52 protein-coding genes (2 of these 52 cut by a window edge) are annotated in these 57,671 nt (G+C 40.2%); 33 read left to right on the forward strand and 19 right to left on the reverse strand.

What is annotated here, in order from left to right; genetic code table 11:
* Together H4075_RS10555 and ggt are read right to left on the reverse strand one after the other, a co-directional pair.
* On the reverse strand, positions 1-450 hold the 5' portion of the coding sequence (locus H4075_RS10555) for a DUF1572 family protein (protein ID WP_255460445.1). It extends 162 nt beyond the left edge of the window; the window shows 450 of its 612 coding nt (coding positions 1-450); its start codon is at positions 448-450; its stop codon lies off the left edge, out of view.
* A complete protein-coding gene (gene ggt / locus H4075_RS10560; RefSeq protein ID WP_182806474.1) occupies positions 434-2,119 on the reverse strand; it encodes a gamma-glutamyltransferase in 1,686 nt (561 codons plus the stop codon). The genes H4075_RS10555 and ggt overlap by 17 nt, the downstream gene beginning before the upstream one ends.
* A 184-nt stretch (positions 2,120-2,303) precedes the next feature.
* On the opposite strand from ggt, the gene H4075_RS10565 reads away from it, so the two are divergent.
* Positions 2,304-4,757: a M14 metallopeptidase family protein gene (locus H4075_RS10565; protein ID WP_255460446.1), complete on the forward strand. Its 2,454-nt coding sequence runs from the start codon at positions 2,304-2,306 to the stop codon at positions 4,755-4,757.
* A gap of 64 nt (positions 4,758-4,821) precedes the next feature.
* Here the strand turns inward: H4075_RS10565 and H4075_RS10570 are convergent, their stop codons facing one another.
* The 4 genes from H4075_RS10570 to H4075_RS10585 form a co-directional block, all read right to left on the reverse strand.
* Entirely contained in the window at positions 4,822-7,230 is a 2,409-nt protein-coding gene (locus tag H4075_RS10570; protein ID WP_182806476.1) for a hypothetical protein, read from the reverse strand.
* Positions 7,231-7,310: 80 nt separating this feature from the next.
* Positions 7,311-8,099 (reverse strand): DUF4397 domain-containing protein, encoded by a 789-nt coding sequence (locus H4075_RS10575; RefSeq protein ID WP_182806477.1) that lies wholly within the window; start codon positions 8,097-8,099, stop codon positions 7,311-7,313.
* A gap of 23 nt (positions 8,100-8,122) precedes the next feature.
* Positions 8,123-9,682: a SusD/RagB family nutrient-binding outer membrane lipoprotein gene (locus H4075_RS10580; RefSeq protein WP_182806478.1), complete on the reverse strand. Its 1,560-nt coding sequence runs from the start codon at positions 9,680-9,682 to the stop codon at positions 8,123-8,125.
* Between the two features lie 106 nt (positions 9,683-9,788).
* Positions 9,789-12,905: a SusC/RagA family TonB-linked outer membrane protein gene (locus tag H4075_RS10585; protein WP_182806479.1), complete on the reverse strand. Its 3,117-nt coding sequence runs from the start codon at positions 12,903-12,905 to the stop codon at positions 9,789-9,791.
* A gap of 274 nt (positions 12,906-13,179) precedes the next feature.
* On the opposite strand from H4075_RS10585, the gene H4075_RS10590 reads away from it, so the two are divergent.
* Entirely contained in the window at positions 13,180-14,166 is a 987-nt protein-coding gene (locus H4075_RS10590) for a cation diffusion facilitator family transporter (RefSeq protein ID WP_182806480.1), read from the forward strand.
* A 3-nt stretch (positions 14,167-14,169) separates the two neighbouring features.
* Here the strand turns inward: H4075_RS10590 and H4075_RS10595 are convergent, their stop codons facing one another.
* Positions 14,170-15,327 carry a serine hydrolase domain-containing protein gene (locus H4075_RS10595; protein ID WP_182806481.1) on the reverse strand — a complete coding sequence of 386 codons (1,158 nt, stop codon included), beginning with the start codon at positions 15,325-15,327 and terminating at the stop codon, positions 14,170-14,172.
* A gap of 144 nt (positions 15,328-15,471) precedes the next feature.
* On the opposite strand from H4075_RS10595, the gene serA reads away from it, so the two are divergent.
* The 4 genes from serA (at position 15,472) to H4075_RS10615 (ending at position 19,410) form a co-directional block, all read left to right on the forward strand.
* Complete coding sequence (gene serA / locus H4075_RS10600; protein WP_182806482.1) at positions 15,472-16,710, forward strand: phosphoglycerate dehydrogenase; 1,239 nt, start codon at positions 15,472-15,474, stop codon at positions 16,708-16,710.
* A gap of 122 nt (positions 16,711-16,832) precedes the next feature.
* Positions 16,833-18,116 carry an NAD(P)/FAD-dependent oxidoreductase gene (locus H4075_RS10605; RefSeq protein ID WP_182806483.1) on the forward strand — a complete coding sequence of 428 codons (1,284 nt, stop codon included), beginning with the start codon at positions 16,833-16,835 and terminating at the stop codon, positions 18,114-18,116.
* A 101-nt stretch (positions 18,117-18,217) separates the two neighbouring features.
* Positions 18,218-18,946 carry a YqjF family protein gene (locus H4075_RS10610; protein WP_182806484.1) on the forward strand — a complete coding sequence of 243 codons (729 nt, stop codon included), beginning with the start codon at positions 18,218-18,220 and terminating at the stop codon, positions 18,944-18,946.
* A gap of 98 nt (positions 18,947-19,044) precedes the next feature.
* Entirely contained in the window at positions 19,045-19,410 is a 366-nt protein-coding gene (locus H4075_RS10615) for a DUF2200 domain-containing protein (protein ID WP_182806485.1), read from the forward strand.
* A 28-nt stretch (positions 19,411-19,438) separates the two neighbouring features.
* Here the strand turns inward: H4075_RS10615 and H4075_RS10620 are convergent, their stop codons facing one another.
* A complete protein-coding gene (locus H4075_RS10620; protein WP_182806486.1) occupies positions 19,439-20,014 on the reverse strand; it encodes a hypothetical protein in 576 nt (191 codons plus the stop codon).
* A gap of 246 nt (positions 20,015-20,260) precedes the next feature.
* Between H4075_RS10620 and H4075_RS10625 the strand changes: the two genes are divergently transcribed.
* Together H4075_RS10625 and H4075_RS10630 are read left to right on the forward strand one after the other, a co-directional pair.
* Positions 20,261-21,139 (forward strand): ChaN family lipoprotein, encoded by an 879-nt coding sequence (locus tag H4075_RS10625; protein WP_182806487.1) that lies wholly within the window; start codon positions 20,261-20,263, stop codon positions 21,137-21,139.
* Positions 21,140-21,332: 193 nt separating this feature from the next.
* The gene (locus H4075_RS10630; RefSeq protein WP_182806488.1) at positions 21,333-21,758 is read left to right on the forward strand and encodes a VOC family protein; all 426 of its coding nucleotides are present in this window, start codon (positions 21,333-21,335) and stop codon (positions 21,756-21,758) included.
* A gap of 399 nt (positions 21,759-22,157) precedes the next feature.
* On the opposite strand, the gene H4075_RS10635 is transcribed toward H4075_RS10630, so the two are convergent.
* The 3 genes from H4075_RS10635 to H4075_RS10645 all read right to left on the reverse strand — a co-directional run bounded on the left by H4075_RS10635 (position 22,158) and on the right by H4075_RS10645 (position 24,646).
* A complete protein-coding gene (locus H4075_RS10635) occupies positions 22,158-22,703 on the reverse strand; it encodes a hypothetical protein (RefSeq protein ID WP_182806489.1) in 546 nt (181 codons plus the stop codon).
* Positions 22,704-22,752: 49 nt separating this feature from the next.
* The gene (locus tag H4075_RS10640; RefSeq protein ID WP_182806490.1) at positions 22,753-23,490 is read right to left on the reverse strand and encodes a copper homeostasis protein CutC; all 738 of its coding nucleotides are present in this window, start codon (positions 23,488-23,490) and stop codon (positions 22,753-22,755) included.
* A gap of 121 nt (positions 23,491-23,611) precedes the next feature.
* The gene (locus H4075_RS10645) at positions 23,612-24,646 is read right to left on the reverse strand and encodes a N(4)-(beta-N-acetylglucosaminyl)-L-asparaginase (RefSeq protein ID WP_182806491.1); all 1,035 of its coding nucleotides are present in this window, start codon (positions 24,644-24,646) and stop codon (positions 23,612-23,614) included.
* 134 nt (positions 24,647-24,780) lie between these two features.
* Here H4075_RS10645 and H4075_RS10650 point away from each other — a divergent pair, with 134 nt between their 5' ends.
* Positions 24,781-25,173, forward strand: coding sequence for a hypothetical protein (locus H4075_RS10650; RefSeq protein ID WP_182806492.1), 393 nt, complete (start codon positions 24,781-24,783; stop codon positions 25,171-25,173).
* A 165-nt stretch (positions 25,174-25,338) separates the two neighbouring features.
* On the opposite strand, the gene miaE is transcribed toward H4075_RS10650, so the two are convergent.
* Positions 25,339-25,950, reverse strand: a complete 612-nt coding sequence (gene miaE, locus H4075_RS10655) for a tRNA-(ms[2]io[6]A)-hydroxylase (RefSeq protein WP_182806493.1) — start codon at positions 25,948-25,950, stop codon at positions 25,339-25,341.
* A 374-nt stretch (positions 25,951-26,324) separates the two neighbouring features.
* On the opposite strand from miaE, the gene H4075_RS10660 reads away from it, so the two are divergent.
* The 4 genes from H4075_RS10660 to trhO all read left to right on the forward strand — a co-directional run bounded on the left by H4075_RS10660 (position 26,325) and on the right by trhO (position 33,083).
* A complete protein-coding gene (locus tag H4075_RS10660) occupies positions 26,325-28,769 on the forward strand; it encodes a penicillin acylase family protein (protein WP_182806494.1) in 2,445 nt (814 codons plus the stop codon).
* Between the two features lie 34 nt (positions 28,770-28,803).
* Entirely contained in the window at positions 28,804-29,160 is a 357-nt protein-coding gene (locus tag H4075_RS10665) for a hypothetical protein (RefSeq protein ID WP_182806495.1), read from the forward strand.
* A gap of 147 nt (positions 29,161-29,307) precedes the next feature.
* The gene (locus tag H4075_RS10670) at positions 29,308-31,773 is read left to right on the forward strand and encodes a DUF5686 and carboxypeptidase regulatory-like domain-containing protein (RefSeq protein WP_182806496.1); all 2,466 of its coding nucleotides are present in this window, start codon (positions 29,308-29,310) and stop codon (positions 31,771-31,773) included.
* A 275-nt stretch (positions 31,774-32,048) separates the two neighbouring features.
* Complete coding sequence (gene trhO, locus H4075_RS10675; protein WP_182806497.1) at positions 32,049-33,083, forward strand: oxygen-dependent tRNA uridine(34) hydroxylase TrhO; 1,035 nt, start codon at positions 32,049-32,051, stop codon at positions 33,081-33,083.
* Positions 33,084-33,175: 92 nt separating this feature from the next.
* Here trhO and H4075_RS10680 read toward each other — a convergent pair whose 3' ends face one another.
* Positions 33,176-33,952, reverse strand: coding sequence for a hypothetical protein (locus tag H4075_RS10680; protein WP_182806498.1), 777 nt, complete (start codon positions 33,950-33,952; stop codon positions 33,176-33,178).
* A 295-nt stretch (positions 33,953-34,247) separates the two neighbouring features.
* Here H4075_RS10680 and H4075_RS10685 point away from each other — a divergent pair, with 295 nt between their 5' ends.
* The 4 genes from H4075_RS10685 (at position 34,248) to H4075_RS10700 (ending at position 38,959) form a co-directional block, all read left to right on the forward strand.
* Positions 34,248-35,027, forward strand: a complete 780-nt coding sequence (locus H4075_RS10685; RefSeq protein ID WP_182806499.1) for a M90 family metallopeptidase — start codon at positions 34,248-34,250, stop codon at positions 35,025-35,027.
* 243 nt (positions 35,028-35,270) lie between these two features.
* Positions 35,271-36,380: a serine hydrolase domain-containing protein gene (locus H4075_RS10690; RefSeq protein WP_182806500.1), complete on the forward strand. Its 1,110-nt coding sequence runs from the start codon at positions 35,271-35,273 to the stop codon at positions 36,378-36,380.
* A gap of 23 nt (positions 36,381-36,403) precedes the next feature.
* Complete coding sequence (locus H4075_RS10695) at positions 36,404-37,585, forward strand: threonine aldolase family protein (RefSeq protein ID WP_182806501.1); 1,182 nt, start codon at positions 36,404-36,406, stop codon at positions 37,583-37,585.
* A 189-nt stretch (positions 37,586-37,774) separates the two neighbouring features.
* On the forward strand, positions 37,775-38,959 hold the full coding sequence (locus H4075_RS10700) for a cytochrome-c peroxidase (RefSeq protein WP_182806502.1): 1,185 nt from the start codon (positions 37,775-37,777) through the stop codon (positions 38,957-38,959).
* A gap of 181 nt (positions 38,960-39,140) precedes the next feature.
* Here H4075_RS10700 and H4075_RS10705 read toward each other — a convergent pair whose 3' ends face one another.
* Positions 39,141-40,796 (reverse strand): serine hydrolase, encoded by a 1,656-nt coding sequence (locus H4075_RS10705; protein WP_182806503.1) that lies wholly within the window; start codon positions 40,794-40,796, stop codon positions 39,141-39,143.
* A gap of 146 nt (positions 40,797-40,942) precedes the next feature.
* Here H4075_RS10705 and H4075_RS10710 point away from each other — a divergent pair, with 146 nt between their 5' ends.
* Positions 40,943-41,380 carry a DUF2059 domain-containing protein gene (locus tag H4075_RS10710; RefSeq protein WP_182806504.1) on the forward strand — a complete coding sequence of 146 codons (438 nt, stop codon included), beginning with the start codon at positions 40,943-40,945 and terminating at the stop codon, positions 41,378-41,380.
* 61 nt (positions 41,381-41,441) lie between these two features.
* Here H4075_RS10710 and H4075_RS10715 read toward each other — a convergent pair whose 3' ends face one another.
* Both H4075_RS10715 and H4075_RS10720 read right to left on the reverse strand, forming a co-directional pair.
* Complete coding sequence (locus H4075_RS10715) at positions 41,442-41,750, reverse strand: RNA recognition motif domain-containing protein (protein WP_182806505.1); 309 nt, start codon at positions 41,748-41,750, stop codon at positions 41,442-41,444.
* 272 nt (positions 41,751-42,022) lie between these two features.
* Entirely contained in the window at positions 42,023-42,271 is a 249-nt protein-coding gene (locus tag H4075_RS10720) for a hypothetical protein (protein WP_182806506.1), read from the reverse strand.
* Positions 42,272-42,687: 416 nt separating this feature from the next.
* Between H4075_RS10720 and H4075_RS10725 the strand changes: the two genes are divergently transcribed.
* Positions 42,688-43,452, forward strand: a complete 765-nt coding sequence (locus H4075_RS10725; RefSeq protein WP_182806507.1) for an acetylxylan esterase — start codon at positions 42,688-42,690, stop codon at positions 43,450-43,452.
* 55 nt (positions 43,453-43,507) lie between these two features.
* Entirely contained in the window at positions 43,508-44,935 is a 1,428-nt protein-coding gene (locus tag H4075_RS10730; protein WP_220494945.1) for a family 43 glycosylhydrolase, read from the forward strand.
* Between the two features lie 363 nt (positions 44,936-45,298).
* Here H4075_RS10730 and H4075_RS10735 read toward each other — a convergent pair whose 3' ends face one another.
* Positions 45,299-46,393: a hypothetical protein gene (locus H4075_RS10735; RefSeq protein ID WP_182806509.1), complete on the reverse strand. Its 1,095-nt coding sequence runs from the start codon at positions 46,391-46,393 to the stop codon at positions 45,299-45,301.
* 301 nt (positions 46,394-46,694) lie between these two features.
* Between H4075_RS10735 and H4075_RS10740 the strand changes: the two genes are divergently transcribed.
* From H4075_RS10740 to H4075_RS10765, 6 genes are all read left to right on the forward strand, one after another.
* A complete protein-coding gene (locus H4075_RS10740; protein WP_182806510.1) occupies positions 46,695-47,273 on the forward strand; it encodes a Crp/Fnr family transcriptional regulator in 579 nt (192 codons plus the stop codon).
* Positions 47,274-47,352: 79 nt separating this feature from the next.
* The gene (locus tag H4075_RS10745; RefSeq protein ID WP_182806511.1) at positions 47,353-47,973 is read left to right on the forward strand and encodes a hypothetical protein; all 621 of its coding nucleotides are present in this window, start codon (positions 47,353-47,355) and stop codon (positions 47,971-47,973) included.
* Between the two features lie 14 nt (positions 47,974-47,987).
* Positions 47,988-48,917 carry an NAD(P)-dependent alcohol dehydrogenase gene (locus H4075_RS10750; protein WP_182806512.1) on the forward strand — a complete coding sequence of 310 codons (930 nt, stop codon included), beginning with the start codon at positions 47,988-47,990 and terminating at the stop codon, positions 48,915-48,917.
* Between the two features lie 151 nt (positions 48,918-49,068).
* On the forward strand, positions 49,069-49,434 hold the full coding sequence (locus H4075_RS10755) for a nuclear transport factor 2 family protein (RefSeq protein WP_182806513.1): 366 nt from the start codon (positions 49,069-49,071) through the stop codon (positions 49,432-49,434).
* Positions 49,435-49,731: 297 nt separating this feature from the next.
* Positions 49,732-50,355: a hypothetical protein gene (locus H4075_RS10760; protein WP_182806514.1), complete on the forward strand. Its 624-nt coding sequence runs from the start codon at positions 49,732-49,734 to the stop codon at positions 50,353-50,355.
* Between the two features lie 244 nt (positions 50,356-50,599).
* Positions 50,600-51,229, forward strand: a complete 630-nt coding sequence (locus H4075_RS10765) for a hypothetical protein (protein ID WP_182806515.1) — start codon at positions 50,600-50,602, stop codon at positions 51,227-51,229.
* A 125-nt stretch (positions 51,230-51,354) separates the two neighbouring features.
* On the opposite strand, the gene H4075_RS10770 is transcribed toward H4075_RS10765, so the two are convergent.
* Positions 51,355-52,062 carry a hypothetical protein gene (locus H4075_RS10770; protein ID WP_182806516.1) on the reverse strand — a complete coding sequence of 236 codons (708 nt, stop codon included), beginning with the start codon at positions 52,060-52,062 and terminating at the stop codon, positions 51,355-51,357.
* Positions 52,063-52,347: 285 nt separating this feature from the next.
* On the opposite strand from H4075_RS10770, the gene H4075_RS10775 reads away from it, so the two are divergent.
* The 5 genes from H4075_RS10775 to H4075_RS10795 all read left to right on the forward strand — a co-directional run bounded on the left by H4075_RS10775 (position 52,348) and on the right by H4075_RS10795 (position 55,381).
* Positions 52,348-52,899, forward strand: coding sequence for a dihydrofolate reductase family protein (locus H4075_RS10775; RefSeq protein WP_182806517.1), 552 nt, complete (start codon positions 52,348-52,350; stop codon positions 52,897-52,899).
* A 20-nt stretch (positions 52,900-52,919) separates the two neighbouring features.
* Complete coding sequence (locus tag H4075_RS10780; protein WP_182806518.1) at positions 52,920-53,318, forward strand: hypothetical protein; 399 nt, start codon at positions 52,920-52,922, stop codon at positions 53,316-53,318.
* Between the two features lie 64 nt (positions 53,319-53,382).
* The gene (locus tag H4075_RS10785) at positions 53,383-53,796 is read left to right on the forward strand and encodes a VOC family protein (RefSeq protein ID WP_182806519.1); all 414 of its coding nucleotides are present in this window, start codon (positions 53,383-53,385) and stop codon (positions 53,794-53,796) included.
* A 55-nt stretch (positions 53,797-53,851) separates the two neighbouring features.
* On the forward strand, positions 53,852-54,364 hold the full coding sequence (locus H4075_RS10790; RefSeq protein ID WP_182806520.1) for an RDD family protein: 513 nt from the start codon (positions 53,852-53,854) through the stop codon (positions 54,362-54,364).
* A 282-nt stretch (positions 54,365-54,646) separates the two neighbouring features.
* The gene (locus H4075_RS10795) at positions 54,647-55,381 is read left to right on the forward strand and encodes a TMEM175 family protein (RefSeq protein WP_182806521.1); all 735 of its coding nucleotides are present in this window, start codon (positions 54,647-54,649) and stop codon (positions 55,379-55,381) included.
* 150 nt (positions 55,382-55,531) lie between these two features.
* On the opposite strand, the gene H4075_RS10800 is transcribed toward H4075_RS10795, so the two are convergent.
* On the reverse strand, positions 55,532-56,539 hold the full coding sequence (locus H4075_RS10800; protein ID WP_182806522.1) for a GlxA family transcriptional regulator: 1,008 nt from the start codon (positions 56,537-56,539) through the stop codon (positions 55,532-55,534).
* Between the two features lie 126 nt (positions 56,540-56,665).
* On the opposite strand from H4075_RS10800, the gene H4075_RS10805 reads away from it, so the two are divergent.
* Together H4075_RS10805 and H4075_RS10810 are read left to right on the forward strand one after the other, a co-directional pair.
* Positions 56,666-57,259, forward strand: a complete 594-nt coding sequence (locus tag H4075_RS10805; protein WP_255460447.1) for an SRPBCC family protein — start codon at positions 56,666-56,668, stop codon at positions 57,257-57,259.
* Positions 57,260-57,304: 45 nt separating this feature from the next.
* Positions 57,305-57,671 carry the 5' portion of an SRPBCC family protein gene (locus tag H4075_RS10810; protein ID WP_182806523.1) on the forward strand. 104 nt of this gene lie beyond the right edge of the window, so 367 of the gene's 471 nt are visible here — the first part of the coding sequence; the start codon lies at positions 57,305-57,307; its stop codon lies beyond the right edge, outside the window.

A 57,671-nucleotide genomic window follows, 5' to 3' on the forward strand; every position in this document is an offset into this window, starting at 1 on the left:
TTCTTCGTTTCTGATAGTGATTGTTTTCAACAGATCATCTTCCGTGAGATTTTTCACAGCAGATAAATAACAAGCCCAACCTTCTTCCCACTTTTGAAGTAAAGCTTCTTTGCTCAATTGCTGTTCTTCAAATTCTGTATCACGGTTGCGCCATTCTTTCTCGCCATCTTCTGTTAAGAGGTTTGTGAAGCGACTAAGCATGTTGCCAACCAGATGTTGTATGATGATAGCAATGCTGTTGCTTGCGTCATTTGCTTGATAATGAAAATTTGCTTCGCTTAATTGTGCAAAAGTTTTATCGGCCAGCTCTTTGTAATATGTGCTGCGTTTGATGTAGGATGATAAAAAGGTTTCTGCTAAATTCATGAGTGATGAATAATGAGTGATGAGTTTATTTCTTACTTCGTACTTCCAATTTTGTACTTCGTACTTTCTAATATCCTTCTGCATGATCATCGCCCCGGTTATCAGCAACTGCTTCAACAACTCCATTTACAATCTTAATAGCTTCAAAACGACCAATACTGTTACGCTCAACAATTTTGTATCCCATCTCTTCCAGCTTTGTTCTTACTTCCATTGGGAACCCTTTCTCTACATACACCACATCGGGCAACCATTGATGATGAAAGCGTGGTTTCCAAACCGCATCTTCAAGACTCATGTTAAATTCAAGCGTGTTCAACAATACCTGGTAAACCTGTGTTGGTATCGTTGTGCCGCCGGGAGAACCAATGATCAGATAGGGTTTCCCATTCTTCAAGACAATCGTCGGAGTCATTGAACTAAGCATGCGCTTGTTTGGCGCAATTGCGTTGGCTTCGGTTCCCAATGCGCCATACATATTTGGCACGCCTGGCTTCACACTGAAATCATCCATCTCGTTATTCAATAAAAAACCGGCACCGCCAACTACTGTTCTGCTTCCATAACCACCGTTGAGAGTTGTGGTTACTGAAACAGCATTGCCCATTGCATCATAAACAGAAAGATGAGTGGTTTCCTCGCTTTCAGGATTAACATTACCATGTCCTGTTGTTTTACTATTACCGGCTTTGCCTAATTCAAAATCGCTCATGCGTTGCTGTAAGTAAGCTGGTGAGGTGAGCTTTTGTACCGGCACTTTTACAAAATCCTTATCGCCTAAAAATTCTGCACGGTCGGCATAGGCCCTGCGTTCTGCTTCCACCATCAATTGTACTGCCTGCCAGGAATGAAAACCATATTGAGCAATATTCCTGTTCTCTACCATGCCCATCATTTGTTGAATTAAAATGCCGCCACTGCTTACCAACGGCATACCTATGATCGTGTATTCTTTATACTTCGACTGCATTGCCACACGCTTAGCAGTTTTATAATTTTTCAAATCAGCTAATGTGATGAGGCCATTGCCTCGTTTCATTTCTGCAACGATCAAACGTGCTGTTTCGCCTTCGTAAAACCCTTTTTGCCCAAGATCACGAATCCGTTTAAGTGTGTTGGCAAGATCCTGTTGAATTAATGTATCACCGGCTTGCCAGCCACCATATTTTACAAACGCACTTGGTTTTGTGCTATATCGCACAAATTCACCCATTGTATTATTTAATCCTCTTGCTTCTGCTTCTGTAATTACAAATCCTTTTTCAGCAAGATCAATGGCCGGTTGAATTAATTGTTTAAATGGAAGTTTAGCATAAGTATGTGCAGTAAATAAACCTGCAACGGTACCCGGCACGCCTGATGCCCAATGACCGTTTTGACTGAGATTTGTTTGCGCATTCCCCTCTTTGTCGAGGTACATATCCCTGCTTGCAGAACCGGGTGCTTTTTCCCTGTAATCGAGTGCAACCTGTTCACCTTTATTGGTAACAGCTACCATAAAGCCACCACCGCCAATATTGCCTGCACCGGGAAATACAACTGCCAGTGCCAATTGTGTTGCAATGGCAGCATCAAAGGCATTGCCACCTTTCTTCATAATGGCTACACCTACTTTGCTGGCAAGTGGGTGTGCACTCACAACTGCCGCCTTTCCTCCGCTCGTTTTCTTTTCAATAGAATACTTATAGGGATTGTATTGCGCAATGGACGGGAGAGCGACAACCAACAGAAGTAAGACAACCAGTTTTCTCATGAACTTAATTTTACCGAAATTAATTTTTTACTGCTTAACTCCGCTTATCTTAGGCATAAATTAAACCAACTGTATGATAAGCGGCTGACTCTATGTTGGTCGCTTTTTTAAATTTGCAACCATAATTTAATGTATGAGAAAAAAAGTTTCCCTGATAATTGCGCTGTGCGTATCTCTGGCATCAATGGCGCAGGTACAAAGTCCTGAACAGTTTCTTGGTTATAAGATCGGCACCCGTTACACGCCACACTGGAAAGTGGTGAGCTATTTTCAGCATGTAGCGGCCAATGCACCAAAAACAGTAAAGCTGCAACAGTATGGCCAAACAAACGAAGGACGTCCGTTGATGGTGGCTTTTATTTCTTCAGAGGAAAACATGAGCAACCTGGAAGCGATACGTGTAAACAATTTACGACTGGCTAATCTTTCAAAAGACAGGGCAGCGCCAAATGAAAATGCGCCTGCAATTGTATGGATGAGTTACAATGTGCATGGTAACGAAACATCAAGCAGTGAAGCGGCTTTGATGACGGTGTATGCACTGGTTGATCCATCAAACACAAAAACAAAAGAGTGGCTGAAGAATACAGTTGTGGTGATGGATCCATGTATTAACCCCGATGGCCGTGACCGTTATGTAAACTGGTTCAATTCTGTTGTGGGTGTCAATGCAAATCCACGTATGGATACCCGTGAGCATCGTGATCCATGGCCAGGCGGAAGAACCAATCATTACAATTTTGATTTGAACCGTGACTGGGCGTGGCAAACGCAGGTGGAGAGTCAACAACGTTTGAAATTATACAATCAATGGATGCCGCAGATACATGTGGATTATCATGAGCAGGGAATTAATGAGCCTTACTATTTTGCTCCTGCAGCTGAACCTTTTCATGAAGTGATCACACAATGGCAACGTGATTTTCAAACTACGATTGGAAAGAATCACGCAAAATATTTTGATGCAAATGGCTGGTTATATTTTACCAAACTCCGTTTCGATTTGTTTTATCCATCTTACGGTGATACATACCCTACATACAATGGTGCAATTGGTATGACGTATGAGCAGGGTGGTGGTCCGGCAGGTGGTGCAACTGCATTAACAGAAGAAGGAGATACCCTAACCTTGTTAGACAGAGCAACACATCATTTTACAACAGGGTTGAGCACAGTTGAAATTTCTTCGATCAATGCGAATAAACTAATTACAGAATTCCGAAAGTTTTTTAATAAAGGTGTAAGCAGCGGTTTTGGTGAATACAAAACCTATGTAATAAAGAACAATGCAAAAGATGCAGATCGCATTGCTGCATTAACACAATTGCTCGATAAGAATGGAATTGAATATGGAACTGCTGCAAGTGCTGGTAAGGGCTATAATTATTTTACAGGCAAAGACGAAAGTTTCAATGTTGCAAATGGAGATCTGGTGATCAGTGCTTTTCAGCCACGTTCTGCGATGGTGCAGGTATTGTTTGAACCAAAATCAAAACTCAGTGATTCTGCAACGTATGATATTACTGCATGGAGTTTACCCTATGCATATGGCTTGCAGGCTTTTGCTTCAAAAGATCGCATTAATACAAGTGCTTATCAAAAACCTGCACAGGTAAATAATTCTTCTGTTGATGCTTATGCATATGTTATTAAATGGGAGAGTGTGCAAAGTGCGAAAGTAGTGGGTGATTTGTTAGAGAAAGGAATCAAACTTCGTTACACGGAAGTGCCGTTTGAAGTTGGCGGACAGAAATTTGATCGTGGTTCCATCATCATTATGAAAACAAGTAACCAATCATTTGGTGCACAATTGTGGAAGCTTGTTGCTGATGCAGCTAATGCAGCGAACATAAAAACTTATCCTATCTCCACAGGCTTTGTTGATGCCGGTGGTGATCTGGGAAGCGATCTTGTATCGCCCTTCAAATTCAAGAATGTGGTATTGCTTACCGGTGAAGGTGTTAATGGAAATGCAGCGGGTGAGATCTGGCATTTCTTTGATAAACAATTGGAGTATCCTGTTTCATTGGTTTACGCAAATGATATCAGTCGTATCAACTGGCAGCAAACCGATGTGATCATTATTCCCGATGGGAACTATCGTTTTCTCAGCGATAAGGCATCGGCCGATCAATTGAAGGATTGGATAAGCAAAGGCGGTAAAGTAATTGCTATGGAAGGTGCTGCTACTGCATTTGCACGCTTAGATTGGGGATTAAAATCAAAGAAGACAGATGAAGCTGCAAGTAAAGATCCATACGATCCCTTACGTTCTTTTGAAAACCGTGAGCGTGATTTTGTACGCAACATGACGCCGGGTTCTATTTACAAAGTTGAGCTTGACAATACTCATCCTTTGGCATTTGGGTATCCCAATTACTATTTCACATTAAAGATGGACGACAATATTTTCGACTTCTTCAATAACACAGGTTGGAATGTTGGTGTGATCAAGAAAGAGGGACAGCTTGCCGGCTTTGTGGGTTATAAACTCAAAGACCGTTTGAAAGATGGATTGTTGTTTGGTGCACAAAACATCGGTCGTGGATCAGTAGTTTATATCACCGATGATATTATGTTCCGCAATTTCTGGGAGAATGGAAAGTTGATGTTGTGTAATGCGGTGTTTTTTAATTAAGAAAGCATGCGTCTCGAAAATAAAAAGGCTCTCCGTTTATCGGAGAGCCTTTTTTGATGTGTGGCTACTCAATGATTTTTTCTAAATAATACAAATTCCCTTTTTTATCAATTCCCTGTATGATTACTTTGAATTTCTTGCTGTAATCATTATTATAAAACTGAAGACTAGCTTTTCCATTTTCAAATTTCACTTGGTGCTGCCAAAGCAGGGTAGTGCGACGATCTTCAGTGTTACGAATTTCATCACGGGAAAAATCAGGGTTTACAAATTGCAATGGAATTGAATAACCTGTTAATGTAGAAGTGGTAAAGTTGAAACGACTGCGCAGTTTACGAATGGTATAAATCAGCACACTTGGACCCGGCCCCATTTGACCAAGATGAAGGTTGGTGTTTCTATTTACTTTCACCAGTACAACTTCCTGAGGGTTGATGAAATTTAATTCTTCAGAAGAAATTGGTTGTTCGTTAAGGTAGTAACTGATAATGTCATTACTTGCTGATCCCGAGGATTCGGTTCCGCCCATGCCGCTAATACGATCGTAGCCGGAGTTAAATCGTAAGCCGAAAAATTCCTGTTCGAAAAGCTGGGCAAAGCTGATATATCCAAAGTTTTGATTGGGCGATTTTGTATATTCTGATTCACGGAAAGCGTCACTGGTCAATACTTTGTTAAGGGAATCGACTTTACGTTCCTCCTTTGTTTTTCCTTTTATGATAATTTCTGCTAATTCTTTTCCCAATCCTGAAACACTATAGTTTTTTACAAACTGTTCATTGACGGTATTATTACCAGTCAATTCTTTATAGCCGGGATTAAAGCGTGCTGAAGCTATTTTGTCGTCGAGTGTGTCAATATATCCAGGCAATAACTCAAACGCAAGTTGACGTTTCTTCTTTTCTTTGTTAGTTGCCTGCAGATAAATGGTCGCCTGTTTACGAAAATGAAGGTCATTAACAGCAAAAGCACCTTTGTTGTCTAAACGTGATGTCGAAAATATCGTACTTGAATCTGCTCCTTTGGTTATGATGTCAACACGACTGGAGTCGAACTGCATACTCTCTTTTTCTTTCTTTACAGTACCACGAACTGAAATGCCTGTTTCAAAAAAATATCTAAGAGGAGGTTGCTTGCTTGTTTGAATTGCATCAGGGCTGAACCTTGCAGGATTTATCGTAAGCATCAGGGCATCAAGATATGCACTGCTTAATTCATAAGCTGTCCTGCCAATATTATTTTGGAACAGAAAACCATCACGATTATTGGAATGGATCAATTGATATGTTTGTATGTTCGGGTGGTTTATAAATGAGTAATCCGGAAGGTCAGCGGGTATTATTGCAACAGATAAATCTGGGGACTCATTATTGTTTACGGTAATGGTAAACTTATTCTTACCTTTTTTGACAAAAGAAAGAGAATCTACAGAAAGATTCAGCTCGTTGGCTGTTGCGGTTTGTACCCATATCCATCTTTCTGCTATTTGTTGCAGTTTGTTGTTAAATGCCAGAACCTGCATTAGCCCTTCTGAAAGGTTTTTTTTATTTAGAACTATCGCATTTTTTGCTTCTTCAAAATTGAATACCTGGGCTGTAACTGTTTTCCCATATTGTTGTGCAACAACAATGATCTCTTTGTTTTCACTTACAAACTGGTTTGTGGCGTTAGCTTGAATAAAAACTTTTGAAGCGGATAGGTTTGAAACATTCAGCACCATGCCGTTTTTATTACTGGTTGGTAACTCAAACAGTTTTTTATTGTTAAGATTAAGACTTACCTGTAAACTATACTTCTTTCCGGGCTCCGGTGTAAATTTTATTAAACCGATTCCCTCTGTGTGAAAAAAAGCAGATGCTACAGATTTTTTGTTTTCATCGATAAGTTCAGCCTTTGCATTCAATACAGGCATTTGGTTCGCATCAGTTACACGAAAAGCAATGCTGTTCTCGAACGAGTCAATTAGTTTGCCACTTTCAGGAAAAAAATCAACAGTAAACGATGATTCGGGCAGGTAATAAGATTTTGATTGATCTCTTTTACCCAGAATAAAAACATATTGCTCGCTAATTGATGATGGCTCGTTTAACATCCACAGCGTGTACGATCTTATACGGTAAATGCCTGTAACAAGTGAATCGGGAATAAATAAGTTGCCTGTTGCAGAGCCATTTGCAGCCTTCCACATATTTTTTGATAATACATTTCCCTTTGCATCGCTGAAATCGGTGTATACAACATTGCTCAGTGGTACTGGCAGGTCATTTGTTGTAAGGTACGTCTTGAACCAAATGTTTTCTCCCGGTTGATAGAAACGTTTATCGGTATGAAGAAAGCATTTTTCAGAAGGGTTCAACTCATAAAGCTGCCTGATATTGGTAATGATACGTGCAATACCTGTGTCGTTTATTTGGGCATTAGTGCTTTTAAATAACAGGCATAGAAAAAAGGAAAGTGTAATAACAGGTTTCAAGCAAGTGATATTTATTGTAAAGTAATAAAAAAACCTCCTGAACAAAAGTTGTGCAGGAGGTTTTTGAAGAACAGGAAAGACTATTTATTGCGATAGGAAATAAGCGCCGGTGCCCGGAGACCTGTAGCGCCAACAAATCCTTTTGCTATAAGTGTTGCAGACATTTTATTTGCGAGCGTTAAAGAAATTGTTCCTACAACAGTGCTGGTGCCTGTCCATTTAATACGGAATGTATTTGTTGTTGCGCTGCCCAATCTACTTAGCTCGATAAAAGGGGTGGCCTGTTTGAATTTAATGCCCGAAAAGATGAGTGAATCCGTTGTATTTGCATAAACATCAATAGCAGGTGTTGCATTAGGCGGGTTGGGAATGGTGTTCACAAAACGAACTCTGTAGTTTGCATCTGCAGCAGGATATTTAATGTCATCTTCTACAACCAGAACACGATCTGCTTTTTTAATTGAATCGCAAATAAAAAGGCTGTAATATTTCTGTAATTTAAATACTATCGGCTCATACCTGTATAGAAACGAATCACGTGTAGTGGCAGGTGGTGTGCCAAGTGCCAGGCTTACATCAAGGTTACGTTCTGTCATAATTCTGTTTACAGCATAATAGTCTTGCCCTGAAGGAAACGTAGCTCCAACCGCTGTTGGGACTGCACTCAACAATGTTTTATTATAAGTAAAACGGAACGCTGCACTCGTTTGTCCCGAAAAAGCTGGTTGAGCAAACGGATAGACATTTATAATTTTTACAAACGAGTGCATATAAGGATCTTGTGCTTCGTAGCTTGCGTTGTAATCAGATTTCTTTTCACAGGAAAACTGAAGAAAGGCAACAGAAAGTATGATGATGATCTTTTTCATTATTGAAATTTTGCCATTAGTAATTAAGGTTTCGAAAACCAAACTTCTTTTGTATGCCAGTCTGGTTTTTCTGCTCCGAGTTTAGTTAACTCTGCAATGTTCCAAACATACTCCGAGTTATAACGATAGCGTACCCTGTACACTTTTTCTGAATTATTGTCTGTCCACAGAACCGTCCCTGACGGTGGGACAAAATCACGATAAACCTGGAGTCCGCCTCTGGTATCAGTATAGTGATAGCGACGCATGTCAACCCATGTTTCTAATGCGCCATGACCAAACAGGGCGATATACTTCTGCAGCATAATATGCGATAAAGTAAGATCATTAGAAGACGCAGGTACTACGTTGGTGTTTGCTAAAAAAGCATCTCTCACTGCAACTGTAATAAGATTAGCTGCCGGTACATTTGCCGAATACTCTGTCTGCAGCATATCAAAATTTAATTCTATTGCTCTTCTGTAAGCAGCCAATGCAGCTGCTTTATCATTTTTTATGAAGGCAGCTTCAGCTTTCATAAAATGTATTTCGCTGGCAGTAAGAACAGGCATGGGACTTCCGTTTCTGAAAATATAACGTGCACGGCTATCATCTTTGGGCGCAACTGTTGAATCGTACCGGGCTCCCCAGAAACTTTCGGGTCTGTTCAATGTGTCAGTAATTGAGACTATTCCTCCATTAACAGGAATGCCATTGAACTGGCCGCTTTTTGAAGGACGAATAAGATACCATTTACGGGGATCATCAACACCTGAAAATGCTGAATTGTTACCTTTTAAAAGGTCTGTTATAAATGCTGCTTGTCTGATTGCAAAAGTAGATCCAAGATTGTTTCTTACTGGGCCATAAAAATTTGAGTTGGCACTAAAGCCGGGCGTAGCAATAAACTTCACAACGGCATTGTCAGCATTTGTTGTGATTGCTTTATCGCAATAATAAATGACAGAATCTGCTTTATAATCTGTTTTGTTTGAAAGATGATGGTAGGATCGGGCAAGTATGCTATAAACAAATTTTTTCCACTTTGTAACATCTCCGTTATACAGGTAGGCATCTCCTTTTGCAAGATTTTGTTGGCTTACGCCATCACCTGTTTTATCAAGGTTTTCCAGTGCCTTAAAACAAAGTTCACGCACATACTTGTAAACTTCTTCTTCTTTGTCGAATTTAAATGTAAGAAGGTTTGTGTTAAATGCTTCTTTCAAAATAACCTCGCCATGATAGTCTGTAAGTTGTAACCAACTCCATGCAAAGATGGCTTGACCAACACCAACATAATCCCATTTTTTTTCTTCAGCTGCCCAGTCGATCATTTTCATACAATTCTGGCCGATGTCGTAGTAATGTGCTCTCCAAATCGAGCCCGCATTGTCGCTGTTTGCAGTAACTCCGCCCATACGCTCGTATTGTGAAGTACTATTAGCTGCAGTACTTACAGTATAGCTTGCAAAGCTTTGAATGTACAGCGAAATATACCTTGCATCAGCCATTGAGCCATGTCCGGCACTGTTGCCAACCATTGATGAAATAATTGGCCCTAGCAATGTTTCCGGTGGAACCTTTGTCGGAGCGTTAGGATTCAAATATGCATCGTCAAGTTTTTTATTACACGAGCTAATTATGCCTGAAAAAAGGAAAAGAAGGGCAGTTATTTTAAGTAATGATTTCATTGAAATTGTTTTTCAGTAATTAAAATGATGTTCTGATACCAAAGTTTACACTAACAGGAGTGGCTATATTTCCAAAATCAAATCCGGCCGCACCAACACCACGTGTACCTGCGGTGTTGCCATTAACTTGCGGATCGGCTCCGCTGTAATTGGTTATCAATATCAGATCATTACATGTTACAAATGCACTAAGTGTTTTGATTATATTTTGTTTACGGATAAGGCTAGTTAAATTGTATGAGAGCGTGATATCTCTTAATCTGAGCCAGTTAACATCCTTTTCAATAAACTCTTCTTCAGGCATTGCAGTGAAATAACCTTGTGAAAAGTATGGAGTTACTGCAATTGTATTTTTTGTTGGGTTGTTTGTGTTTTGTAAGCCATCATTTAACACACCATCGATTATGCGTGGAGTAAAGCGGTCAGCAGTTTTAAGGCTACGGCCTTGATATGTAAGGAACATGTTTGTTCCATTAAAAATATCACCGCCCACTTTTAGATCCCAAAGCATGCTTAATGAAAGGTTTTTGTAACGCAAAGTATTGTTGATACCTAATGTGAAGTCAGCATTGCGATCGCCACGAACCCTGAAGTTGTTGTCAAGAACTGGCAAACCTGTCGTTGAACTGATTATGAGTTGACCTTTATTATTTCTAGAATAACCAAATGCTGTTATTGAAGTGGTTGGGCCGCCTCTTGTCAAACCGCCTCTGGCATTGCCATAGAGGTTTGTATCAGAAACATAAAATTCCGGAACATTATCGGGTAGGCTTAATACTTTATTTCGCATTCTGTTGAAGTTAAAACCTAATGTCCAACGGAGATTCTTGGTTTGCACAGGAATAAAATTGGCAGCTATTTCAATACCCTGGTTGCGTGTAGCACCTACGTTCAGGGTGTTAAGCACAAACCCGGTTCCATAGCTAGAGCGGAATAACTCAACAATCTGATTTGTATTAAGCGTGTTGTAATAAGTTGCGTCAACCGTTATCCTGCTTTTAAAGAAACGCAACTCTGTACCTATTTCATAGGTTTGTTGTTTTTCAGGTTCAAGGTCTGGGTTGTTATTGGTAAAGCCATATGCATAACCATCACCACTACTACGAACATTATTAAATACTGGCTGGTTGCTATATGCTCCATTTAAACGTGCCGTTACAGCCAATGATGATCGCAATTTCCAATAGCTTAATATGTCTCCTTTTTTAAGCGAAGGAAGGATGTCGGTCACAATCAATGAAAGGCTTGCCCCAGGATAATTGTAGTAACGGTTTTCTCTTGGTAAAGTCGATGCTGCCTCAAAACGGTGAGTGTAATTAAGGAAGATCATGTTTTTATAGTTAACAGCAGCTTCACCAAAGTAAGCCATCTGGCGAACGATTACCTGGTTGTATTCTCCAAAGTAATTTCTGTTTAAACGTACCCTGGTTGCAGGATCGGTATTTGAACTATCTCTTCGGAGTGAGCTTTGAAGGCGTGATCCTGTTACTGCAAACATCTCTGTTCTGTAATCTTGCCACATTGTACCAAGCATTAGTCTGCCGTTGAATTTGCCAAGCGACTTTTTGAATGTAGCATTGATCGTATGATTGTATCCGAAATATCTGCGATAGAAATTATCTAAGCGGCCCCCTTCATTTGCGGTTGTTAAAAATGACTGTTTGTGTACTAAACGGGATCCCTCCATTTTGTAGGTATCATAACCGAAACGGCCTTGTAAACTAACCCAAGGAGCCGGATTGATATTTACACCCATTGAATAGGTATAGCGGTCTGTAACGTCCTGTGCGTTTACGTATTTTGCGTTCCACAATGGATTGTCAATTTCCTGTAAAGGGTCAGTATTATATAATGATATTTTATTGCCATTACCATCTTCTATATTCGAAAGATCCAGTTCTCTAGGCCAGCGTAAAAGATTTAAGAGATAACTGTTAGCACCCCGTAAAGGCCGTTTAAATTCTGTGCGGGCATAAGCAAAGGCGGGAGTAATTTCAATGTATTTCCCAATTTTTGTAGAGTTGCTGATACGTGCATTGTAACGTTTGTACTCGTTGTAGGGAACAACGCCTTCTATATTATTAACGCTTCCGCTAACTCTGAATGAGTAATTCTTTTGGCCAAATGATAGCCCGAGATTATGTGTCTGTGAAAAACCTGTTCTGAAAAAGTCATCAACATACTTGTAGATCTTTTCTGTATCAGGATTTTGATTTGGCGGGCCAAAATAGAGAAATGAGTTTTGTCTTACTCCGCCTGTTCCTCCAGTAAAGTTGTCGGTAATACTGGGGATGCGTGTAATTTTTGAAACACGAAAACTATTATCGTAGTTAATATCGAGTTTTTTGCTGGCAGCAGCTTTTTTTGTTGTGATGATTATAGCACCTGAACTTGCCTGGCTACCGTATAATGCTGTTGCTTCAGGACCTTTTAACACTGTAATTGACTCGATGTCGTTAGGATTAATATCCGCTATTCTATTTGTGTAATCACCATCTCTGTTTGGTCGGTTTGATGCAAGCCCGAGGTTTGAAGCGATGTCTTCGTTGATTGTTTGATTGTCCATTATGATTCCGTCAACAACAAATAGTGGCTCGTTACTTAAAGCAAGCGAATTAAATCCTCTTATAACAATAGAAGAAGATGCGCCTGCAATACCATTGGTTGGAGTAACGGTTATACCTGCAATTCGTCCCTGTAAAGAGTTCACGAAGTTTTCCCGTTGTGTTTCCTGTACTTCTTTTCCGGTTAAGCCTTGGGTTGAGTAACCTAATTCCCTGGGATTACGTTTTATGTCCATTGCAGTTACAACAACCTCACTTAGTTGCTGTTTTTCTGAGGTTTCTGTAAGGCTTAGGTTAATACTGGTGTTATCTCCCACAGTTACTTCAACTGTTTTGTAACCAAGGAAAGTAAAAACAAGTACCTGACCTTTTGTAGCCTTAATAGTGAACGCTCCAGAAGTGTTTGTAGTAGTTCCAGTACGACTGCCTTTGATCCTTACGGATACTCCTGGTAGTGGGGAATTGTCGGCGGCGTCTCTGATTGTGCCGCTTATCGTTTGTTCTTGTGCAAACGAAACAATAGCAAAAAAACAGCAAATGCTCATGGCGAGCAAGCGTCCAATTTTTCTCATATTCATGTTAGTTTGTGCAACAATTTAGGAAATTAATAATTACAAAAACAAACCAACATGGATAAACGGGGAAAAAACCTGCATAAAAATGCATTTTTTTTATAATTGAACGGCACTAATCGGCATTTAGATCCTAGATATGGTGCAGGTTCGGGCAGTTTGGCTTTTATGAGCAGCCATAGAGCAGGCATCTTTCAGAAGTGGTTTATTTGAATAATATTATCTTACCGCCTAAATTATATGCTTGACCCACAGCAATAAAATCAGCCCTGATTTGAATAATAACGATCTCTTCTACATCCGCCTCTCTTTCTTTTTCAGCACCCTCATCTGTGCGGTAAAGTTTGTTGCGTGGTTTGTAACCGGTTCATTGGTGATCTTATCCGATGCGTTGGAGTCCATTATTAATGTAGTGGCGGCGGCGTTTGCATGGTACAGTATTTACTTGTCGAATAAACCCAGGGATACGGAACATCCTTATGGTCATGGTAAAATTGAATTCTTCTCGATCGGTTTCGAAGGAGCAATGATCTTAATTGCCGGGTTCGGCATTTTAATACAGGCCATTCTTTTCTTTTTCAATCCACCGGAATTACATGCATTAACAGCGGGTCTTTGGTTAACAATTGCAGGAGGGGCGGCTAATTTTCTGTTGGGTTTTTTTTTGGTGAAAAAAGGAAAACAGAACAACAGTTTAACGTTGCACGGAAACGGGAAGCATATTTTAAGTGATAGTTATTCAAGTATTGGAGTTGTTGTGGCAATCGTACTGATATTGCTCACAGGTTATAAATGGATCGACCCGATTGCTTCTGCTATTGCCGCAGCCATTATTATCTATACAGGATTTAAGCTGATGAGTAAGTCGGTGCGTGGACTGATGGATGAAGTGGATATGAAAATTGTAGAGGAGCTGGTTACTATTTTAAAAGAACAGCGGCAACCTAACTGGATCGACATGCATAACCTGCGTGTGCAACGCTATGGAAGTTTATACCATGTGGATTGCCATGTAACCATGCCTTACTATTTTTCGTTAGAAGAAGTACACGAAGAGATTACCAAGCTTGACAAGATCCTGAATTCAAACTTTCAAAAGGGGAGCATTGAATTTTTTATTCATACTGATCCCTGTATTACATCAAGCTGTACACATTGCCAGCTGGCAGATTGCAATGTGCGAAAGCAACCATTCATTCAAAAAATAGAATGGAGCAAAGAGAATTTGTTACCCAACAGGAAACATTCTTTTCCGGAGTAGTGCTTACTCTTCTCCATAACTGAATTTCAACGGAGTCATTGCTTCGATCAATGGTTTCACCCTGTAAATATTCCTGTTGAATTTATTACCAAGAATAATAATGGTAAGCGAATCGGGAAGCACACGGTAAAACGTGGAATTATTACCATGCCACCAGCCATTATGATAAATGATCTTGTTGTTATTTGCCAATGTGTACATTCTCCAGCCAAAACCATAGTTATGAATACCGGGCTTTTCAAAACTGTAAGGTTGAAATGCTGAATCGAGTGTTGATTGTTTAAAGAGTTTGTTGCCGTACAATGCCTGGTCCCATTTCAACAGATCTCTCACCGTGCTGTAAATATTTTTGTCACCATAGGTTACATCAAGATAAGTGAATGCTTCCTGCACACCATTCCACATATAAGATGGAGTAGCCGTTGCAGAATCGTTACGGTTAAACACTTTGGTGTTGGTCATTTGCAGTGGAGTAAAAAACGCTTCCTGCAAATAATCTGCATACGATTTACCCGATACACGTTCAATAATCAATGCGAGCAAAACAAAATTCGTGTTTGAATAATTGAAACGTCTGTTAACAGCGTTTTGCAGATCCGGTTTATATTGAATCAATGTTTGCAATACATCTTCATTGGTAACCTTCACCTTGTTGTCCCAATTTGCTTTTTCAAGATAGTAAGCATAATTCGGTAAGCCACTTCGTTGATTCAATAGTATTTTCACCGTCATGCCTTCATAAGGAAAACCGGGAAAGAATTTCTGCAATGAATCATTGATATTCAGCTTTCCTTCTTCTGCCAGTTTTAAAACAGCCATTGCTGTAAATGTTTTGGTAGTAGAAGCAATATGAAACGGTGTGTTAGGGGTAATCGAATCTTTTCCCTTCAAGTGGCCAAAGCCATTGTATTGTTCAAACACGATCTGGCCCTTTTTTGCAACCAGCATCGCTCCATTGAATCCTGTGCGTTTTAGGGACGAATCATAAAAATCTTCAGCAATACGCCTGCATCTGTCTGCCTCGGCTTTTGAAAGATTGTTTGCGGTTGCATTAACAATATCCTGTTCTGCCTTGTCTTTCTTTTTTGCCGAAGACGCACCACAGCCTGAAAGTAACAGGGTAGCGACGATGTAATAAAAGAACGTTCGTTTTCTAGCCAATATCATGCTTTAAATTCGGTCGTTTGGTTTTAATAATAACGATGATTGTTTGTCCTTATTTCGAAAATTTCAAAACAACGCAATTCTATTGTTGTTCAGTGGACTATCTTTGCGCTGCAAAATAAGCAAATCACACATACGATCATGGCAGAAAAAAAGACCACCAGTTATCCCAAAGACAAGATCAATATTTTATTGCTTGAAAATATCAGCGAAGCGGCTGTGCAAAATATCAAAGACAGCGGTTATGCAAGTGTTAAAAAACTCAGCGGTGCTTTAAGCGAGGAAGAACTCATTAGAGAAATAAAAGATGTTCATCTGCTTGGTATCCGTTCCAAAACACAGATCACACAGAAAGTGCTGGATGCTGCGAATAAACTGCAGGCCATTGGTTGCTTTTGTATTGGTGTAAACCAGGTGAATTTAAAAGCTGCCACAAATAAAGGTGTAGTAGTAATGAATGCACCTTACAGTAATACAAGAAGTGTTGCTGAATTAGTAATAGGCTTAAGCATTATACTTATCCGCAGGATTATTGATAAGAATAAAGCGGCCCACGAAGGCATCTGGAACAAAGACGCAAAGGGCAGTTATGAATTACGTGGCAAAACACTTGGCATAATTGGTTATGGTAATATCGGCAGCCAGGTGAGTGTGTTAGCAGAATCACTTGGTATGAAAGTGATCTATTATGACGTGGTGACAAAGCTGCCATTGGGTAACGCTGTTCAATACAAGCACATGAAAGATGTGTTGAGCAAATCAGATATTGTATCGCTGCATGTGCCTGAAACAAATCAAACAAAAAATCTGATCAATAAAACAACACTCAAACAATTTAAGAAAGGAGCCATTCTCTTGAACTATGCAAGGGGAGAAGTGGTTGATCTGGATGCATTGCGCCAGGCATTACTTGATAAACATTTATCGGGTGCTGCGATTGATGTGTTCCCTTGGGAGCCTGAAAAAAATGGTGATCGTTTTCAAACACCTTTGCAGGATCTGCCAAATGTTATTCTTACACCACATATTGGAGGAAGCACCGAAGAAGCACAGGAAAATATTGGTGCCGATGTAAGTAATAAACTGGTGCAGTATTTAGAAGGTGGTACCACCATTGGTTCACATACTGTTCCTGAGTTAGCATTGCCGGTGCAGGAAGGCACACACCGCATTTTGCACATTCATAAAAACGTACCGGGTGTATTGAGCCAGATCAATACGCAATTGAGTAAACACAACATCAACATTCTTGGTCAATACTTAAAAACAAACGACCAGATCGGTTATGTAGTGCTGGATGTTGACAGCAAACTTTCAAAGAAAGCAGTGGAATTATTGAAAGAAGTAAAAGAAACGATTAAGGTCAGGATGGTGTATTAATAAATGACTTTCCCTTGTTAAGGCCCCGTTATTGCGGGGCTTTTTTTATGTGCAATTAAATTATTCCGATATTTTCAAAAAATATTGAAAACTTCGTAACTTTATGGCCTCAAACAATCAATATGAAACTCATCATACTCGGCGGCGGCTTCGGTGGTTTACGGTTAGCGAATCTTCTCAGCAACAAAGAAGGGATCGATATTACATTGATTGACCGGTTCAACTATCACCAGTTTCAACCCTTGTTTTACCAGGTGGCAACAGCCGGTCTCGATGCTTCAAACATTTCGTTCCCTCTTCGTAAAGCTTTTCAAAAAAGTAAGAATGTGCGTATCCGCATGGCAGAAGTGGAACGTATTGATACAATTGCCAAACAAGTGATCACAAATGAAGACACGTACAGCTACGATTATCTTGTGATCGCTACCGGAGCCTCCACCAATTTCTTCGGTAATAAAAACCTGGAAGAGCATGCATTCCCAATGAAGTCAACTGTGGAAGCATTGCAGCTGCGCCATAAACTCATACACAATTTTGAAGATGCCTTGCATGTATCAAACAAAGATGAATTACAACGCTTAATGAATGTGGTAGTAGTGGGTGGCGGACCAACAGGTGTTGAGTTAAGCGGCGCCATTGCTGAAATGAAAAAATATGTGTTGCCGAAAGATTATCCTGAACTCGATTTCAGCATGATGAATATTTATTTGCTGGAAGGAACAGGTAAAACACTCGCTGCCATGAGTGAACAAAGCAGTGCCAATAGTTTGAACTATCTGCAACGATTGGGTGTTACCGTTATGACAAATTCGCTGCTGCAGGATTATGATGGAAAGAATGTAACACTGAAAGATGGTACTGTCATTCCTTCCGCATTGGTAATATGGGCAGCCGGTATCAAAGGAAATATTCCGGCTGGTATTGATCCTTCATTAATTGCAAGAGGCAACCGTATTAAAGTGGATGAGTTCAATTTTGTGCAGGGTTTAAACAATGTATTTGCCATCGGCGATATTGCTTATATGGAAGAAGAGCATTTTCCTGATGGTCATCCACAGGTTGCACCCGTTGCCATACAGCAGGCCACATTACTGGCAGCAAATTTGCTGAATCTGCGACAAGGAAAAATTGCAAAAGCATTTCGTTACAAAGACAAAGGTGCAATGGCAACTGTTGGTCGTAACCTTGCTGTGGTGGATGTGCCAAAACCAAAACTCCATTTCGGTGGTTTCTTTGCATGGCTCATCTGGATGGGGTTGCACCTCATGTTGATCCTTGGTGTGAAGAACAGGTTCTTTGTGTTTACAAACTGGTTGTACAATTATTTTACGTATGACCAGAGTTTGCGGCTGATCTTTAAAGAGTTTTACAGAAGAGAAGGAGAGGAAAAGGGAATTGGTAATTAGGAATTGGTAATTAGGAATTAGTAAGTAGGTGGATAATTAAAGAAATATATAAGTATTGAGTAGGAAGGTTGTCAACCTTGCGAATAAAAGCAATTGATGAAATGAGTGATAAAAAGATAGCGACAAAAGCATTTCTTACGGGTGAATGGCGGAACCTGGTAATGATGAATTTTGTGGTACCGGAACATGTATTAAAACCTCATCTTCCCAATGCAGTTGAGCTCGATGCTTTTGATGGGAAATGTTATGTAAGTTTTGTGGCCTTTCATTTTCTTGATACCAAAGTAAAAGGCATCGGCTTTCCGTTTCATAAAGATTTTGAAGAGATCAATCTCCGGTTTTATGTGCGTTATCCGTCAGCAGAAGGTGTGAAACGTGGAGTTGTGTTCATCAGCGAACTGGTGCCCAAACCAATGATCGCCTGGATCGCCAAACTTATTTACCAGGAAAAATATTCCTATTCTCCAATCAACAGTAAGATCGAACAAACCAATCAACGGTACCTTACATTTGAATGGGGCAAAGAACTTGAACATGAATTAAAAGTTGAAACAGCTATACAGGTAAAACCCATTTCTAAAGGCAGTAAAGAAGAATTCATCTTTGAACACTACTGGGGTTATACATCGTTATCAGCTTTCCGTACCGGTGAGTATAAAGTGGAGCATCCCAGATGGAATATTTACCCGGTGAATAATTTCTCGTATAAAATCGATTTCGGAAAACTCTATGGCGAAGATTTTTCTTTTCTCAACGAAATGCAACCCGATTCGTTGTTTGTGGCCGAAGGTTCAGAAATAAAAGTATATGAACGTAGCATACTTAAATAGAAGAGATACCTGCACCACAATGTTTTAATAAGCGAAGCATGTTCAAGGTTATCCGGTAATAAAAAAATCAGCTAACTTTCCTTCTAAATTCATTCGGTATGAACACAACTCCAGAACATGATGAGCGCATAGCAAAAATGATTTTTGCATCGGTATATCCGCATTATGTAAAAAAAGTTGAAAGTAAAGGCCGCACAAAAAAGGAGTTACACCAGGTAATCGAATGGCTCACCGGTTTTGACGAAAAAAAACTGCAGCAACTTATTGACGAAAAAGTAACATTTGAAACCTTTTTTAAAAAAGCAAAACTGAACCCCAATGCCCGGCTGATTACAGGAATGATCTGCGGTTACCGTATAGAAGAAATTGAAACTCCCTTAACAAAACAAACCAGGTATTTAGATAAGCTGGTGGATGAATTGGCGAAAGGCAAAAAGATGGAAAGGATTTTGAGAGTGGCGTAATTGAGACGGGTTGGCAACCCTCTGCATTTTACAAATACGGATGCTTAAACTGTGGGTATTTTTTCTTCCGTTCGTTTAGTTCCTGCAGATACAACTCCATTGCTGAGGGATCATAAATATTATCCTTTGCAAAAAACAATTGCCCTTCGTGGTAATTAAATACACACCAGTTGCGTGACGGATCGAACAGCAATGTATCACCAATCAAAAAAATATCGTAGGCATATTTAATCAGCATCTTCCAGCTCATAAGCAAGGGTTGTTCATTGCTGTCGCAAAGTACAAATACCCAATTGCCAAATGGAATGCCTTTGTTGTATAACCATTTTTTCAACAACGGGATATTTTCCTGCAGATCAACCGCATGCTCATACTGCTCCACTGTTTTAAAAATTCCTTTTTCAAAAGGCGCCCAACCTCCATTGGACAGCATGCGTGCATTCTCCACAAATTCGTACAGATATTTTTCGGCTGTTTTATCTAAGAACAGGATCTGTGCTTTGTGCGTTTCAGGCAAAGCATCAAAGCTGGCGGCAGAGCCAAACACCGTTCCGTTTTGCGGAGGAGGAATGCTGTGCAGGTGAATGTTGCTGATGTCGATCACAGAGTATTCATTTGAAGGATGTAAGATAAGACGAAATGTATTCTGATATTTTCATTGGCCAGGGAGTTGCCGCTCCTGTCAACCGGATTCAGAATATATAAATCCGGGGGAGCCGCTACATAAGACCCTAAGCGAACAATAAAGCTGAATAATCAATATTCCAATTTCTTTTATACGTCTGTAGCAATTTTTCTCTTTCTTCGCAACAATATCCCTTGTCAATGGCCTGATCAAACTAAAAACAATATGACGAAATTCTTTTTTACCGTTCTTCTCATTTTTATAAGCACATTCAGTGAAGCACAGCAAAAACCGTCTTATGTGTTATACAATGCCAAAGGAAAGAAAGTGAGCTATGGAGCTATGATGAAGCAATTGATGAAACAAGACATGGTACTCATCGGAGAGTTTCACAACAATCCCATCAGTCATTGGCTGCAACTTGAAATTACCAAAGATGCAAAACAAAAACGCAACCTTGTACTGGGTGCCGAAATGTTTGAACAGGATAACCAGGCAGCACTTGATCGATACCTGCAGGGAAAAATAACTGCCAAAGGGCTCGATTCATCGGCCCGGCTTTGGCCCAACTATAAAACCGATTATGCACCGCTTGTTAATTTTGCAAAAGCAAATAATCTTGCATTTGCCGCTACCAATATTCCACGCCGGTATGCATCGATGATTTCAAAAGGCGGTTTTGAAACATTGGATACGTTGCCTGATGCCGCCAAAAAATGGATGGCTCCTTTACCCATTGCGTTTGATTCTACATTGGCAGGTTATGAAAAGATGATGAGGATGATGGCGGGTCATGGTTCAATGAACATGGTGAGGGCACAGGCCTCGAAAGATGCAACCATGGCTTATTTTATTCTCAGTTATTTTGTACCCGGCAAGCTGTTTATTCATTATAACGGAAGTTATCATTCCGATAAACACGATGGAAAAGCCTCTTCCAATTACGACGGAATTGTGTGGTATCTGAAACAGTCACGTGCCAATCTGAAAATTGCAACCGTAACAACAGTGATGCAGAAAGATATCGGTAAACTTCTGGCCGAACATAAATTTAAAGCCGATTTTATTATTTGTGTAGATGAGGATATGACGACGACCTATTGATGAAGAGTAGTTGATCGTTCTTTGGCAGCAATACTTCTGTCGCAAACGACCTTTCTTTTGTCGCTTATCCACCTTTGGTTTATTATTGTAAAGCTGTAGGTTTGAGGGCATATGACTGCAGAAAGTACATGCTTGTGTTATAAAACATGCAGTAAGACTTTGCGGTATTACAACAACATAAAACAACCAACCAATGGCACAGATCAATCCTTACATCCATTTTAACGGCAATGCCGAAGAAGCATTTACCTTTTACAAATCAGCATTTGGCGGTGAGTTTGCAAATGTTGTCCGGTTTAAAGACATGCCAATGCCGGAACTTCCTCTTTCTGAAAATGAAGCAAACAACATTATTCATATCACTTTGCCAATTGGTAGCAGCAGTGTGTTAATGGGAAGCGACACGCCTGCATTTATGGGTAAGCATAATGAAAATGAAACCCGCAGCAAAATTTCAATCACTCCCGAAAGCAAGGAAGAGGCAGACAGATTATTTCATGCGCTCTCGGCCGGAGGCACAATTGAAATGCCCATCGCAGACAGTCCCTGGGGTGCGTATTTTGGGATGTTAAGAGATAAATACGGTATTGAATGGATGGTGAATTATGATCCGAGATAAAATATAATCTGTTTGCCCGGGGGCTGGTACAGCTGACCCCGGCCGGCAAAAACGTTAGATGAAATACATGCTAATAACCTTAAAGTGAATAGAGACACGATCTCAATATTAAAACTTACAGCAGTTACCGTTGCAATTTTGCTTGGTATTAATCTGTCGATGGGAAGTTCTTCGGATGTAAACATCCATGACAGCTACTTCGTCATGGACGTTGTTACTAAGATAATTCTGTTTATCATTTTTGCTGCTTTTACAGGTAGCTTGATCTTATCTATTCTAAGCAAGTTCAGGAATAAGCTCTACAATCGGATTCTACTATTTTCTATTGTACTCCTGGTATCATCAAGCATTTATATCTTTTCTTTATTCGCTAATTTGCAGTAACAAACCAGGCAGGTCTCATCGGCGTTCATCCTTCTTCTCCTTTTTCTTTATTGAACTCTTAGCTAATATCTTCTTCGCTCTCGAATGAAACGCCGCTGTCTCAAAATCCCAGCGTTCTTCAATTACAGTATTGATCTCAGGCATTATCTCCGGGTATTCTTTTGCAAGTTGTTCAAGGATGGTTAATGAAAATGCTTTCACGGCTGCTTTTTCCTGCACATCGCAGATAAACGAAAAACAGGCATCCATTACATCGCCTTTCAATTTCTCAGGAATAGAAATGTATTGCAGCAGCCTTGTTATATTTCGACGCACAGCATTATGCAGGCCGGGCTTTCGTAATAAACCGACAAACACAGGTAAATGTTTCCTGAGCAATTGTGGTTGAGTTTCAGCAATACTGCCAATGGGCCACGCCGCCCGCTGCACCACTCGGTATTCATCGGTAAGAAATAAGTGAACCAGTTCATCAAACCTTTTTTGTGAACTGCCGATCCAGTCAATGATCTTGTTTGTTTGTTCTTTGGAATGTTTGGCTAGTATTTCTTCACGGAGATTCAAGGCTAAGAGTTAATGCTAAGAGTTTGAAAGAGGGGAAAGAGGAAAAGAGTTAAGAAGGTTGTTGCAGTTTGTTTATTTCGGCTAAGCAGGCGCTTACTTCATTACTGTCAACAGTAACCGAAGTTAATGCTTCATTCATTTGTTCATTGATGTAGTGCATGCCTGTGGTAAGGTGTGTACGTGCCGATGTATGAAACTCAACTGCACCGGTAAACTGTGCAAGCTCTGCAAGATTGTTATGCCGCACACCACTGCCGGGCATAATAATGATGCGTTCATCGGCTGCTGTTACTAATTGTTTCAATAAGTGTTTGCCTCCGGTAACGTTGGGCATTAATCCGGAAGTGAGTACACGTTCGCAACCTATATCAATTAAAGTATCCAGTGCCTCAAATGCATCACGCACACGATCAAATGCACGGTGAAACGTTACACCCATGGGATATGCGAGTTCAACCAATGCGGCAGTTCGTGCTTTGTCAACCGTTCCATCTGCATTTAATAAACCAAACACCACGCCATCGCAACCAAGTTGCTTGCAATGTTTAATATCTTCTTTCATTGCCTCAAACTCATCAGCAGAATAAAGAAAATCGCCACCACGTGGGCGGATCATCGTGTACAATTCAATTGTTGCCAGCTCTCTTGCTTTCTTAATAAATCCATAGGAGGGAGTGGTACCACCTTCGCCGGGGTTATCGCATAACTCAATTCGATGCGCACCTGCTTGCTGAATAAGCGAACATGATTCAATAGAGAAAGCAATTACTTCGAGTTTATAATTCATAGTTTAAGGTTGAATGTTTAAAGTTGAAGGTGTAAACTGTCGTCCTGATAAATCAATCATTTGTTAGTAAGTTCAAAACTTAATGAACATTAAACCTTGAACCTGAAACTTTAAACTGTTACTAGAACCAACTTTTCACATCAAGTGCCTTTTCCATCTTGTTATTGCGAACGGCCATGGAGAACTTCTTCATCACCGAAAAACCTCCAAACTCACCTTTCTTATTAATGGCAATAAACCCGCCTTGCACATTTTTTGCTTTGTCGCCATTGTTTTTTACTATTCGTCGCACGGCTTCTTTGCAAGCTTCTTCAGGACTTGCCCCATGCCGCATCATTTCAACAATGGTATGTGCGCCACATATTTTTACAATTTCCTCACCAATGCCTGTGCAGGTAGCGGCACCTACTTCGTTATCAACAAAAAGACCGGCACCAATAATAGGGGAGTCGCCCACACGACCTCTCATTTTAAACGCCATGCCACTTGTACTGCAGGCGCCACTCAGGTTGCCTTTTTCATCAATGGCAATCATGCCAATGGTATCGTGGTTCAATACTTCCGAGGGCCATTTATATAACATGGCTCCGTCATTGTTTTTCTCCCGTTTAATTTTTTCTTCAAGATCTCTCATGGTTCGCATGGGATCATATTTGGAAGTTTTCAACCACTCTTTCCATGCCTTTTCTGCTTCAGGTGTAAGCAGGTTGGTTCGTTCAAAACCTTTGCTTAATGCAAATTGCAAAGCACCTTCACCAACAAATTGCACATGAGGTGTTTGCTCCATTACAAGCCTCGCCACTTGTACCGGGTGTAAAATATCTTCGAGCCCCATTACAGAGCCACATTGTCCTTTTTCGTCCATTACACATGCGTCAACTGTAACACGGCCATCACGATCGGGCAAGCCGCCATAACCAACACTTGTATCAGTAGGGTCGGCTTCAGGGATCATCACACCTGCTTCCACTGCATCGAGGGCACGGCCGCCTTTGCTTAAAACCTCCCATGCTGCTTTATTGGCTTTCACATTTGGCGACCAGGTGCTTAGCACCAAAGGTCCCTGGAACTGCGCCCCCGCACCTATACAATTTTGAGTTGATAATAAAGCAGTTGAAAGACCGGTAAGCTGTATAAATTTTCTTCTGTCGAGCATTTGATGAACTGTTAATGAGCGGTGAATGTAAGATGATTTTAAAATTTTCCAAGCGTTCCATTAAACCTTCTTTATGGGCTGCGGTCTGTAATTACGTATCTGAAAACAAAAAATAAAACTTTAAAAATCACCACATGAAAAAGCTCATCATTTTATCCGTAGTTGCAATGGCAGCCTTTGTTGTTTCAATTAATGAATCTGCTGCACAAACCAGGCGCAAGCTTGACCGTAAAGAAAACCGTGTTGATCGTCGTGAAGACGTTCGTGATCGCAAAGAAGATGTGCGTGACCGTCGTGAAGATGTAAAAGATCGCAGAGAAGACATACGTGACCGCAGAGAAGATGTGCGTGATGCACAACACAACGGTGGCCGCAGAGATCGTATTGAAGATGTTCGTGACCGTCGTGAAGATGTAAGAGATCGTAAAGAAGATGTACGTGATCGTCGTGAAGACAAGCATGATCGCAGAGAAGATATCCGTGACCGTAAGGAAGACCGCAGAGACCGTAAGCGTGGCCGTTTCTAATCATATAAAACCCTATGCTAGTGAACTCTTCCCATACCCGGGGTAACATGAACATGTTACCCTTTTTTATTTCGTCGGAACCGCAGGTCAGACGAATAAAAGATCAATGAGGATAGGTTGAGGAAGAGTTGCCAACCTTCCAAAGGTTGGCAACTCTGCAAATTATCAATGGATCCTGTCACCCCGTATCTCCATACGTTGCATCAACTCTTTCTCAAACGCCAGCCATTCTTTCCAACGGTCACGCACTTTCTTTTTTGGCAAGTAATGTTCGGCCATGGTGATGAACAGGGTGTAATGCCCGGCTTCGCTTTCCATAAACTTGCGGTAGAATTTTCGGAGATAAGCATCGTTCAATCCTTCACTCAATCGTTTAAAACGTTCGCAACTGCGGGCTTCAATTAATGCCATGGTTAATAATTCATCGAGGAAACGATCATCCACATGCCCACCTTTTTTTTGGAAGGTCAGCAGCTCATTTACATAAATATCTTTTCGCTGCCGGCCGAGTTTCAATCCACGTTTGTGCAGCTCAGCAAGCACGGCACGGAAATGTCCCCATTCTTCCGTAACAATAGGGGCCAGCTCTGTTATCAGTAATTCGTATTGACTGTAACGTTGAATAAGAGTGATGCACGTGGTGGCAGCTTTCTGCTCACAATAGGCGTGGTCGGTTAAAATATCTTCCAATGAAATGGCAGTAAGATCAACCCAACGTGGATCGCTGGGCAATTGCAGGCCAAGTATGTTTTTTACATCAATTGATTCTTTCTCCATGTTGCAAAAATAAAGCTCTCTTAAGAAGAGAGCTTACTTACTTTTAAAAACCAGCTGATGAAAAGGGTGTTTATCATAGGTCTGCAACAGACCACGAATAAAAATGAAAGGTGTAATGGTTAGCTGATTGCTGCAGCAAAGTGAAGGATTATTTTTAATATGAACAATACCACAAAGAGGGTATAAGCAACATCTTTTTGTTAAGCAATTATGCAATGGGCTGATGAGATACTTTTACAAAGCAGGGAATTGTTATTTTATCATGAATTCTCTTGCTGCAGGATTTGTAATTAACATTTAATCCTTATTGTTATCAACTAGCTGCTGTGTAAATGCTTTTTTTAGCTAATTTTCATTTTTATACCCCACTGACTATGCGATTAATTCCATTCCTGCTTGCTTCAGCCGTTACCGTTAGTCTGGTGATTGTGCTTAACACAAGAATAGGCCCGGCACCTGCACTCGGAAAATTTTTAAGTCCGCAACACGGGTTTTGGCAGAATGCTGAAAACGCAGCACAAAGTTTTACAGAAGAACTTAGCTTTCCCCAACTCAATGGTACAGCAAATGTTTATTTCGATGAGCGTTTAGTACCGCATGTGGTGGCAGAGAATGATGCAGATGCTTATTTTATTCAGGGATATTTGCATGCAAAATTCCGCTTGTGGCAAATGGAATTTTCTACACGTGCCGCAGCCGGTCGCATCAGTGAAGTGATTGGCGAACGGGCTGTGAATTTTGATAAAGAACAGCGCCGTATCGGGATGGTATTTGCAGCAGAGAATATGTTGAAGGAGATGGAAGCAAATGAATTCACGAAACTTTCGGTTGATAATTATACAAAAGGAGTGAACGCCTTCATTGAATCATTATCTGAAAGTGCAATGCCCATTGAATATAAAATACTCGGCTATCAACCTGAGAAATGGAATAATCTTAAGACGGCACTCTTCATCAAACAAATGACCAAGACACTTGCGTTTTCTGTTGATGATCTCCCGTTAACTGCTTTACGCAAAGTATTCAGTGATGATCAGATCGAAATTCTCTATCCGCAATTACAGGATTCGTTAGATCCGATTGTTCCAAAAGGAACGGTGTTTGATGCTCCTGCTGCAACAGCAGTTGCACCAGCAAGTGTTGATTCGTTGTATTTGCTGAAAAAAGATTCTGCGTTGAAAGTAGCCATGGTTGATCAGCCATCAAAAGATAACGGCAGCAACAATTGGGCAGTAAGTGGTACAAAAACAAAAAGCGGTGCACCTATTCTTTGTAACGATCCGCATCTTGAATTAAGTCTTCCTGCTATCTGGTATGAAATGCAGATCACCACCAATAATATGAATGCGTATGGTGTATCATTCCCCGGTATTCCCGGCATAGTGATCGGCTTTAACGACAGTATTGCTTTTGGCTTTACCAATGCCGGAAGGGATGTGCGTGATTTTTATGAGATCAAATTTAAAGATGAAACCAAGAAACAATATTGGTTCAATAACGAATGGCAGACTGCACCGCAACGTGTGGAAGAAATAAAAGTAAAAGGAAAGCCTTCGGTATTTGATACAGTTGCTTATACTGTGTTTGGCCCTGTTACTTACGATGAAAGTTTTTCAACGCCACTTACTAACAACAAAGCAATTGCTACACGTTGGATCGCTCATGATCCCAGCAATGAGTTATTGATGTGGCATTATCTTGACCGTGCAAAGAATTATGATGATTATTACAATGCCATCAAGTACTTTACCGTGCCTGCACAGAACATGATCTTCGCCAGTAAGCGTGGCGACATTGCACTTTGGCAGCAAGGACATTTTCCCTTGCGTTGGAACAGGCAGGGTTTGTATGTAATGCCCGGTGAAGACAGCAGTTATATGTGGCAGGGTATTATACCTGTTGCTGAAAATCCGCACCAGGTAAATCCTGAGCGTGGTTTTGTCAGCAGCGCCAATCAACGCCCTGCTGATGGAACTTATCCTTATTTTATTCCCGGTGGTTATGATGTATATCGTGGTGTGGAGATCAACCGTCGTTTAACAAGTATGAGCAATATTACACCGCAGGATATGCAGCGTTTGCAGAATGTAAATTATAATCCATTGGCTGAAGTGGTAATAAAGCTGATGAAGAAATATACTAATGAAGCTGATCTTGGTGCAGATGAAAAACGTTTTTTCAACATGATCAAAACATGGGATCTGCAAAACACAGCTGATTCAAAAGCTGCTACTGTTTTCCAAGTTTGGTATGATAGCCTTGAACGAAATGTTTGGACTGATGAATTAACGCAACAGGATTCAGTTGTGTATGCATGGCCTTATGAATATACATTAGCTGATGCATTAACAAAAGATTCCCTGTTTTCATTTATTGATGACATCACTACTCCGACAATCGAAACAATTTTCCAGGTGTTTGTTGCATCGTTAAAGGAAGCAACTGCTGAATTGCTGAAGATGGAGAAAGAAAATACATTGGATTGGGCAGTACACAAAAACACAACAGTATATCATATTCTCAAAGATGCTGTGATGCCTTTTGCAAGAAAAGGTTTGCAGATTGGTGGCGGTAAGCACATCATTAATGCCACGCAACATAGTCATGGTCCAAGCTGGCGCATGGTTGTTCATCTCACCAACGAAACAGAAGCTTATGTTGTTTATCCGGGCGGACAAAGCGGCAATCCCGGCAGTAAATATTACGATCAGTTTATAGATACATGGGCTGCCGGCCAATATTACAAAGCATGGATGATGAAGAAAGGAGAGGAGGAGAATGAAAAAGTTAAATGGACAATGACGTTTAAAAAAGCATGATCACAGTCTGACGAATAAACAAATAGTATTGAACATGAAATTCATAATTGCCTTCATACTCACCGCACTTTTAAGTTATGCTGCCGGTTTCTATTTGCCTTGGTGGACTATTGCCATTGCAGCTTTTTTGGTGGCCGTTGTTATTCCACAGAAACTGTTGAAAGCATTTTTATGCGGCTTCCTCTCGCTTTTCGTTTTGTGGGTTGTGCTTGCTCTTTATATTGATATGGGAAACCAGCATATTCTCTCCATGAAGATCGCTGAACTGTTGTTTAAATCACATTCGCATGCGTTGATCATGAGCGTTACCGGTTTAGTCGCAGGGTTGGTGGGCGGTTTTGCGGCGCTGAGCGGTTCTTACCTTCGTCAAAGCAAACAGGGTATTGCTTAATAGGTGTTTTTAAGTAAGCTGAATTAAAAGCGGCAATAGGAAAATAATCCTGATAGCCGTTACACGTTATCATTGTTTTTTTACATAATTCACACCGCTTCAAGAATTAGTTTTTTGCTAACAGCAGCAGAAGTATTTTCGTGCAACATGCGCTCCTTATTTCTCTTTCTTTTTATTGTTTGCAGTTCTGTTTCGTTATGGGCCGCAAAGGTTACAGGATTTGTTACCAATCAAAACGGCGAACCCCTTCCTTATTCATCTATTACAGTGAAAGGAACTAAAGAAGCAGCTTCAGCTAACAGCGAAGGTGTTTACTTTTTACAATTACCGGCTGGTACTTACACCATTATTTGCCGCCATGTTGGTTTTGAACGGCAGGAAAAAACAATCAACATCAAAGAAGATGAAGTGCAATTGAATTTTGTGTTGAAAGAGCAATCAGTCAGTCTCAATGAAGTGGTCGTAAAAGCAGGAGCTGAAGATCCGGCATATGCCATCATCCGCAAAGCCATTCAAAAGCGAAAAGAATATCTCAACGAAATTAAAAGCTATGAATGCGAAGTGTACAGCAAAGGCACCATGAACCTCCGTGATTTTCCTAAAAGCTTCATGGGACAGAAAGTGGATTTTGAAGATGGTGATACCAGCAAACGAAAAATGCTTTATCTCTCAGAAACGGTATCGAAACTTTCGGTAGATGAACCCAACAAAGTAAAAGTTGATGTGCTCAGTACAAGAGTGAGCGGTCAGCGTGATGGTTTTGGTTTTGCAGGTGCTCGTTTCTTTTCGTTTTACGACAACAATGTACAGATCAGTAATTCACTCAACCCAAGAGGATTTATTTCACCCATCGCTGAAAACGCCTTGTATTTCTACAAGTACAAATATGAAGGAGCATTCAGTGAAGATGGGCAACTCATCAACAAGATAAAAGTTATTGCGAAACGTGGATATGAACCTTGCTTCACGGGTTACATCAACATTGTGGAAGATGAATGGCGCATACATAGTCTTGAACTGATCCTCACCAAACAAAGCCAGATGAACTTTGCTGATACATTACGTATTGAGCAACTCTATCAAAAAATTGCAGTGAAACATTGGGTGGTGCAAAGCCAGATATTGTATCCTGCTGTAAAGTTTTTCGGGTTTGATGCGTTTGGAAGTTTTGCCAATGTGTATCGCAACTTTAATACAGAACCTGAGTTCAGCAAAAACTATTTTGATAACACTATTCTGAAATACGAGAAGGGCAGCAATAAAAAGCCGATTGAGTATTGGGACAGCATACGTCCGCTTGCGTTAACCAAAGATGAACAAGTTGATTATATAAAGAAAGACAGTCTTGAGCAGCTGCGTGAAAACCCGGCCTATCTCGATTCGCTGAACAGGGTGAGTAATAAAATTAAAATCAGTAACATTTTATTTGCCGGCAAAACCATCAACCGGCAAAGCAAAAAACTCAGTTATACTTTTCCATCACTGTTGCAGTCATCGAGTTTCAATACAGTAGAAGGATTTGTGTTAGATGTGCCTGTTACTATTCGCAAAGAGTTTACAGACAGGCGTAACCTCAACATTACACCCAATGTGCGGTATGGCTTCAACACAAAGCAATTTTATGCATGGGGAACTGTGCGCTATAACTTCGGCTCACGTTTCTTTTCATCTGTAAGTATCAGTGGCGGTAAGCGTGCGTTTCAGTTGAACAATGATGAACCAATTCTGCCATTATCAAATACATTCTCCACTTTATTGTACAAGAATAATTTCATGAAATTGTACCTGGCGAATTATGGCCGTATCAATTTCTCCAAAGGTGTTGGCAATGGACTAACAGTAACGGCTAATCTGCAATACCAGGACAGGCATCCGCTTGAAAACACAACTGATTATTCATGGAAGCCACGAAGCACACGTCCGTACCGTCCTAATTATCCCATCGAATTGCAGACGCAAAGTTTTACCGCACACCAGGCAACCATCCTTACACTTGGTGTTAACTTTCAGCCGGGAGCAAAGTATATCGAGTTTCCCGATCGCACTGTTAACATTGGCAGCAAGTGGCCAACATTCAGTGTGCAGTATACAAAAGGAATTGCTGATTTCCTTGGTAGTGATGTTGACTATGATAAATGGCAGGTTGCAATGCGTGACAACCTGAATTTAAAATTAGCCGGTCGTTTTAATTATCGTGTACAGGCAGGTGGCTTTACTAACAGCAGCAAATTGTTTATCCAGGATATGAAACATTTTCCCGGAAACCGTTTGTTACTGTCAACCGATTTTTTAACCACGTTTCAACTGCCACAATATTATCAATACAGTAATGCTGATAAGTTTTACACGGCTGTGTTCACCGAACATCATTTCAACGGGTTTATCACCAACAAAATTCCGGGTATTAAAAAGTTGAACTGGCATTTGGTAACCGGTGCATCAGCTGTATGGTTACCTCTGAAAACGTATGCAGAATGGCATGTGGGTTTTGAAAATATGTTTCGTTTTTTTAGTGTGGATGTGATAAGAGGTTATACCCAGGGACTTAAACCCCGTACCGAAATACGTTTTGGAACAACGTTTAATATTGGAGGCGGGGGAGGAAATGATTAGAGTTTGAAAAATGAATTCTCTCGTTTTTAGTTTAGTCAAAGTTCTATAGTTCTGAGTTAGAAGACATCTTGTGTTTTGGATATTGTACCTTGTGCCTTTCCCTTTGATTTTGGGTTTGCTTCTTGTCCCTTGTGCCTTGTTCCTTGGATTTTCCTTCTTGCACCTTGTTTTTTGGTACTTGGGTTTTACTATTTTATCTTTGTCCCGCTTTCGGATTTTGCCCAACCTGCAATTGGGGTTCAAAGCAGATTTACTGAACTAAAATTCAAAACAAGATGGCTGTTTTGCACAACCGCATCTCCCGCAAGGAGCTTAAGGAGCGTATTATTAATGATCCTACACCACGCACCACCATTTCCTTTTATTGTTATTTTAAAATTGAAGAGCCCAAATCTTTTCGTGATCAACTGTATAAGGACTTTACGGCTCTCGGCGTAATGGGACGAATTTATTTAGCACATGAAGGGATCAATGCGCAGATCAGTTTGCCAACAGCAAATATGGAAGCGTTCCGCACTTATCTCTATGCTATTGAGCCGCTGAATGGTTTGCGGTTGAATGTAGCCGTGGATGATGATGGTAAAAGTTTTTACGTCCTCGATATAAAAGTACGCAACAAAATTGTGGCTGACGGTATTCATGATCCGGCATTTGATATGGCCAACAAAGGCAAGTATGTAAATGCGGAACAGTTCAATCAACTCACGAATGATCCTAACACGGTTGTGATCGATATGCGCAATCATTACGAATTTGAAGTAGGGCATTTTGAAAAGGCGATTGAAATACCCAGCGATACTTTTCGGGAGCAATTACCTATGGCTGCTGATATGATGAATGATGATAAAGACAAAAATATCATCATGTATTGCACAGGCGGTATCCGTTGCGAAAAAGCAAGTGCCTACATGCTGCATAAAGGATTTAAGAATGTGTTTCATCTGGAAGGCGGCATCATCAACTATGTAAACCAGGTAAAAGAAAAGGGTCTCGATAATAAATTTCACGGAAAGAATTTTGTGTTTGATCAGCGATTAGGCGAACGTGTGACAGAAGAAATCATTTCCAGCTGTCATCAATGCGGCAAACCGGCTGATACGCATGTCAACTGTGTAAACGATGCTTGTCACCTTTTATTTATTCAATGCGAGGAATGCAACCAAAAAATGGAAGGTACCTGCAGTAAAGAATGCCATGAGTTTATTCATCTGCCCGAAGAAGAACAGAAGCGCTTGCGCAGTGGTATTGACAAGGGCCGCAATGTGTTTAATAAAGCAAAATCGAGATTGAAGGATTTGAAGGTTGAGTAGCAGAAGAGCAACATCAAATACCAAAACCACAGCTGCATCCATGCCGTGGTTTTGGTATTGAATAAAGAGAACTTCAGTTAAGGATCGCCTTCTTATCGACCAAAAAATTTAAACCCGATTGTAATATCAATATTACCGTATTTTAATTGCGGATCATATTTTACGCCTGAAAAATCAATAGGCTTGCTGCCTACAGCCTGGTTAGTGCCTGCTTTTGCAAAAAGTATTACACCTCCGTTTTTACTTGGTTTTGTAAGCACAGTTTCTAATCCCAAACCTGCCTGTAAGCTCAATGCATTCTGATCGCCTGATACACCGCCACGGCTGTTGATAACAATCTCTGATAAATTAGTGGCATTGGGATTAATATTTCTTTCGCCGCTGCTGTAGTTAATGTAACTGGTTCTGAAACCAAAGCCGGCATAAGGGTAAATGTTAAACCTGTTGCTTCTTGTAAGATCATAACCCCATTCGAATTGAAACAAGGTTAAAAATGATGAGCGTATTTCCTCATTTGCTTTTGTAGATCTTTTTCTTATGCCAACAGTGCCAAAGTCAAGATCAAAAATGCGTCGCTTCTTTTTATATGAAAGACCAAAGCCAATTCCCCAAACCTGACCGCTAAGAGGAGAAAAACCTACAGGAGTATGATCGTTATTGAATTTTGAAAAATCAGCTGATACGACGGATGTAAACAAAGTAAATGAACCGTAGTTATCTGTTTTGGCGCTTAGCCGGTTCATGTTGGCTATGGCTTCACGATAGCCGGCATTACTCATTAATACTTTTGTGTTCTCTGTTCTTAATTCTTTTACTTTCCGTTGATAGTACTCAAGCGAGTCGGTCTTTTCCTCTCTGAATTGTGACATAACATGCGCTGTTATGAACAGAAGGCATACGGAAACCACAACTTTTTTCATAAGCAATATTTAGTCATTGAAAATAGGATAAAATTCAAATTGAAGATGATAAATACTGTATTTTTCAAGGGACCTCAGGGCGTAAAGCATTGAATCAACAACAAATGAAATTGTATTTTTAACAGCCATTCTCTATAGGGGCAATCTTCCTGTAGCAATACCATCCAACAATGGCAGCGTGCCGTAGGTACGCCCTGATACAGTTTCAATAAACATCCCGGTAAATAAGTTTTATCTTCATTACATGGTCGTTGTATTCCAGATAATCACTGTGCTGTTGCTGATCGTATTGATCATCCTTATTGCATTAAGGATAAGAAGAACAAAATTTCACAGCCAGCTGCCCGATAACTACAAAGAGTTATTGGCCGACTATGTGAAGTTCTATCAACACTTAAACGAAGAAGGAAAAGTAGCGTTTGAAAAAAGAGTTGAACAATTCTTAGCAGCAGTAAAAATTACCGGCGTCAATGCAGAGGTGGAAGACCTGGATAAAATATTAATTGCTGCCGGAGCAATTATCCCTGTGTTTTCAATTCATGATTGGCAATACATCAACCTGCATGAAGTGTTGTTATACCCCGGTGCGTTTAATAACGATTTCGATCAACATGGCGACGATCGGAATATTGCCGGCATGGTGGGTACAGGTGCGTTGCAAAATGTAATGGTGATCACCAAGTGGCAACTGCGGCAAGGATTCATCAACCACAATGATGCACGCAATACTGCTATCCATGAGTTTGTACATTTGGTAGATAAAATGGATGGTACTGTAGATGGTGTTCCTGAAATTATTCTGGAACGCAAATACACGGGCCAATGGAAAAGCCTGATGGAAACAACCATTCATCAAATGAAAACCTACGGATCTGATATTGACATGTATGGCGCCACCAACACTGCCGAGTTTTTTGCTGTTATCTCCGAATACTTTTTTGAACAGCCGGAATTATTACAAGCCAATCATCCGGAACACTTTAAAATGCTGAAACAGATTTACAGAACTGAACTACATGGCTAACACTAGTAATCATTAACGGACAGATCTGTGTGCAATTTTATTCATCAGCACGTTGAAGCAGAAGAACAGCATGCACAACTACCTGAAAAAGCCAACTTCAGCAATCATCTCATTTATATTTTCACATCTTTATGTGATAGGTTCATCTGCTTTTGTTTTTTTTATTTGCTGTTGAATAATTGCATCACGGCTTCTTAGTTTATGCTGTGTGCGGTTTCATCTATTCAGCTTTTAATGATTGTTATGCAGGAAATTCAACAGTTGATAGAGCGTGAAGTAAAAGCAGGCAAAACTCCATCTGTTCAATACTATCTTTTTACGAAAGATGAAATACTGGAGGAGTTCCGTTATGGGTTAGCAGATGTTGAGAAGAAAACAACTGTAACTGCCGATCATTCGTATAACGCATACTCTGTTACAAAAACCTTTACAGCCTTAGCTATACTGCAACTGGCCGAAAGAAAAATACTAAACCTGTGCGATTGTGTTGTTGATCATTTACCCAATTTTCCATACGGCCATACGGTTACAATCAGGCATTTACTGAACCACACTGCAGGTGTTCCAAATCCAATTCCATTAAGCTGGATACACCTTAGTAATGAACACTGTTCATTCAATGCAGCTGCTTTTTTTAAAACCATCATTGACAAATACAAAAAACCGAAAGCCAAACCGGGCGAACGTTTTGCTTATTCAAACCTCGGTTATATTTTTCTCGGACAAATCATTGAGAAGCTAACGGGTAAACGTTACGAAGATTACATCAACGAATTTATTATTGACAAATTATCAATAGACAGCAGTGAGTTGGGATTTGAAACAACTGTTCTCAGCAGGCAGGCGAGGGGTTGTCATAAACGATTCAGTTTTACAAATCTTATACTTGGCCTTTTTATAGATAAGCGCAAATACATGGATAAAGCAGTAGGCAACTGGAAACCCTTTAAACCTTTTTATGTAAATGGTGCGCCTTACGGAGGTTTAATTGGAAAGCCTTCAGCCTTTGTAAAATATATCCAGGCACTGTTGAAATCCAATTGTCAACTTCTTTCAAGTCAATACACTAAACTATTATTCCAGGAATATAAATTGAATAACGGGAAAAAAACAGGAATGTGTATCTCATGGTTTAAAGGAGAGCTGAACGGACGAACTTATTTTGCACATGCCGGTGGCGGTGGTGGTTACTATTGCGAGATCAGGATATACCCTGAACATAATATCGGCAGTGTAGTTTTCTTTAACCGCACCGGAATGACAGATGAACGGTTTTTAGATAAAGTGGATGCTTCGTATTTTGCTGAAATTGAATCAAGCACAAGAGCAGATAACTTGGTTTATTCGTTGTAATTTGTAGTATCAAATCATTTTCTATGTCATCTGTTAACAGAAGAAATTTTCTGAAAGCATCCGGTGTTGCAATTCTTCCTGCTTTTGTGCCCGCAATTGCAACAGCCTCAAATAACAGAACTGAATCGCCGGCAGATGAGCCCATCATCAAATTTTTTTACGACGGAGAAGATTTCACTCCTTCCATGTATATTAATGAATTGCAAAAGATCAATAGTAAAGAAAATATCAAACGTGATTTTTATGGACAGGGTGGTGCAGTAACAGCACTGGAGAAAAAGTTTACAGAGATTACTGGTAAAGAAAAAGCGATTTATATGCCAACAGGTACAATGGCAAATCAATTTGCCATTGCAGTGCTAAGTGGAAACAATACCAAGGTGTTTGTACAGGATGAAAGTCATGTGTACAGAGATGAAGCAGATGCTGCACAATCTGTATTTCAAAAGAGATTGATGCCATTGGCAAAAGGTAAAACATACTTTACAGCGGCCGATCTGGAAAAGGCAGTAGACGGATTAAAAGGAGAGGAGGTGTTCTCCAGTGGTATTGGTGCAGTATCCATCGAAAATCCTGTACGGAGGATGAACGGTTGTATGGTGCCGCTTGAAGAAATTAAAAAGATCAGTGCGTATTGCAGAAGTAAACAAATAAAATTACATCTGGATGGTGCCAGAATTTTCATGGCATCAGCATGGTCGGGTGTTTCTATTAAAGAGTACGCTTCTTATTTTGATACTGTTTATATTTCACTCTACAAATATCTTGGCGCTGCAGGTGGTGCAATTCTCTGCGGCGATAAAACAGTGATCGATCAAATGCCGCATCTTATCAAGATACATGGTGGTAATATGTTCGGTAACTGGACAAGTGCTGCAATGGCATTACACAGGTTAGAAGGAATTGAAACACGTTTAAAGGAATCAATTAAACAGGCAACTACACTCTTTGATGTTTTGAATAAAACAAAACTCATCAATATTTCTACACTCGATGGCGGTACCAATATTTACCCGGTTGAATTCAGTAAAGAAGTAGATGGCAAAAAAGCGCAGGAGTTGCTGGATAAGCAATACAAGATCCGGATTGGGCCTCCCAACGATAAGAATCAAACACAGTTTACAGTTAACGAAACAATTCTTTACCGTGATGCTGCTTATATAACGGATGCCTTTAAAGAGGTAATGGCAGCAGCAAAACGTTGAAGGTTTGATGATGTTGGCAGCTGCTATCTGTTTTTTGGGTCAGTTCTGATTTCTTCCTTTTTATGATATCATCCTGTTAAATACTGCCGCTCAATCGCTGCACACAATCTCTCCGCATCATAAAATATTCGATCTTCATTAAACGGATCAGGCAAAAGCCTGTCTAAACCCCAACCCAAAAACCAAACCATGTATCTAAAAGCAAAAGTAATTTCCCTACTTGTTGTTTCTATTTTCTTTTTTACCGAATGTTCAAAAAAAGAAACGATTGCCTCTGTTACATACGAAGCCATCAAAACCGCATTTGCTAACAGGATCGACCCCGCTAATCTTGCCAACTACGCAAATCAAACCAAGCCTGCCTATATTACAAAAGACAATTCAGGCGCCAATGCCATCAGCAACAGTAAGGCTACAGTTGGTCGTGTATTGTTTTATGATAATAATCTCAGCATCGATAATTCTTTGAATTGCGGCAGTTGCCATAAACAGAGTTTTGCTTTCAGCGATACAGCTCTTGCAAGCAAGGGAGTAGCAGGTGGTTTAACCGGCCGGCATTCCATGCGTTTGATCAATTCAAGATTTGCGGTGGAAACCAAATTCTTTTGGGATGAGCGTGCGCTTACACTGGAGGCACAAACTTCACAGCCAATAAAGGACCATGCAGAAATGGGTTTCAGCGGACAAAACGGAAGACCTGCTTTCAGTAATCTCCTCAGTAAACTGCAGGCCATCGGTTATTACAAAGAACTCTTTACAATCGCCTACGGAAACGAGACCATTACCGAAGCGAGGATACAGGAATGCCTTGCTCAATTTATTCGCAGTATTCAATCATTCGACAGTAAATATGATGCAGGTCGTGCGTTGGTGAATAACGACAATCAACCGTTTCCCAATTTTACTGCTCAGGAAAATGATGGGAAAGCATTGTTTCTTACTCCGCCTGTATTTGATGCAACAGGTAACCGAATTGCCGGTGGATTAGGTTGCCAGGGCTGCCATGCCGCACCGGAATTTGATATTGCTCCTAACAGTGGCAACAATGGAATTATTGGCGTGTTAAATGGTGCAGGTATCGACATCAACAACACACGTGCACCATCTTTACGTGATCTGGTAAACAGAAATGGTGAACCCAACGGCCCAATGATGCATACCGGTGGAATTACCACATTGCAGGCTGTGATTGGTCATTACGGAACAATTAATCTGGCGCCGGGTAATAATCGTCTTGATCCGAAATTACGTCCTAATGGATTCGGGCAACAGCTGCATCTTACCGCAGCGGAAGTAAATGCAACGATGGCGTTCTTACGAACACTAACAGGAACAAATGTGTATACAGATGCCAAATGGAGCAGCCCGTTTTAAAGAGTGATTAGTTCTCCCGCATTTCAACAATTCCGGCTTCGCTTTACGGCAGCCCGGTTTCTAAGATCTGTTTATTATGACATAAACAACTTGTTGTTTCCAGAATGTTTGAAGCAGCGTAAGCATAAAAAACGGGCAGAAGAAATCCTCTGCCCGTTTCATGTTTGTATAGCTGAGCTGATTATTCTTTCTTCGCCGGCATTTCTCTTCCGCCCTGGTATAGGACCAATGATTCTGTTTTGCCCTCAGCGTTTTGTTTGAATTCGATCTTTGCATCAACACCTTTTGTTTGGAACATTGTTTTGCTGATGGCTTGCAGTTCAAGTTTGTTTTGTCCCGTTGCCTGTGCAAATAACTGGCTGCCTTCATGCGTAACCGTGAGTATAAAACCCGGTGCCAATGTGTAGTTGCCAACATAACCCGCCAGCACCGAAGCGTCAACAGTGATGTAGGTAACAGGTGCTGGTAATGGCTTGCTGCTTTTCTTCCAGGTACTTTCTTCGGTGTTACTTTTAAAGATCAGCGATTCAACTGCACCGCTTTTGTTACGTACAAACTCAATAATGGAAATAGAGTTTTCGAAAAAGAATTTATCCTTCTCAAATTTCTCGATCACGAACTGTGTGCCACTGCCACGTTTCGACGTAAGCTTCCCGTTTGCATAACGGATGATGCGTTCTTCACCTCCTTCATTTACATAAACAGCCTCATATACTTTTGCATCTGTTTCTGAAAGTGGGATCGCATTGTAATTGAGCGGCTTGCCTATTGCAAGAGCAGCTATTTTGTATGTGATATTATCAGGCGACTTACAATCGCAATTACTAAATACGGCCACAAACACATCTTCAGCAGGTAAGTAAATAGCATCGGTTAAGAAACCCGGAATGCCACCACCATGTTCAATGGCTTTGCTGCCCTGCACAAGATTGATCGATAAACCATAACCATACCTTGTTGATTTTCCATCGGGCAATATGTAAGGAGTGGTGGCTTTATCGAGCCATTCTTTTTTGATGAGTTTATAACTGTGCAATGCTTTGTTCCATTTCCAGAGATCTTCAACAGTTGATAGAATTGAGCCAGCTGCATGTGGCAGCGTCATACTGATGTAATCTGAATTCTGAAACACATTCTTTTCTTTTTCATAACCCTTTGCCCGGTTGCGGATGATCTTTGCTTCGCTGCCATAATAAGAATTGGTCATGCCTGCAGGTGTAAATAAATTTTGATGAATATACTCCTCGTAAGGTTTGCCGGTTATCTTTTCAATAATATAACCCAGCATCACATAACCGGTATTGTTATAATTCCATTTGGTGCCCGGTTTAAATTCAAGTGTATCCTTTTCTGTAAGTTTTATTACTTCCATCGTTGTCATATCGGTGCGCATCTTGCTTTCAAAATCAGGTTTGCTGGTATAGCTTTTAATACCCGATGTATGGTTCAGCAATTGTTCAACAGTAACAGTTTCTTTAAAGAGTAAGTCAGGCATGTATTTTTTAATATCGTCCTGTAAGGATAGTTTGCCCTGGTCGGCCAATTGCAGAATAGCCACTGCTGTAAACTGTTTGGTAATAGAACCAATTCGAAAGATCATATCGGTTTGCAACGGAACATTCAATTCCATATCAGCTATGCCAATGGCTTTCTTGTAGATCACCTGGCCTTTACGCACCACAATGGCGGTGGCACCGGGTTCACCGACTTTAAATTCTTTGTTGAGAATACTGTCGAACGACGCTGCAAGAAACTGATCGTTTTTAACTGATGTTTGGGCGGTTGTTACAAACACGGTTACAAACAAACACAAACAGGAGATAAGAAGCTGGCGCATATGTTTTGGTTTTAATGAACTGTTCCTAAAAGATAAAACATGTTTTTGTTTTTTCTTCATGCTTTACAAAAAATACACACATACCTGGGGATAGTCTTTGGCCAACCTGGATAAACTGTTACATTTGAGCAAACAAAAATCATTCTATGAAGCAGCTCAATGTATTCGTATTTCTTTTTTTCGTTGCAGTTAATACAAATGCACAAACCGACAATAAAGAAACACTCATTAAAGAAATGCTGGAGTTATCAGGCGCCAGTAAAATGGCATTTCAAACAATGGAGATGATGATTTCTTCATTTAAAAAACAAATGCCTGCAGTGGAAACTGATTTCTGGGATGAGTTTATGAAAGAAGCCCAAACCGGTGACCTTATAACCATGATAGCCCCCGTGTATGCCAAACATTTTACCGAAAACGAAGTAAAAGAACTCATCGCTTTTTATAAAACACCGGTTGGTAAAAAGCTGGTTGAGAAATTGCCTGTAATATCTCAGGAATCGTATGGTATCGGTGAAACGTGGGGTAAGGCCCTTAGCGAAAAAGTAGCCGCAAAATTAAAAGCTGCAGGCTATTATCAATAATACTAAAAACAACAAAGCCTCACAATTGTGAGGCTTTGTTTAATAAGGCAATATATTAAAATTAATATCTGTTCTTATTGTAGCTGTTGCCATTGTTGTAACCACCACCGCTGCGGGCAGGACGATCTTCTTTAGGCTTAGCTTCTACTACTTTAATAGCACGACCTTCAACAGTTGCACCATCGAGTTCAGCGATTGCTTTTTTAGAAGCAGCATCATCACTCATTTCAACGAAACCGAAACCACGTGAGCGGCCGCTTTCTCTGTCGTTAATGATTTTTGCTGAAGTTACTTCTCCGTAAGGAGTGAAAAATTCTCTTAAGTCTTCATCTTGTACGTTGAAGCTCAAGTTTGAAACATAAATGTTCATGTTCTTGTAAAATTAAAATTGAAAATGCTTGAGGCACAAGAAGTAAAAAACTAACTAAGATGCAGATTACTAAGCAGACTAATTAACTATACTGATGCGAGACTCAAATTAACGATGCAAATATAGGGGTTCTTTTCATGTGAAGCATTAAATCTTTCACTTATATCCATATCATGGACAGCATGCAGTAATTAAACAGCAACTTAAACCTCCCTGTATTATAAACTAACTGCCGCAGGCTAAGCCTGTTACAACCTAACCTGCAGCAATTGTTAATTTAATAAATGCCGGAGTGAAATTTCTTTTAAATAAGGTTCCAGCGGGGCAGTGCCGTCAAACACACGGTATTCGGTAACCGACCGGTTGGCAATACTGCACCATGTTTCTACATAATAACCACCAAGCTGAAAGAGAAATACGAGGCTGGATTCCTGTGTACGTTTTGCAACAAGTACGCCCCGGTGCAAAACAGTGTGCTGTTTTTCCACTTCGCCTAACAAGATAAATTCAGAAAGCTTCATCGTACAATTGTTTAAAAGTGTGAACTGATAAATACAATACTGACGCTAACGATACTGAACTGATAACCTGACTAAACTGACATGTAATACTGATGCTGAAACTGAGCACTCGCCGGCAACATGGTAAAATTTCTGTGAGGCAGTTGCTTGCCGGTTTTATTTAAGACTCTGTGAAGATAAGGAATCTGGAAAACAAAAGGCAAAAAACAAGGTACAAGATTCAATGAACAAGGTGCAAGAGCCAAAACCCAAAAAACAAGGCACAAGGTTCAAGGAACAAGAAGGGAAAACCCAAAAAACAAGATTGTATATAATTATACGGCGGCTTTTGTTGTACATAAACTACTATTTCGTTTTGTAGGTTTGTTTTATATGATCAATTTCAAAAACAACAATCAATAAACACGAAATCTGACATGTACAGAAAATACAAATGCTTGTTACCAGCTATTGCTTTTGCCGTTTTATCATTATTACAGTTAGCTGCCATTAACGTTTTTGCGCAGGCTCCGGTGCCGGGACAACGGCCAGCACCATCACTGCCACCTATACCCATTAAGTGCGATACCACGCATACTCTTTCAAAACATTTTACTGTTGCTTCTGCAGCAAAGAAAACGCCCAATGCCAAAGGATTCATTCAACGTTGGCTTGTGCTTGAACCTGTGCGGAAAGACATTGCAAGGAATAACATCTTCACCGATAACTATCTCAGAACAACTTTTTCAACCGATAATTTTTCAACCGATTACAACATTGTTCCTAAGAATGGCGAAAAGGCAAAAGTGGGAAGCCAGGAGTTGCAATGGTATGCGCTTGAAAGTAAAACATTCAACTTTAATTTATACCATTTTACATACGCCATAAATAAGCCGCCATACGGTGTACTTGTTTGGCTCGTTACCGTCATTGATAGCCCCGAAGAAATGAAAAATGTACGGATGACTGCGGGATGCAATTCCGGAAGCATGTGGTGGTTGAATGGCCAAGAAGCTCTTTTGCTTTCCGGCGACAGGGATATGATCGTTGATAATGTTACCTCGTCCCGTTTAACGCTTAAAAAGGGAAAGAACATTATTCGTGGTGCGGTTATTAACGGACCGGGTATGGCTAACTTCTGCGTTCGCTTTGTTGATGAAAAAGGAGTGCCCATTAAGAATTTCAACATCAGTTACCAATAAAATTTACCGCTTGTTTCAAGCGATCATTTATTCTGAAATCATCAATATGAAGCGAATGAAAATAACGATAACTGCACTGTTAGCAGTATTTACACAAATAGCAATAGCACAGGTTGGAAAACCATTTATCCATGATCCTTCAACCATTGTTGAATGTGAAGGAAAGTATTACACATTTGGCACAGGCGGTGGAGGATTAATATCATCAGATGGTTGGACATGGTATGGCGGTGCTGTGCGACCCGGTGGTGGAGCTGCTCCCGATGCCATTAAAATCGGCGACCGCTATCTCGTAATATATGGAGCCACAGGTGGTGCAAGCAACCACAAAGGTGCCATTCTTACCATGTGGAATAAAACATTGGATCCAACATCACCCGACTTTAAATATTCAGAACCCATTGTAGTTGCCACTTCTGATGGTTATGAAGAAAATGATGCCATCGACCCCGGTGTATTGTTAGATCCTAACACAGGTCGTCTTTGGTTAACATACGGCACCTATTTTGGATTCACCCGTCTTATTGAATTGGATCCCAAAACGGGAAAACTCAAAGCAGGTAATAAACCGGTTGATGTAGCCATTGTATGCGAAGCTTCCACATTAATGTATCGTGACGGTTGGTATTACCTGCTTGCCACGCATGGTAGCTGTTGCGATGGTGCCAACTCAACTTATAACGTAGTGGTAGGACGTTCAAAACAAATAACAGGTCCTTACCTCGATAACGTGGGAAGAAGTATGTTAGAAGGTGGCGGCAAAATGGTTGTTGCTACACGTGGAGGATTAATAGGCCCCGGGCATTTCGGACACATGAATCTTGAGAAAGGAGTGGAGAAAATGTCGATCCATTATGAAGCAGATCTTGAGCAGGGAGGTCGCAGCGTGCTGGGCATTCTTCCATTACTTTGGAAAGATGGATGGCCCGTGGCAGGAGAGAAATTTAAAGAAGGCACTTATGAAATTGAATCGGTGCGGAGAGGATATGCTTTAGAGCTGGCTGTTGATTTTACAAGAATGCCGGGTGGGCCTCGTGGATTTGGTCAGCCTAACAATGAGCCAATAAAACCCGTTGCGCCACAGGCACTGGCAGATGTAATGAAGAACTGGCCAACAGGAAATATCAATTTGAGAATAGGCGATTACATGTCCCGCCCTCATCAGAAATGGACCATTACAGATGCGCCTGATACAACAGGCTATTCAGGTGGACCTTATTATAAAATTGTACTCGCAGGAACAGATCGCACATTAGCTGCAACTGCCGATGCAGAAGTAATAACCGTACCGGCATTTACCGGCGCTCCTGAACAATTATGGCGAATCGATCAGTTGACTGATGGTACTTACAGAATAATGCCGAAGATGGTTCCTAATTCAGGAAAGAAGTTAGCATTGGTATCTTCAGGCGACAGTACACCAACACTTGCAGAGTTTGATTTTACAAGTGATAACTCAAAGTGGAATTTTAAAATTTTGTAAATACAAGGTACAAGGTGCTGGGCACAAGGAACAAGGGACAAGGCACAAGAAGGAAAGCCCAAAAGCCAAGATACAAGCAACAAACCCCCAAGATCCAAAAAACAAGTGACAAGAACTTTGAACTAAAAAAATCTGTGTTCATCCGTGCAATCCGTGAGCAACAAAAAAAGCCATAACAAAAAACTTGAAGTGGCCCTCTCTGGCGCAAGTGTTCTACCTCAGTGGATCACTTGATGCTTAGTAAATCTGCACCGATTGTATCGGGGAATTTGAAAAACAAAATTTCCTATCTTGTTACAAAGCTGACCTATGTCTCGTGAGACCCCCAGGCAGACAAAGATCAAGTGGTATATTAAAACATCGTTAACGTGCTACATCCAGGTATCGAATCTGCTTTTTTCTAAAGGCAGGTGCTTTGGGATTAAAGTTATTATCAGTACCGAGTGTTAATAATCGTAATTGATTCTCATTTTTAGTAATATCATCACCTGCTCTGTAGCCCAGCAAGCCCGATGCATTTGAAAAACTGATTGTTACATTACTGTAAACAGGAAGTGGATAGGGGTTACCGTTTTTGTCTTTAAACTCAAGCATAACAGTTACGTTGTTTATTTTCCATGCATCAGTAGCCCATGCATTGTTATCATAAGTAATGGCTAATGCAACCCCCTGTTGTTTGTAAAAACTGAGTCTGTTAAAATCACTGTACATGTCAGGTGTACTTACGGCAGGCTTAAGATTTAATTCAGTAGTAGAGTTTACTTTTAATTCCTCATTGATTTCGTATTTAAAGTAAAAATGGTCATTAAAATTAGCCGGCCCCGCATAGATGTTTACTTTTGAATTTTGTGCTTCTTTGTTATCATTACCTGTTTGAATGATTACTTTGGCTGATGTAAGAAAATAGTCTGAATTTCTGATGGCACGGGCAGTAACATTGGTGGTGGATGCATCATTCGATTTGTTCACATCCTGGTAAAGACGGTTATCTGCATCTACAGATAGTCTTAGTTTGTAAGCAGCGTTTCTTACAAGGTCAGATCGTCTTACCACTAAAGTGCCTTGTACAGTTTCTGCGGAGTTGAGCCAGGTTTTGCCCAGGGCACTTGTATTTGTAATGCCCCCGCTTCCAACATAAGAATCATCAGGTCTGTAAAAAATGGCTTCTATTTTAAATTTCTGAAAGGCGATGTTTAAATTTTCAGTTCCTGAATTCAGGAAGGTGTAATAAATGGTATAAATATTTTCGTCAAAAGTGGAAATGTCTTCCACACGGTCAATACGTATACCCATGTCTCTTCCCTGGGTGAGTTGTATTTGTGGTGCCGGATTTTTAATTACAGTATTGGTTGTTGTAACCGGTGTTGTAATTTTTTGCGTTTGTTCTTTAACAATAATTTGAGCCTGTGAAGCTGCACAGAATGTAAGTACAAGACAAATAAAGAAAATTCGTTTCATGTGGATGCTGTTTTATGAGCGTAAAGCTAAAACCGGGTTCCTGTTTAGCATATCCCTTTAAAAAGGGGTTTTTATTAATGAGTGGCATCCTCAATAATTATATTCAACTTACTATCCCTCTCTGGCGCAGGTGTTCCACCTCAGCGGCTTGGGTTCACCGAATTCTATCCGGCTTTTGTTGTTAACTTCAGCATCAGTAATTTTGTTGGGCTGCAGTTTCGGGCCGCCCGAACAATTTATACCGGCACAGCAACAAGCCCTGACCGTTGCCGGCAAGTGTAACAGTAACAACAACAAAACAATGGAAAACATACTCTTTGACTTTATATCAAAATATATATCCCTTACAGAAGAGGAGAAGAACGCACTCGTTTCTTTGGACTTGTTTCGCACGGTAAAGAAAGGAACGATTTTACTAAAAGAAGGACAAAATTCAAACGAAAGTTATTTTGTTTTAAAAGGCTGTATCCGCACTTATTACATCATCGACGGTGAAGAAAAAACAACAGCCTTCTATACCGAAATGGATGCCTTAACACCTCATTGTGTTTTAACTAAAGCTCCTTCTGAATATTTCATCAGTTGTGTTGAAGACAGTATTCTTTCAGTTTCAAATGCTGATATGGAAGCAGAAATAAACAGCAAGTTTCCAAAGTTTGAAATGATGTGTGGAAAATTGTCGGAAGAATTGTTGGCCAAAGAACGAATCAATTTCGACGAGTTTAAGACCTCTTCTCCTGAACAACGATATTTAAATTTAATACAGAAAAGACCCGACCTTATTCAACGTGTTCCGCAACACCAATTGGCGAGCTATCTAGGTATCAAACCTCAATCATTAAGCAGATTAAGAGCAAGAATTCTGGAAAATAGCAAGTAGTAACTTCATTTCTTAACTTAAGTGAACGGGTTATTGTATCCCGCCAATCCACTTTTGCAGCATCATTTAAAAAAAAGATATGCAAAAGAAAATTTTATGGATTGGACTTGTCTTAGTATTGGCAAGCAGCTTGCACGTGAATGCACAAAATGACAAAAAGGACAGTACTTATAAGAGGTGGTTCGTTGGCAGTACGCTGTATTTATTGGGTAATTTTGATAAAGTAAATAACCCTGAGTATGTACAACTGAATGTTGGATATCGAATAACACCCAAAGATGTTGTTTCCTTTCGATTTAAGAGATCTGTTTACGCATGGCCAATAGGTATCCCTTTTGGATCATCATCATTTGATGCGCCCGGAGAAAATTATCCCGGGCATGCACGCATACTTGCACCTACATTAGGATACCAGCGGTTTTGGTGGAAAGGAGCTTATACATCCGTTCAGGCGTTGAATGCTTTTGAAAAATATATGGATGAGAATAAAAAAAAGATTGGAAACGGATACACGTTATATCTGGACTTCTATTTGGGTTACCAGTTTAAGTTTTTTAAAAACCGTTTCTTTTTTGAACCGGCTATAGGATGTAGTTATTGGCCGGTACGAACGAATGTTCCGGAATCTTTTAAATCAGTAGAAAAAAAATGGCCGAACTACTTTATTCAACCCGGGCTTGATCTTGGGTTTAATTTTTAAACCTGCTATGATATATGAAAGCCGTTATCTGCACGCAATATGGTTCTCCTGATGTTTTGCAAATTCAGGAAGTTTCTAAGCCCATACCCAAAGACAGGGAAATTCTTGTCAAAATAGTTGCTACTGCGGTCAACTCCGGAGATGTAAGGGTAAGAAGCCTTGATGTTAAGGGATTTCTGAAAGTCCTAATGCGATTGGTGTTAGGTATTTCAAAACCAAGGAAACCCATTTTAGGAACTGTATTTTCAGGTGTTGTTGAAACTGTTGGAAGCAACGTTTCCAAATTTAAAGTTGCTGATAAAGTATTCGGTATGACAGGTTTTAAATTCGGAACTCATGCAGAGTATATTGCAGTTGATCAAAACAGCAACGTCATTGAAATGCCTTATAATGCTTCATTCGAAGAAGCAGCAGCTATCATTTTTGGTGGACAAACAGCCATTTACTTTTTAGATAAAGCAAGAATAGCCGAAAAGCCAAACAAAAAACTCCTCATTATCGGTGCAACTGGTTCAGTAGGGACAGCAGCAATCCAGATAGCAAAATATTACAATGTTGATATAACCGCAGTCTGCAGTTCCGAAGGACAAAAACTTGTTAATGAATTAGGAGTTAAAAACGTTATCCTTTACGACAAAGAAGACTTTACTAAACAAACAGAAAAGTTTGATATCATTTTTGATGCAGTTGGTAAATCCAACAGAAAACAATGTGAAAAACTCCTGAACGAAAATGGAGTTTATAAGAGTGTAAGTTCTGTAAATGCTTCGGAAAACATTCAACAATTACAGCTATTAAAAGAGTTGTTTGAAAAAGGAGCATTTAAGGCGGTAATTGACAAGACGTTTCAAATGGACGAAATAATAGAAGCACATAGATATGTTGACACGGGAAGAAAAAAAGGTAATGTAGCGCTGAGAATTAGCAAGTGCCAAGAGCACTAGCCACTTTGCTGTACTCACTCCTATACGACCTGACCTAATTCTACGGGCAGCACAGTATCAATTAGTGAGTGGTGGGTAACAGTGAGACATTGCTATCGTTAATAATAATTATTAAAAGAAAAATAATACAGAAAGTACGGAAACAGATTTTATGATTGACAAAGGCCAAATACTAAAACTGGAAGATGAACTTTTAAAAGCAATTCAATCAAGTGACATTGCCACCCTTGACAAATTACTTCACCCCGACCTGCTTTTCATTTTACCTAACGGACAGACGATAACTAAAGAAATGGATTTGGCTTCCCACCGTTCAGGGGCAATGGTAGTTGAAGAGTTGAGCCCGACGATAGAACAAATTAATCTGATTGAAAGCACAGCAATAGTTATTGTTGTTTACGAAACAAAAGGAAAAATGCTGGGGAAACCCATTCAGGGAAGGTTCAGATATATAAGAATTTGGAACTCATTCGACGGAAATTTGAAAGTAATTGGTGGAAGCTGCATTCAACTATAGAAATTGGAAACCCAGATTGAGTGACATGCCACAGCACACAACAAAATGTTTACGTAATGGTGAGGTGTAGTTCTTTTTTTACGCTCAAATTTGGTGTCGTGTCAGTGACCAACTTCGAAATTGCATTACCTCGGAAACAATAACGTTATATCAGGTTCAAAACAACCATCACTAAGTAGATTAAGTGCAGGTATTTTTGAAAAGAGCTAAGCGTAACTTCATTTCTTAACTTAAGTGAACGGATTTAAGGAAGACGCCAATCTAGTTTTGCAGCATCATTTTAAATTAAGAAAAGATATGCAAAAGAAAATTTTATGGATTGGACTTGCCTTATCATTGGCAAGCAGTTTACAGGTGAACGCACAATATGCAAAAACAGACAGCACTTACAAAAAGTGGTTCGTTGGCAGCACGTTGTTTTTATTAGGTAATTTTTCTTCTACAAATCCTCCCGGCTTTGCTCAACTCAATGTTGGCTATCGGATTACGGGAAAGGATGTTGTTTCACTTGAACTGATAACCTGGAAACATGCATGGCCTCTTGGTATTAACCCATTTTATAATAAGGCATACGGAACACCTGAAGAGAAATTTCCCGGTTACATAAGAGAATATGGAATTGGCCTGGCTTATCAAAGGTATGTTTGGAAAGGTCTTTATGCAGCAGTACATGCAATGCCTATGTGGCAAACATTTAAGAATGAAAGTGGTGATAAGGTGGGTGATGGGTTCATTATATTCAATACCTATCGGGTTGGCTATCACGTTAAACTCTTGAAGGATCGGTTTTTTATAGAACCATCTCTTGGGGTTGCTGGTCGTCCTGTTCAAACAAAAATGCCTGCTGGATTTAAAGAAAAAGATGACAAGTGGCCAAAATGGACGCCTGAACCAGGCCTGCATTTCGGGTTTAATTTTTAGTGGATCATTTATGAATACACGTTCGTCGGCCCGGGGTCTGCTGTTAACCGACCCCGGGATTCAGAATAAATAAATCCCGGGGTCCACAGCTTGAGACCTCAGCGGACAAAAATTTCCTATCTTTCTGCAAAGCAAACCAATGCCCGAAAGTCTGAATTGGGTTCGCATCGTTAACCAATTGGCGAAATCCGGAATCAGATAATTCATCGTAAAACAGCAAATCTGATTAAAACCATCTGCCTGCATGAGAAAAAACTACTTTTTCATTACAAGTGTATTGCTGCTTTTTCTTTCGCTCTTTGCATTTTCTGACAATTTATTTTATGATGTAAAACAAGACAGTAACAGCGATCCCAAGTTTATTATTCACGGATTATTCTTTCTCGCCTGGTTTGTGCTTCTTGTTGTTCAAACAGGGTATATCCGGAAAGGCAACTACAAAGCTCATCGCACATTAGGTGTAACGGGCATGTTGGTTGGCCTTGGCGTTGTTATAAGTACCTTCTATGTTTTTGTTGCAGTGTATAAAGGTTGGGATGCAATGCCTGGCTATGTAAAAGCCAACCGGTTCTTTACCACAACTTTTACATTACTTCTACTGCTGGCTTATTTACAACGCAAAAATGGGGTAAAGCATAAACGTTATATCTATGTGGGCACGCTGTATGTATTGGGCCCCGTGCTCGATCGTGTGGCGGGCAAGCTGGGTGTAGTAAATGAACTGAGCTTTATCATGTTTGAAGCTGTTGTATGGAATACACTATTTGTTTCCCTTTTTGTATATGACTGGTACACACTCAGGAAATTTCACCCCATCAGTTATGTTGGATTTATCTGGTTTTATATTGTTTGGGTGTTGTCTGAATTTATTTAGAATGACCTTCGGTCTGCCCGGAGTCAGACGTTAACCAACCCCGGTATTACGAAACCAATTCATAACAACTAATTGATAACAACTACTTACAATGAATAAAATAAGTTCTTGATCAAAAAACTACATCAATAATATAACAACGCCGCATAGTTTTTCGCAAAGCTTTGCCAGAGTGCAGTATCACGTAATTGCCAGAGTACAGAGCCAGCCAGTAATACCAGGAAAACGGTTAGGAAGGGCTTGTAGTTTTTCTTTCTGTACACATCAACACCTAATAACACACCCACGATCACAAGGTCGAGTGCATCAGTAATGGTTATAGCATCGCCTAAGCTCATTCCAAAAGCGGAACCAAGTCCCCGCCCAACGCCGGGACCAATAGCAAGGATGCCGGTGGCGATCATATAACGCATATGTGAGTCGGGTCTTTTGCGGGTGATCATGGCGAGGCTCCAGAAAATGGCAAAGGATAAAAAGCCCCGCATATCAAGTACAATGAACGTAAGATTTTCATGCTCAGGTACGTTGGCAGCAATGCCTCTGAAATAACCTCCTCTACCAATGAGGAACAGCGAAATAACAATGAGCGGCCCCAGCACCCAGGAAACTTTTCCGATGGTTCTGTGCAGTTTGGCCCTGCCTGTTTGTATGAGCAAAGGTTGTGCGATCAGTAACAGCATCCACGTCATAAGCAATGCCCCGTGAACATGAATGAGCGGCGTTGCATTTTTAAAATGCGGGAACTGGCTGGTGTAGGTTTGATAGAAACCCCACTGTACGCCAATTAAAATCAGGAAGATGAAAATGGACGTGTTGAGATAAACTCTTTGCATGGAATGTTTTTTTTGATGTGTGAAGATTGGGTAAGTTGAAACTACCTCTTTGCTTTAACATTTGCAAGCACTGTTCTTTCCTTGGTCAGGTAGTTTGCCTTTGCCAAATCCAGGCATTAGTATATTTTCTCCTGTAGTTGTATATTTCATCTGCAGTTTGCGCAGCAATTAAGAACGAAGTGCCGGTGAAAGAACATAATAAAACCATCGCCTAAATAATGTTGAGCAATTTGCAGATCACAACCTGTGGAGATGAACATCTTCAAATGATCAAAACAGCATACGATGAAAAAACTCATTGCAGCAATGAATATGACGCTTGACGGTTTTTGCGATCACACAACTATGATGGCAGATGATGAAATACATGAACATTACCGTGAGCTGCTAAATAACGCAGGTGCCGTTTTATATGGACGAATCACTTATCAGCTGATGCAGTTCTGGCAAACAATTCTTGAAAATCCCACCGGCAACAAAGCAATGGATGAATTTGCAACAGCAATGGATAATGTTACCAAGATCGTTTATTCCCGAACGCTTCAACAGGTTGACTGGAGAAATACGATCTTGAAAAACGAACTCATAAAAGAAGAAATTTCAGAATTGAAACAGCAAACAGGTAAAGATCTTTATGTGGGCAGCCCGGGTTTAATTGCCACACTCACACAACTTCAGTTGATTGATGAATACCAAATTAGCGTTCATCCAACCGTTGCAGGAAGCGGCCTGGTCTTATTTAAAAACATCAGCGAACGGGTTGATCTAAAGCTGCTCAAAACAAAAACATTTGGTTGCGGTGCAATTCTTCTGTATTACCAAACGATCAAAAAATAAAGTAACTGCAAACATTATTCATGCGTAATATTATCAGCCAACTTATACAAAAGCCAAAAACGCTTTTTCTTGTTGATGGAATAGGTGCATTCATTACTGCATTCCTGCTGTTTGCAGTTCTGCGAACATTCAACGAATATGTTGGATTGCCTGCAACAACGTTGACATATCTCTCTGCAGTTGCAGCCGGGTTCTGTATTTATTCCATCAGTTGTTTTTTTGTGGTGAAAGAAAACTGGCAGCACTACCTGAGATTCATCAGCATTGCCAATTTACTTTATTGTTGTGTAACGATCGGGCTTGTGGTTTATCATTACCCAACTGTTACAATGTTGGGTATTGCCTATTTTTCAGGGGAGATCATTGTTATTTGCGCACTCGTTTCCATTGAACTGAAAGCTTTGCGAAAGAGGAACTAGCCGGGTTGCCATCATTCTTACTGTCAGCTTAATTTAATAATTTCAATAACGGTAATGAACTTATATGAGCAAAACAGAAATCAAAGGTATTGCGCCATTCTTTATTGTAAAGAATGTTCCTGCTGCACTGAAGTTTTACCAGGATAAATTCGGCTTTGAGATCACGTTTCAGGGACCAGGTGAAGATGATATTTTCTTTGGCATTGTACAGCGGGGAGCCGCCATGATCATGATGAAGGATATTGGTGTTGATCCCATACCTAATTACACAAGAGATATTCAACAAGGCATTGCCCGTTGGGATGCATACCTGTATGTTCCCGATCCCGATGCACTGGCAGCAGAATTCTCTTCACGCAATGTTGAGTTCTTTCAACCAATCAGTAACAACGATGATGGTTTGCGTGGATTTGAAGTGAAGGATGTGGATGGGTATCTGTTGTATTTTGGATGTCCGCATAACAAGCGTGAAGAGTAATAACATTGACAAAATTATATAACAACCTTATCAACAGCCTTTCTTACATTCGGGTATGAGCGATGCAAAGTATCATACAGGGTTCAGGCGTTTTGGCGCTGCAATTATCGATGGTATTATTTTTACTCCATTTCTTATGGTGGATCTTTGGATACTGAACCAAACAGACAATGTGTGGATCATTTTTGCATGGACCGCTTTTAACGCTTCGCTCTATTACTTATACAGCATTTACTTTCATTATAAATTCGGCCGCACAATCGGCAAGTGGGTGGTAAGGATAAAAGTGCTGGACATTAGTGAAACAAAATTGCTCAGCCTCAAACAGGCTTTTCTGCGAGATTCGTTGTACCTGATAATTCAGATCATCGGCTTGCTGTACTTCCTTTTCTTAGTTGCAAAGACAGGTGATCTTGATATCATCATTATGGACTACCGCAATTTTATCGACTATAGTTTTCTTTGCTGGATGTTGCTTGAGCTGCTCTCAATGTTAACCAACGATAAACGAAGAGCTATTCATGACTGGCTGGCGGGATCGGTGGTGATTATTGCAAAAAGTTCATAAATGAAAATACCTTCCATTAAACCATTGCCTCTTTATTGTACCTGTTCCTGTATTCCAGGGGTGACATGCCAGTGATCTTTCGAAGCACTTTCCTTCGGCCCGGGGTCTGGTGTTAACCGATCCAGGGATTCAGAATATTTAATATTTATTTCTACATTTATCAGTAAACAGGGACAATTCTACTATACTGCATCTGTCTGTCACTTATGATTGTTTAGAAAACCTTTGAAGAAAAACATCCGGTGAGTTGAAGTCTTATTTTTCAAATGTAAAAAGTAAGTAATGAAAGGGACAACAAAAAGCGATCAAAAAAAAGAGTCGGCGAGAGTTGAACTTTTTAGTGATGGTGTATTTGCCATTGCCATTACTCTGTTGGTATTGGATTTAATACAGATTTTACATCCTGAAACAGAAGATGATCTGTTAACCGTTTGTCTTCATCATTGGCAATCGTTCCTTGCGTTTTTTATCGGCTTTACCACAATACTTGTGTGCTGGATCAATCATCATGTCGCTTTTGAGTTTATTCAAAAGGTGGATACAAAATTTATGTGGGTGAATGGCTTTTTGTTGTTTGTTGTAACGCTCACACCTTTTCCAACAGCTATACTGGCAGAATATCTGCAGAAAGAAAGTACCGTTGCACTGGCTGTTTTCGGGTTTAATTATATCCTGATTTCATTTGCAGCAAACGGTATTTGTACTTATGCCTATAACCATCAATTAGTTTCGGATGAAGACCGGGTTTATTTTAATTCGTATCGCCAAATTTACCGTTATGGAATTTATTATACCATTGTGGTATTTTTCATTTGTTTTATTTCCACTTGGGTAGCGGTGTTTTTATACATTCTCTTATTTGCTGCATTTGCAGCACCAAAGGAGTTAACAGCCCGACTTGAAAATTTACGAACAGGGAAGAAGAGCAAGTCCGCAATTAATAAGGCACAACAGGTTGACGAAAACGAGAACGATCTTGCCGGCCATACCTCTAATGAAATGGAACAAGGTAGTTAGATATTTCTCTAACAGCATGTTGAGATGTTAGCTACTAACCAACAGCGATGAAGGTTTGTGGTGAATTAAACTGAAAAGTAACTACGTTGTGTGATGTTCCGTTTGTTATGCTTGAGCTAATCAGTATGCCAGACAGATTTCCTGAAACAATCAAACCACAGCTTCTTTATTGTACCTGTTCCTGTATTCCAAGGGCGACATGCCGGTGATCTTTCGAAACACTTCACGAAATGCTTTTACATCGTTATAGCCAACTTCATACATTACTTCGTTAATTGTTTTGCGGCTTGTTTCAAATGCTTTCTTTGCTGATTCAATTTTTACACGTTGCGAATATTCAACAGGGGTGTTGCCGGTTGCTTTAATAAACCGTCTGTCGAAGTTTCTGCGGCCAACAGAAAAGATAGAAGATAATTGTTCAACAGATATTTTTTCCTGCAGGTTATTTTCAATATAAGCCTGGGCTTCTTTCACCATTTCATCGCCATGCGATTTCTGTCCGGTGAAAATGGTAAAGGCCGATTGGCTTTGTCTGTCCATTTCAATTTGAAATATCTTGGAACAGAAAATGGCCGTTTGCCTGTCGTAATATTTTTCTACTAAATACAGCAATAGATTAAGAAAAGAATAAGCGCCGCCATTGGTATAAATGCCGTGTTCATCGGTAATCAGTTGATCGGCCAAGAGATTGACGTTGGGGAACAGTGTTCTGAATGTATCGGCTGCTGACCAATGAGTGGAGCAATTTTTTCCATCGAGTAAACCTGCTGATGCCAGCATAAACGTACCTGTACACATGCTTGCAATTTCAGCGCCGGCTTTGTATTGCTGTTCGATCCATTCGATCAGTAGTTTGTTTCCTTTAACAGCTGTTTCATAATCACGCACCAATGATGGGATGATGATGAGATTGGTTTTGCTGATGTTTGAAATATGTACATGTGTTGTAACCGTAAGTAATCCGTTATCGAATTCTGCTTTCTTTGAAACACCTGCCAGTTCGATCTTGTATAATTCTTTTGTTCCATTTTTCTTTCCCGCCTCTGTTTGTGACCAATAGCCGTTGGCTCTTGTAAACATTTCGTATGAACCAACAATGCAGGCAACACTGCTCAAGCTGGTTTGCCCGTCGGGAACAAGTATCGTTATGTGTTTCATGGAAAATATTTTCTCAAAGATAGAAAGATAGCCTGTCCAAATCAACCCGCTAAAAAGTCCATTTGCCACCCCAGCCGACTTGGCTTTAGACAATAACTTTGTTATGAACGATCAACAGCCAAACCAATGATGCGGAAAACAACTATACGTCTTCTTTTCATGATCATACTGGCAGCTTGCAAAAATGATCGTCAGCAAAAACATCTTATTCATCAAAAAAATACAACAATGGCAACAAATGATTTTACAGCAACCATCGTGGTTGATCAAACTCCTGAACAGGTTTTTAACGCAGTGAATCATGTTCGAGGATGGTGGAGTGAAGAGATTGAAGGCAATACAGATAAACTGAATGCTGTGTTTGATTATCATTATGAAGATGTGCACCGCTGCAAAATGGAGATCATTGAATTTATTCCAAACAGGAAAGTTGTTTGGTTGGTACATGAAAATTATTTCAGGTTCACAAACGATAAAACTGAGTGGACGGGTACAAAGATCGTGTTTGATATTGATGAGAAGGAAGGCAAAACACAGTTAAGATTCACTCATCTCGGGTTGGTTCCCGAATATGAATGTTTTCAAGTTTGTCGTGATGCATGGACGACGTATGTAACGAAAAGTTTGCACAGCCTCATTACAACAGGTAAAGGTCAACCGAACGGGAAGGATAAACCACAAACTGAAAACGAAAAGAAACTCAGTGCAGCAAAAGGATAGTGTTAAATCAGTAACTACAATCTGTCATTAAAAAAATAATACAATATGAATTTACAGGATTATCGTACAAGTATAACAGTTAGTAAAGCGGTAGCTGAAACATTTAATGCAGTAAATGATATTTGCGGATGGTGGTCAACCGATTTTGAAGGAAGTGCAGCTAAAGAGGGTGATGTGTTCACCGTTCGCTTTGGTGATACATTCATTACCATGCGCATCATGGAATTAATTCCTTACAGCAAAATTGGTTGGCAGGTAATTGATTCGTGGAAACATTGGATGAAAAGCAATCATAGGGAATGGATCGGCACAACGATCATGTTTGAACTGATAGAGGAGGAGGGCAACACAAAGATTGACTTCACACATATTGGCTTAGTACCGACACTTGATTGTTTTGACGTGTGTTCAG

The organism is Lacibacter sediminis (genome assembly GCF_014168535.1).
Classification (GTDB): domain Bacteria; phylum Bacteroidota; class Bacteroidia; order Chitinophagales; family Chitinophagaceae; genus Lacibacter; species Lacibacter sediminis.

Excerpts from the sequence above, each read along its gene's own strand:
- ggt (WP_182806474.1), bottom strand. The coding sequence starts at position 2,119 with ATGAGAAAACTGGTTGTCTTACTTCTGTTGGTTGTCGCTCTCCCGTCC.
- H4075_RS10565 (WP_255460446.1), top strand. The coding sequence starts at position 2,304 with ATGGCGCAGGTACAAAGTCCTGAACAGTTTCTTGGTTATAAGATCGGC.
- H4075_RS10575 (WP_182806477.1), bottom strand. The coding sequence starts at position 8,099 with ATGAAAAAGATCATCATCATACTTTCTGTTGCCTTTCTTCAGTTTTCC.
- H4075_RS10585 (WP_182806479.1), bottom strand. The coding sequence starts at position 12,905 with ATGAGAAAAATTGGACGCTTGCTCGCCATGAGCATTTGCTGTTTTTTT.
- serA (WP_182806482.1), top strand. The coding sequence starts at position 15,472 with ATGGCAGAAAAAAAGACCACCAGTTATCCCAAAGACAAGATCAATATT.
- H4075_RS10605 (WP_182806483.1), top strand. The coding sequence starts at position 16,833 with ATGAAACTCATCATACTCGGCGGCGGCTTCGGTGGTTTACGGTTAGCG.
- H4075_RS10610 (WP_182806484.1), top strand. The coding sequence starts at position 18,218 with ATGAGTGATAAAAAGATAGCGACAAAAGCATTTCTTACGGGTGAATGG.
- H4075_RS10615 (WP_182806485.1), top strand. The coding sequence starts at position 19,045 with ATGAACACAACTCCAGAACATGATGAGCGCATAGCAAAAATGATTTTT.
- H4075_RS10625 (WP_182806487.1), top strand. The coding sequence starts at position 20,261 with ATGACGAAATTCTTTTTTACCGTTCTTCTCATTTTTATAAGCACATTC.
- H4075_RS10630 (WP_182806488.1), top strand. The coding sequence starts at position 21,333 with ATGGCACAGATCAATCCTTACATCCATTTTAACGGCAATGCCGAAGAA.
- H4075_RS10640 (WP_182806490.1), bottom strand. The coding sequence starts at position 23,490 with ATGAATTATAAACTCGAAGTAATTGCTTTCTCTATTGAATCATGTTCG.
- H4075_RS10645 (WP_182806491.1), bottom strand. The coding sequence starts at position 24,646 with ATGCTCGACAGAAGAAAATTTATACAGCTTACCGGTCTTTCAACTGCT.
- H4075_RS10650 (WP_182806492.1), top strand. The coding sequence starts at position 24,781 with ATGAAAAAGCTCATCATTTTATCCGTAGTTGCAATGGCAGCCTTTGTT.
- miaE (WP_182806493.1), bottom strand. The coding sequence starts at position 25,950 with ATGGAGAAAGAATCAATTGATGTAAAAAACATACTTGGCCTGCAATTG.
- H4075_RS10660 (WP_182806494.1), top strand. The coding sequence starts at position 26,325 with ATGCGATTAATTCCATTCCTGCTTGCTTCAGCCGTTACCGTTAGTCTG.
- H4075_RS10665 (WP_182806495.1), top strand. The coding sequence starts at position 28,804 with ATGAAATTCATAATTGCCTTCATACTCACCGCACTTTTAAGTTATGCT.
- H4075_RS10670 (WP_182806496.1), top strand. The coding sequence starts at position 29,308 with ATGCGCTCCTTATTTCTCTTTCTTTTTATTGTTTGCAGTTCTGTTTCG.
- trhO (WP_182806497.1), top strand. The coding sequence starts at position 32,049 with ATGGCTGTTTTGCACAACCGCATCTCCCGCAAGGAGCTTAAGGAGCGT.
- H4075_RS10680 (WP_182806498.1), bottom strand. The coding sequence starts at position 33,952 with ATGTCACAATTCAGAGAGGAAAAGACCGACTCGCTTGAGTACTATCAA.
- H4075_RS10685 (WP_182806499.1), top strand. The coding sequence starts at position 34,248 with ATGGTCGTTGTATTCCAGATAATCACTGTGCTGTTGCTGATCGTATTG.
- H4075_RS10690 (WP_182806500.1), top strand. The coding sequence starts at position 35,271 with ATGCAGGAAATTCAACAGTTGATAGAGCGTGAAGTAAAAGCAGGCAAA.
- H4075_RS10695 (WP_182806501.1), top strand. The coding sequence starts at position 36,404 with ATGTCATCTGTTAACAGAAGAAATTTTCTGAAAGCATCCGGTGTTGCA.
- H4075_RS10700 (WP_182806502.1), top strand. The coding sequence starts at position 37,775 with ATGTATCTAAAAGCAAAAGTAATTTCCCTACTTGTTGTTTCTATTTTC.
- H4075_RS10705 (WP_182806503.1), bottom strand. The coding sequence starts at position 40,796 with ATGCGCCAGCTTCTTATCTCCTGTTTGTGTTTGTTTGTAACCGTGTTT.
- H4075_RS10710 (WP_182806504.1), top strand. The coding sequence starts at position 40,943 with ATGAAGCAGCTCAATGTATTCGTATTTCTTTTTTTCGTTGCAGTTAAT.
- H4075_RS10715 (WP_182806505.1), bottom strand. The coding sequence starts at position 41,750 with ATGAACATTTATGTTTCAAACTTGAGCTTCAACGTACAAGATGAAGAC.
- H4075_RS10720 (WP_182806506.1), bottom strand. The coding sequence starts at position 42,271 with ATGAAGCTTTCTGAATTTATCTTGTTAGGCGAAGTGGAAAAACAGCAC.
- H4075_RS10725 (WP_182806507.1), top strand. The coding sequence starts at position 42,688 with ATGTACAGAAAATACAAATGCTTGTTACCAGCTATTGCTTTTGCCGTT.
- H4075_RS10730 (WP_220494945.1), top strand. The coding sequence starts at position 43,508 with ATGAAAATAACGATAACTGCACTGTTAGCAGTATTTACACAAATAGCA.
- H4075_RS10735 (WP_182806509.1), bottom strand. The coding sequence starts at position 46,393 with ATGAAACGAATTTTCTTTATTTGTCTTGTACTTACATTCTGTGCAGCT.
- H4075_RS10740 (WP_182806510.1), top strand. The coding sequence starts at position 46,695 with ATGGAAAACATACTCTTTGACTTTATATCAAAATATATATCCCTTACA.
- H4075_RS10745 (WP_182806511.1), top strand. The coding sequence starts at position 47,353 with ATGCAAAAGAAAATTTTATGGATTGGACTTGTCTTAGTATTGGCAAGC.
- H4075_RS10750 (WP_182806512.1), top strand. The coding sequence starts at position 47,988 with ATGAAAGCCGTTATCTGCACGCAATATGGTTCTCCTGATGTTTTGCAA.
- H4075_RS10755 (WP_182806513.1), top strand. The coding sequence starts at position 49,069 with ATGATTGACAAAGGCCAAATACTAAAACTGGAAGATGAACTTTTAAAA.
- H4075_RS10760 (WP_182806514.1), top strand. The coding sequence starts at position 49,732 with ATGCAAAAGAAAATTTTATGGATTGGACTTGCCTTATCATTGGCAAGC.
- H4075_RS10765 (WP_182806515.1), top strand. The coding sequence starts at position 50,600 with ATGAGAAAAAACTACTTTTTCATTACAAGTGTATTGCTGCTTTTTCTT.
- H4075_RS10770 (WP_182806516.1), bottom strand. The coding sequence starts at position 52,062 with ATGCAAAGAGTTTATCTCAACACGTCCATTTTCATCTTCCTGATTTTA.
- H4075_RS10775 (WP_182806517.1), top strand. The coding sequence starts at position 52,348 with ATGAAAAAACTCATTGCAGCAATGAATATGACGCTTGACGGTTTTTGC.
- H4075_RS10780 (WP_182806518.1), top strand. The coding sequence starts at position 52,920 with ATGCGTAATATTATCAGCCAACTTATACAAAAGCCAAAAACGCTTTTT.
- H4075_RS10785 (WP_182806519.1), top strand. The coding sequence starts at position 53,383 with ATGAGCAAAACAGAAATCAAAGGTATTGCGCCATTCTTTATTGTAAAG.
- H4075_RS10790 (WP_182806520.1), top strand. The coding sequence starts at position 53,852 with ATGAGCGATGCAAAGTATCATACAGGGTTCAGGCGTTTTGGCGCTGCA.
- H4075_RS10795 (WP_182806521.1), top strand. The coding sequence starts at position 54,647 with ATGAAAGGGACAACAAAAAGCGATCAAAAAAAAGAGTCGGCGAGAGTT.
- H4075_RS10800 (WP_182806522.1), bottom strand. The coding sequence starts at position 56,539 with ATGAAACACATAACGATACTTGTTCCCGACGGGCAAACCAGCTTGAGC.
- H4075_RS10805 (WP_255460447.1), top strand. The coding sequence starts at position 56,666 with ATGATGCGGAAAACAACTATACGTCTTCTTTTCATGATCATACTGGCA.